We start from the raw sequence: 57,671 nt of genomic DNA, 5'->3' as shown, positions 1-57,671 counted from the left end.
TGGCCAAGCCGATGTGCTACATGAACGTCTCCGGCGGGCCGGTGTCGGCCCTTTCGAAGTTCTTCGGCATCGAGCCGGACCACGTCATCGCGGTCCACGACGAAATCGACATCCCCTTCAACACCGTCAAGCTGAAGATCGGCGGCGGGGAGGGCGGCCACAACGGGCTGCGGGACATGTCCAAGGCTCTCGCCACGAAGGACTATTTCCGCGTCAGGGTGGGGGTCGGCCGGCCGCCCGGCAGGATGGATACCGCCGACTTCGTGCTGCGCGATTTCGCGACGGCCGAGAAGAAGGAGCTGCCGTTCCTCCTGGACGAGGCCGCGGACGCCGTCGAGATGCTCGTGTCCGCCGGCCTGCTGGCCGCCCAGCAGAAATTCCATCCCGCCAAGGGGTGAGTTCCGGAACCCGGACTACTCGCTCTACCTGTTCTGTCGGTGCCTTGGTTCAGACTCTACTTACTTGGAAAAGGAGGTAGTACGCTACTCGTTAAGTGGCGTCCGGGCACCGTTCGGCCCCCTCGCCGCCGGACATTGAGGACAGACAAATGTCGAGGGAGACGCAGCGCTGGGGCGATGCTTCGATCGCATTCGAACCTGGCAAGACAGATGCCGGGGCGGGCAGCCACATGCAGTGGTCCGTCGCCGCGCGGGGGCGCGAAATGGCGCGCGTTCGGGAGGCGCTAGGCCGTCCCGAGGTACTTGGTGTGGTGATCACCGGCGCCCAAGGCGTGGGCAAGAGTTCCATGGGCCGGCTGGTCGTTTCGTCGCTGGACAACGACCCCTACGTCATCCACTTGCGGAGCGCCTCGACGGGGGAAGGCGCTCCGTATAGCTGTTTCAGCTTCATGCTGGCCAGGCTGCCGCAGAAGTACTTGTCGTCGCCCACCGGGATCCTGCAGGGCATCACCTCTCTCATCCGCGAGGACGCGGCCGGGCGGGACGTCGTCCTGGTCCTGGACAACCCGGGCGGCACCGATGAAATGAGTACAGGCGTACTCATGAACATCCTGCTGACGGGCGCCGCCCGGATCATCGCCATCGCCCAGCAGGCCAGCGACCTGCCCGTGGACTTCCACTGGTTCCTGCAGGAAGGCAGGCTCGCCGAGGTACAGCTCGAAACCCTGGGCCACGACCAGACCGCCGAGGTCCTCAGCAAGATGCTCGGACACCGGATGACGGCCGCCCTCGTCAGCCGGCTCCATACCGCCTCCGGGGGCAATCCACTCCTGCTCGAGTCCCTCGTCGCCGAGCAGCGTGCCGCCGGAAACCTGGTCCTGCTGAACTCGGTCTGGACCCTGCGCGGCGACCTTGTGATGGAAAGCGCCCACGGCCTCGAAGAGGTGGTCCGGGCGCGGTGGACCAAGGAAAGCCCGGAAGCGCGGGAAATCGTTGAGATGCTCGCATGCGCGAGGCGGGTTCCCCTTGGCCGGCTCGCGGCGGTCTATGACGCGAAGACCCTGGCGGACATGGAGGACTCCGGCCTGCTCACCGTGGATGACTCGCCGGAACGCTGGACCTCGCTGCGGCAGCTATACGTTGCCGACATTGTGAGGTCCTGGTTGACGGTGCCCCGCCGCAGGCAACTGCGGGCGACCCTGCTGGACGGCCAGGAACCCGATGCGGCGGGCATGTCCGAACAGGAAATCCTCAGCTACGCGGCCCTGTCCCGGGACGCGCAGGTGCCCCTCAGCCCGGCCCACGCGCTGGTGGCAGCGGGTGCCGCGGTCCGCCGTTTCGATCCTCTCTTCGCGCTGGAATGCGCAGGCGGAATCCAGCGCAGCGACCCCGAGTGGGTCGCCGGGCAATGCCGGAAAGCCGAGGCCCTGATCCTGATGGCCGACTACGGCAAGGCGCTTGCCGAAGTCGAAGACGTGACCCCGGAACAGCTCGACGCCTTGCCGGCCCGCCAAGTGGCCATGTACTTCGCCGCCCGCGGAAATGCCATGCGCTGGGCCGCCGGCCGGGCGGAGGAGGCCATGGGCATCATCCGCGAAGGCCGGGAACGGCTCGCCTCGCTTCGTGAACGCGCGTCGGATGCCCCGTCGGTCCAGGAGGAACTCGCTGCGGCCGAACGGCGGCTCGACCTGGAAGGGTTCGCGCACGCCGCGTACCTCGGAAACTACACGGAGATCATCGAGGCACTCGAGGCCGCTTCCGCGGACCAGGATCCCGCCCACCTGGAGCACAGCCTGGCCTGCGGCGTGATCCTGATCGAGGCCTACTCCGTAACGGGGCGGGAACTGGACGCTCTGCGGCTGGCCGAATTCGTCAACCAGAGGATGGAGTCGCTGCCGGCGACGCACGGCCTGCGGGACTACTTCCGCCTGAGTGCCTTCTGCGCGAACCTGCAGGCCGGCCAGTGGCGCAGTTGCCTGCGCATGCTGGACTCCGGCTCTTCGGCGTCGCCCTCGGAACTGCAGTACCGCGGGGCGGTCCTGGAGCTCGCCGTCGGCCTGGCCAACCTCTTCGCCGGACGCGGGGCCAAGGCACTGGACTTCCTCCTTCCCGCGGTCGCACAGCTCGAACACCGCTCTGTCATGGGGTTGCTCCAGCTTGCCTACGCCGCCACCGCCTTCGCCTACGCCCAGATCGGCGACTCGTCGAACGCCTACAGCTACCTCGCCATGGAGAACGACGCCGCCGGCTCGGGAGCGTTCCTGTCGAACCGGGCGCGGGAGTTCTGTTCCGACATGGCCCGCCGCTGGCTGGGGGAGCCCGAAGCCCGGGAACGGCTCATCGCCGCAGCCCGGGAAGACCTCGCCCACGGCCGCTACACCACCGCGGGGCTGAACGTTGTTGGTGCCACAGTGAACGGGCGGGACGAGGATTTCCGGCTGATGGAGGAGATCGCCGGGCACAGGCAAGGATCCCTTGCCCGGCTTTCGGCCCTGATGGCCAAGGGCTCCCTGGCAGAAAGCCCGCGGATCATGATGGAAGCCGCGGACCTCGCGGCGAGCCTGGAGCTGGATGCGATGGAAGCCCGCTGCGTGGCCCTCGCCCTCGATTACTCCAGATCGATTTCGGACCACACGACACTGCGTCAGGCACAGGCCCGGCTGGACAGGCTTTCCCAGCTGCTGGTTGAACTGCCGGTCGTACCGCACGGCAACACGCCGCTGCTCACAGAACGCGAACGACAGATAGCCCGGATGGCAGGACACGGTGTCTCCAACAGGGACATCGCCAAGGACATCGGTGTTTCTGTGCGTACCGTTGAAGGCCATCTGTACCAGGTTTTCGCCAAGCTGAGTGTGTCCTCGCGACGTGATCTGCTTGGCCTCATTTAGTAGGAGCAGCGAAGTCCCCGGAGGACTCGCCGACGTCAACCCGGTACGGACCCGGCCCCTCGTGGGCAGGGACCACGAGCTTGACCTGGCGACGCAGGCCCTGCGCGGCGGATCCGCCGCAGTGCTCCTTGTGGCGGAAGCCGGAGCAGGAAAGTCCACCCTCGCGGAAGCCATCGCCGCCGCGTTGTCCGAAGAATTCATCGTCATGCGGGTGCATGGAAGCCCGTCCCTCGCGAATGTTCCCTACGGCGTCCTGGCGCCCTACCTGGTGGATCTTCCCGAGGACCCCACCAGTTCCCACATCGCCATCCTGCGCGCGTTCTGGGCCCAGTTCGAGCGCCTCCGCGAAGACCGCAAACAGCCGCTGCTCCTGCTGGTGGACGACGCCCATGAGCTGGACGAGGCAACCGCGAATGTGATCGTGGACCTCATCACCGCGAACTGGGCCAAAGTGGTGGCTTCGGCACGTCCCCGTCCTGGCTTGCCCGCGCCGATGATGCAGCTTTGGTACGACAGCCTCGCCGAACGCATCGACCTCGGGCACCTGGGCCGGGACGACGTCGGCGAAATCTGCGAAAACCTGCTCGGCGCACCCGTCCTGGCCAGCACGGTCCAGTTCCTCTGGGCGGCCTCCGAGGGCAACCCCCTCCTGCTCACCTGCCTGGTGGAGGACGCACGCACCGCCGGGACCTTGGCCAAGCGCAACGGCGTCTGGATCCTGAACGGGGCGCTGGCAACCGACGGCGCCGCCCTGACGGGTTTCGTGCGGAACCAGCTGCTGCGCAGGACCCCGCAGGAACGGGATGCCCTCACCATGATCGCCCTGGCCGAGCCGGTCAGCATGGAAGCCCTCGAAGAGGACTTCGGCGTGGACCTGCTGCAGAACCTCGTGGAGAACCAGCTCCTGGAGGCTTCCGGCGGCGGAGACATGCTGCGGCTCCGCCATCCCATCTACGCCGAGGCGATCCGCAGCATGATCTCGGCATCCCGGAGCCTGCAGCTCCACCAGCAGCTGGCCTGGCGCCTCGAGCAAAACCAGTCCTCGGACGCGGCTTTGCTCCGCCGGGTGACCTGGTCCTTGGAATCAGGCGTGAAGGTTCCGGAGCGGCAACTGCTCCGGGCCTCGGTGCATGCGGCCCGGACCTTCCAGAACGATGCGGCAATTTCCCTGGCCATGATGCTGGCGGAGGGTCCGGCCAAGGCCCACGCCCAACTGGCCGCCGCCAGGGCGCATTTCAACGCGGGCCGCTACGCCGAGGCCAGCAAAGCCTACGCCGAAGCGTCCCGTGCCCTGTCGGAAGGCCCCCGCGCCGCCGAGAACGGCAAGGGCACGAAACGGAAGTGGACCGGGGGCGCCGCCCTGCTGCACTCCTTGTTGGAGCAGTTCCTGGAATCGGCCACCGGGAACGGAAGCGGCAGGCCGTTGGGCCTCGCCTCGCGGGAGCGCGAGGCCGGGGAATTGATGGCGAAGCTCTTGTGCCTTGACTTGTCGGGGAATTTCGAGGAGTTGGCGCGCTTGCTTGACGCCCCGGAAACCGCCGCAGCACTCACCGACGACGGCGGACCGGCCCGGGCCTTCCTCCTCGCCCTCCGCGCGGACCTCCTGCGCGCCAACGGGGACCCAGTGCAGGCGCAGGGCGTTGCCCAGCAAGCGGCCGCATACGTTGACTTGGACCCGGAGGACCCGTTCTTCTATACAGAGTTCGTGCTGTACCGGAAGGTGGCTGCGGCCCTCGACGCCGGCGACTGGGCGGGCGCGGAGGAGCACCTGGCGGGGTACGAGACGGATTCCGGTGCCGGGCTGATGACGTTCGGCGGCACCATCCAATACTTCCGTGGGCTCTCCCGGCTGCGCCAGGGGCACCACGGCGAGGCGTTCAAGGTGCTCCGTCCCGCCGTCGAGATGCTGCGCCTGAACGATCCGCAGCAACTGCTGACCCCCGCAACGGCGATGGCGGCGTACGCCGGGGTCCGGGCAGGCGAGACGGGCAGCGCACGCGCCCTGCTCGAAGGGTTCGGCGAGCAGGGGCCCCGCGCCAGCGGTCCTGATGCCTTGCTGGCGCCGGTCTTCGCCGCAGCCGCGAAGGAGGCATTGGATCGGGACGGATCGGGCATCCAAAGCCTCCAGAACCTGGTGGTGGGCGAGTTCGGCAGGCTCCCGGCCGGCGTCGAACTCCAGGCACTGTCGCTGTGGCTGGAACTTGGCAGTGCAGCGGCGGCGCAGCGGACCGTTGAACACGGCGGCACCATGAGCGGGGCCTGGGCCTCGGCCTGGACACGCTTCGCCACGGCGCGCGGCAGCAGGGACACCCGGACCGTGCTGTCCTCCGGGGATTACCTCCGGGCGCTCGGGCAGATGCGCTTGGCGCGTGACTGCTATTCACTGGCACTCTCTTTGGCCGAAGGCAACGGGGACAGGGCGGCGGCACGGCAGGCGGCGGCCGGCAAGGAAGCGTGCGATCACGCACTCGGGGAGAAACGGAGCGCCCCGGCTCCGGAGACACCCACCGCGCGGACAGTGCAGCTGACGCGGCGCGAGCGCGACATCATCGCCCTGGCCGCCTCGGGACTGAGCGACCGCCAGATCGCCGACAAACTGATGGTGTCGGTGCGCACCGTCGAAGGTCACTTGTACCGCAGTTATGCCAAGCTCGGCATCCGGAGCCGCGAGGAGCTTGGCCCGCTGGCACTCTGATTCCGCCCGCTCGGATTCCGTGGATTCCGATTCCGCCCGGGAACGGTCCCGAAAGCACCTCCGGTGCCGGCTACTCAATTCCCGGAAACCCCCAAACCGAGTACCGGCCGGGTTCTCAGGTATTTATTCAAGCGAATGTATTAAATGAAGCGAGTACAGGCAAGTAATGCTCCTTCCAATGCCCTGTGAAATGAGTACCTGAGCCGGGGTCCATGGGCCGCAGCCGCTTCGAAGTCGAGTAGTGGCTACGGATGTGCGGCGCAGCGCCAGAAGGTTGACTGATTCCAGCCACTGGAAAACAGCCACAAAGGGTCTCATGATGCGCCAACTACCAGCCCGACTCGACGACCATGTGTCGTTGACCACCGCGCTGGACGCGTGGGCGCTTCCAGGGGTTATGCACCGGAGCCTGCGGTGCACTGGCGATGGGGGGCAGCCGGCCGGAGTGTCCGGCCGGATGTCCGGTCCATCGCTTACTTCCGGTTTTCACTGGCGCCGCTCACCTGGGTTTGACGGCGCTCCAAGGACGGAGCCGGCGGCGTTAGAGTCTTCTGAGACCAAGGCTCTACCCCCAGCCGCCGCCGGCTCCCTGAACCTGGTCTCGGCATGAGCGCGATCGATGACTTCCACGCCCGCACCCTAAACCACTCCGCGTACTGGCGGCAGGGTGGCGCTGCGTCCCTGAATGGGCCCCTTACCCGTCGGACGGCATGGGATCCTGCGCTCCTTGCGCCCGCGTCGTCCGTGGATTCGGGGACGCCCTGGGCCAAGCGGTACCGCCGGTTTCTACGCATCACGGACATCGCGATCGTGCTGCTCACGGTGGTGGCCGCCTACACACTGCGGTTTGAACCGGCCGATGCACTGGGCCCGACCCCGAGCGCTTCCTACCTGATCGTCAGCTGCGTGATCTTCGTGGTCTGGGTGCTGGCACTGGAGGTCTACCACACCCGTGACGACACGGTCCTGGGCATCGGCTCGGACGAATACAAGCGGGTGCTCGATGCCACCATGCGTGTCTTCGGCGGGATGGCGATCGTGATGATCGTGCTGAACGTGGACGTGGTGCGCAGTTACTTCGCAGTCGCCATGCCTTCCGGTGCCTTCCTCCTGCTGCTCAGCCGCTGGCAATGGCGCGCGTGGCTGAGCCGGCAGCGGCACTTCGGGCACTACCTTTCCAAAGTGCTGGTCGTCGGCGAACGCGGCGATGTCGAATACGTCATCCGGCAGTTCGGCAAGGTCTCCGGGGCCGCCTATGAGGTGGTGGGCGCGGCCCTTCCGGCAGCGGAGGCCGGCAACGGGCTGCGGCTGCCCGGCAGGAACATCCCCGTGATGTGCGGGCTCGACGCCGAGGAGGTCGCCGAAACCGCCCAGCGCGCCGGAGTGAACTCCGTGGTGGTGGCGGGAACGCTGCCGGGCGGACCGACAGCCATCCGGGAGCTTGCCTGGACCCTTGAATGCACCGACGCCGGCCTGGCCCTGGCCTCGAACCTGACCAACGTTGCCGGGCCCAGGATCCACTGGCGTCCCGTCGAAGGCCTTCCGCTCATGCACGTGGAGCTTCCCCAGTTCACGGGCGGCAAGCACGTGCTCAAGCGGGCCGTGGACATCGTGGTGGCCGGGACGGCGCTGCTGCTCCTGCTGCCGCTGTTCGCCGTGCTCGCCCTGGTCATCGCGCTGGACAGCGCCGGCCCGGTGTTCTTCAAGCAGGAAAGGGTCGGCCGGAACAGCGAACGCTTCATGATGTACAAGTTCCGCTCCATGGTGGTCTCCGCCGAACAGGAGCTGGCCGCCTTGGCCGAACTGAACGAAGGTGCCGGACCGCTGTTCAAGATCAAGGATGATCCCCGGGTGACCCGTGCCGGGCGCTGGCTGCGGAAATACTCGCTGGACGAACTTCCGCAGCTCTGGAACGTGCTGCGCGGCGACATGAGCCTGGTGGGGCCGAGGCCGCCCCTGCCGTGCGAAGTGGACGACTATGAAACCCACGCCCGCCGCCGGCTGCTGATCAAGCCGGGCATCACGGGGCTCTGGCAGGTCAATGGGCGGTCGAACCTGGACTGGGATGAATCCGTACGCCTCGATCTCTACTACGTCGAAAACTGGTCGCTGACCGGCGACATCATGATCCTTTGGCGCACGGCCAAGGTGGTCCTGAAGCCTGTTGGCGCCTACTAGCGGAACCGCCGCGCACCGGAAGGGGTGTTTGCATCATGGGTCTCAGAATCGGATACGCGCCCGGCGCCTTCGACTTGTTCCACGTGGGCCACTTGAACATCCTCAAGCACGCCAAGAGCCGCTGCGACTACCTGATTGCCGGCGTTGTTTCCGACGAGATGCTGGAACTGGTGCGCGGCCGCGCCGCGGTGGTCCCGCTGGCGGAGCGGATCGAAATCGTCCGGAACATCGGGTACGTGGACATGGCCTTCGCCGAGACCGTGCCGGACAAGCTGCAGGTCTGGGAACAGCTGCACTTCAACCTCTTCTTCAAGGGCGACGACTGGAAAGGCACTCCGGAGGGGCTGCGGCTCGAAGAAGCATTCGCGAAGGTCGGCGTCGAAGTCGTGTACTTCCCTTACACCGTGCACACCTCCAGCTCGGCGCTGCGGGCTGCCCTGGAATTGATCGGGGAGCAGCCCGAGCGTCGCACCGCTTGGAGCAGGCCATGAGTGGACTGCGGATCGCGATGCTCGGAACCCGCGGGGTTCCGGCCCGGTACGGCGGTTTCGAGACGGCTATCGAGGAGATCGGCCGGCGGCTCGCTGCCCGCGGCCACGACGTCACCGTGTATTGCCGGCACAGCAACGGCAGCCCGGAAGAGGACCCGCGTGAGTATCTGGGCATGAAGCTGGTCTTCCTGCCGGCGCTGCGCAAACGGGCACTGGAAACCCCCAGCCACACCGCGCTTTCGGTCACGCACCTGCTCGCCGGGCAGTTGCGGCGCCGCAGCGATGCCGCGATCGTCTTCAACGCCGCCAACGCGCCCTTCCTGCCCCTGCTCCGTGCCGCCGGCATCCCGGTGGCCACCCACGTGGACGGCCTGGAGTGGAAGCGCGCCAAGTGGGGTCCGGCCGGACAGAAGTACTACCTTCGGATGGAGGCGCTCGCCGTCCGCTGCTCGGACCTGCTGATCGCCGATGCGATCGGCATCCAGGACTACTACCGGGAAAAGTTCGACGCCGACACCGTGTACCTCGCGTACGGGGCCCCGATCCAGTCCGGCGGAGAGTCCGCGAAGCTGGCCGGGCTCGGCCTGGAGCCGCAGGGCTACCACCTGGTGGTGGCTCGCTTCGAACCGGAAAACCATGTGCACGTGATCGTGGACGGCTATGTCCGCAGCGCCGCGCGGACGCCGCTGGTGGTGGTCGGTTCGGCCCCGTATTCGGACGAGTACACCCGCACGGTCCACGCCCTGGGAGATGAACGTGTCCGCTTCGTCGGCGGAGTGTGGGACCAGGATCTCCTGGACCAGCTTTACGCCAATGCACGGATCTACTGGCACGGGCACTCGGTGGGCGGAACCAACCCTTCGCTGCTGCGCGCCATCGGATCGGGCACGGCCACCAACGCCTACGACGTCGGGTTCAACCGCGAGGTGCTTTCCACCGCCGGGCGCTACTTCAGCAGCCCGGACGACGTGGCCGCGCTCGCCGAGGAGGCCGAAAGCGGCGAGGGGCTCGCCGAAAGGGGCGAGCTCGCCCGGGCCTTCGCCCGCCGCTACGACTGGGACACAGTGGCGGACGGCTACGAGCAGCTGTGCCTCGATCTGGCCGCGAAACGCACCGGACGCACCGCCCACCGGCGGGCGGACCTCAAGCCTGCAACGGCGGAACCGACCACTGCGGAACCGGCAACTGCACAACGCGCAAGGGCAAAGCAGGCAAGGGCTAATCACGGAACAGCGAGGGTGGTGCGGTGAGCGTAAAGGCGGCCTCCGGCGTCGGGAACTTCCCGGCCTTCCGCAGTGCGCTCGTCCGCTTGGGCGGAGCGCAGAAGAAGGCCGCGCGCAGTGCGCCGGCCTATTCCCGCTACGTGAACCGCCGGGTGGGCCGCTACTTCGCGGCCATGGCGTATGCGGCCGGCCTCACGCCGAACGCCGTCACCGGGATCAGCGCCCTGTTCACCTTCGCCGGAATCGCGCTGCTCATCCTGTTCCCGCCGTCCTTGTGGCTCGGCGTGGCGGTGGCACTGCTCCTTGCCACCGGCTACGCCCTGGATTCCGCGGACGGGCAGCTTGCCCGACTGACGCGGAGCGGATCCCCGGCGGGGGAGTGGCTTGACCACATCGTGGACTCGATCAAGACGTCCCTGCTTCCGCTCGCCCTGGTGGTGGGCCTGTACCGCTTCGATGCCGTTCCGCTCCCTGTGCTGTTGGTGCCGCTCTCCGCGGCAGTGATCTGTGCGGTCCTGTTCTTCAGCATGATCCTCACGGAACAACTGCGCCGGCAACGCGGTGTCGAATCATCGGCCGACGATTCCCGCCGGCCCTCCTGGGTGCGTTCCGTCATGGTCGTGCCCATGGACTACGGACTGCTGTGCTGGGTCTTTGTGCTCTACGGGGCAGTGCCGGTGTTCATGACTGTGTACACCGTGATAGTTGCGGCGACGGCGGCGTTCCTGGTCTTGGCGTCCGTCAAATGGTTCCGGGAGCTTTCCGTGCTCCCCGACGCGCCGCGTGGAAAGCACCTCCGGGAGACCGTCCCGGAAACTCCATCAGATCCTGGGGGTCAATGATGCAGAACACCACACCTTCCGGGCCTGCGTCCGGAGGCGGAACCGCCCGGCGTGCCGGGCCACGGCTCCGCGCGGCCCTTTTGGTGGCCGCCCTTGCACTTCCCGGTGCCGTCGTTGTCGTCTGGGCTGCCAACCAGCCGGGACCCACCGGCGGTGCGCCCTCAGCGGCAACCGTCCCCGACGGCACCGGGAGCCCAACCCTTGGCGGAATCCCGGCTCCGGGCGGTACCGCGACGGCGGCAGCACCGCCGTCGGGAACGCCCACCCCGTCCGCCGGCCCCGGCTCGAAGAGTGCAGCGCCGGCGAAGGACCCGGGGCCGGTGGACCGGAAGAACAGGACGGAGCAGGAACTGGCCACGATCGCCCAGCCTGTGGCGCCCGCCGTGCCCTTCACGCAGAAGAAGACCGTCAAGAGCGGAATCACTGCGACCATCACCGAGCTGCAGGCCGTGGACGGCGAAGCCCGGGGCATCGGTGAGATCGCAGGGCCCGCCCTGCGCTTCAAAGTGACGGTCACCAACGGCACCGCGGCCGCCCTGAAGCTCGGCACCGCCCTGGTCACTCTCACGTACGGCAAGGACAATGCCCCGGCGAGCCCCTTGAGTGGCCCGGGAGCCACGGAGTTTCCGCTGACGGTTGCCGCCAGGGCCAGCGCGTCGAGCACCGTGGTGTTCGGCGTGCCCAAGGACCAGCGTGCCGACGTCCGGATCTCCTTCAGCCTCGATGCGCTGACCCCGATCGCAGTGTTTGAAGGGCAGGCCCCGCAATGACCGGCACCATCACCCGGCCGGAACAGCATGGGACGGCCCGGATTCCCGAACCGGCGCGGAAGGCAGCCCGCCGGGTCCGCAAGGCGTTCAAGCGCCTCGGCGCGCACACGGGCATGGCGCTGCTGCGGCTGCGCAACCTCCTGGTGCGCAGCAGCGCCACCGGAACCGCCGACGTCGTGGTGTCCATGACCACCTATGGGGCGCGGATCCGCACAGTCGCCGTGGCCCTGGAGTCGATCGCCCGAGGCGAGATCAGGCCGCGGCGGATGATCCTCTGGCTGAACGACGCGCACCTGATGGACACCGAACCGGCAGGACTGCGCAGGCTCCGCCGCCGCGGCGTCGAGGTCCGGCTCAGCAACAACTACGGTCCGCACACCAAGTACTACCCCTACGTTTCGGCCCCGGAGCTGGAGGGCTACCCCTTGGTGACGGCTGACGACGACATCATCTACCCGGCCAGCTGGCTCCGCGTCCTGTTGGACGCGAACGTGGCCCACCCGGACATGATCCATGGCCACTGGGTGAGCACTATCGGGGTGAACAACGGCAGCATCACCCAATACCAGGCGTGGGGGCACCGACACGACACCAGGCCGGCCTTCAACAACTTCGCGCTGGGTGTGTCCGGCGTCATCTATCCGCCGGCCATGCTGCGGGAGCTGCGCCACCGCGGAACCCTCTTCATGGACGTGTGCCCCGGCGCCGATGACATCTGGCTGCACTGGGTGGCCCTGCGTGCAGGCATCCCGGTGCGGCAGGTGGACAGGATCCCGCGGCACTTCCCGATTGTTCCCGGCAGCCAGCTCACGCCGCTGAACGAAATCAACGTCGGCCAGCACCGGAACGACCACTGGATCCGGGGGCTGTACTCGACCGCGGACATAGACGTCCTGGCAGCAGGCCAGGTAGCAACAGGCCCAACAAAGTATCTCTTGGACGGAGAGAAAAATGGTGAGTAAGCGAGCCTCCGGGTCGTCAGGCCGGACCCCCGGGCAGATGGTCGTCCGGAAGCGCCTCATGGCGGCCGTACTGGGCCTTGCGACGGCGGTTTCCCTTACTGTCCTGGGAACGGTTCCCGCCCGGGCCGACACTGCGCCCCTCAACCCGAACGACCCCGCCACACCGGTCACGGTTGCCGCGGACGGCCTGCCCACCGCGCAGATCAACGGTGTGGCCTGGGCGCAGGTGATCATCGGCAACACCGTGTACGTGGGCGGCAACTTCACCGAGGCCCGGCCTTCCGGCGCCGCGCCCGGCACCGGTGTGGCGCGCAGCAACCTGCTGGCCTACAACCTGACCACCGGCGAGCTGATCAACTCCTTCGCGCCCACAACCAACGGCGAAGTCACGGCGCTCGCCGCTTCACCTGATGGTTCACGGCTCTACGTCGGCGGCGCCTTCACCACCGTCAATGGCTCCACGGTGTGGCGGCTTGTGGCCCTGAACCCGGCCAACGGCGCCATCATCACCAGCTTCCTTCCCAAGCCCTCCGCGTCGGTCCGCACCATTGTGGCGACGGCGGACACCGTCTACTTCGGCGGCCTCTTCGACGCGATCGGCTCGGTCAGCCGTGGCCGGCTCGCTGCCGTCACCGCAGCCAACGCCACGCTGCTGCCATGGGCTCCGGTTGCCGCCGGCGGCCGGGTGAACGCCCTGGCCCTGGCACCGGACGGGCTCAGCATGGTGGTGGGCGGCGCCTTCACCACGCTGAACGGCTCCTCCAACCCCGGTTACGGCCTGGGCCGGGTGGACACCAACACCGGGCTGAACCAGGCCTTCCCGATCAACAACGTGGTCCGCAACGGCGGCACCACCGGTTCCATCACCACCCTGGCCACCGATGGCGTCAACGTCTACGGTGCCGGCTACACCTTCGGCCGCACCAGCACGCTGGAAGGCATGTTCTCGGTGAACTGGTCGGACAATTCCACCAAGTGGATCGAAGACTGCCACGGTGACACCTACTCGATCACCTCGATGGGTGACGCCCTGTACCTCGCCGGGCACGCCCACTACTGCGGCAACGCCGGCGGTTTCCCGCAGGCACAGCCCTGGCAGTTCAACCGCGGCCTCGCGTTCAGCAAGGCAGCCGCCGGAGTCCTGACCCAGGAAAGCCACGGCTACACGAACTTCGCCGGCACGCCGCGCCCGTCCCTGCTCAACTGGTTCCCGATCCTGGACGCCGGCTCCTTCACCGGCCAGGACCAAGGCCCTTGGACCATGGCCAGCAACGCCGATTACGTGACCATGGCCGGCGAGTTCACCATCGTCAACAACCAACCCCAGCAAGGCCTGACCCGCTACGCCAGGAGCAGCCTCGCGCCGAACCTGCGCGGCCCGCGCGTGGACGGCACCAACCTCAACCCGACGCTGTCCACCCCGGCAGCCGGGCAGGTGCGGGTGCGCTGGCAGGCCAACTGGGACCAGGACAACCAGAACCTGAGCTACCAGGTGCTGCGGGACAACAACGTCATCGCCACCATCCAACAGCCCTCCACGTTCTGGGACCGCCCCGGCATGACCTTCCTGGACACCGGGCTGGTACCCGGCCAGGAGTACCGCTACCGGGTCTACACACGGGATCCCTTCGGCAACGAGGCCCGCAGTGACTCGGTGACCATCACCGCCACCGATGTCACGCCGCCGTCGAGCACGTACGCGTCATCCGTGCTGGCAGACAACCCGGCCAATTACTGGCGGCTCGGCGAGGCGTCCGGCAGCACCGGCGTGGACCTGGCCGGCAAGGACGACTTCGGGGTCATGTCCGGCGTCACCTTCGGCGCCGACGGAGCAGTGATCGGTGAGTCCGACACGGCTGCCGCCTTCAACGGCACCACGTCCAGCGTGGCCTTCAACCCCACACTGGCCAAGCGGCCGAACGTCTTCAGCACCGAGGCCTGGTTCCGCACCAACACGGGCAGCGGCGGCGAGATCATCGGCTACGGCAACTCGCAGAGCGGTGTGTCGGCGGACTACGACCGCGTGGTCTACATGTCCAATGCAGGCCGCCTCTACTTCGGCGTCCAGCCGAACGGCGGCACCCGCCAGACCATCAACACGGCGGCGAGCTACAACAACAACCAATGGCACCATGTGGTGGCTACGCTCGGTACCAACGGCATGCAGCTGTTCGTGGACGGTGTGCTCCAGGCCAGCCGGACGGACGTCACCACGGCGTGGCCGATCGATGCGTACTGGCGGATCGGCGGTGACAACCTCCAGAACTGGACCCAGCGTCCCACCAGCCGGTACCTGAACGGCCAGATCGACGAGGTGGCCATCTACCCGACCGTGCTGCCGCTGTCCCGGGTGCAGGCACACTATGTGGCTTCCGGCCGCACCGTCACCGCCCCGCCGGCTCCGCCCGTGGCACGATTCACCTCCAGCACCAACGGGCTGAGCGTGAGCGTTGACGGCACCACCTCCTCGGACGCCAACGGCCCGATCAGTGCCTACGCCTGGACCTTCGGCGACGGCGGAACCGGCACCGGCATGACGGCCCAGCACACATACGCCGCCAGTGGCACGTACAACGTGCAACTGACCGTCACGGACAACACGGGCAACACCAACTCCGTGATCCACGCGGTGACGGTGACCGCGCCCCCGCCCAACCAGCCACCGGTGGCCGCCTTCACCTCAAGCGCCACCAACCTTGCGGTCGCCTTCGACGGCACCGGATCCAGTGACCCGGACGGCGGCATCGCCGCGTACGCCTGGGACTTCGGCGACGGCGGAACGGCCACCACCTCGACGCCGTCGCACACCTACGCGGCGGGCGGCAGCTACCAGGTGACCCTGACCGTCACGGACGACGACGGCGCCACCAACGCCGTGACGCAGACCGTCACCGTGACGGCACCACCGGCGGATACGGTCCTCGCCGCTGACACCTTCGGCCGGACAGTAACGGGCGGGTGGGGCAACGCCGACACCGGCGGGGCGTGGAGCCTTGCCGGCGGGAACAGCAACTTCGCGGTCAACAACGGCAGCGGAGCCATGACGATCGGCACGGCCGGCCAGAGCCGCTCCGCGCTGCTGAACGCGGTGAACACGGCCGATCTCGACGCGCGGGTGGAAGTCTCGGCGGACAAGGTCGCCAACGGCGGGGGCTACTTTGCCTCCCTGCTGGGCCGGCACGTGGGCAGCAACGACTACCGGGCCAAGGCCAAAGTGGCCAGTACCGGGGCCGTCTCGCTGTACCTCACCAAGGTAGTGGGCGGCGTGGAAACCACCATCGCCGGCCCGGTCAACATCGCCGGGCTGACGGTAACTGCCAACGACCCGCTGGTTCTCCGGCTCAAGCTCCAGGGCATCAACGGCACCGCCGTCAGTGCCAAGGTGTGGCGGGCCTCCGCCACGGAACCGGCCACCTGGCAGCTCACCGTGAGCGACAGCACGGACGGCCTGCAAGTTCCGGGCGGCGTTGGATTGGTCAGCTACCTGTCCGGCTCCACCACCAATGTCCCCGTGGTGCTGCGCTACGACCGGCTGAACGCCACCGCCGGCGGCAACCCGACGCCGAACGTGCCGCCGGTGGCGGCCTTCGCGTCCTCGGTCACCAACCTCACGGCCGCGTTCGACGCCGGCGGTTCCACGGACAGCGATGGCACCATCGCCAGCTATGCGTGGACCTTCGGTGACTCGAGCACCGGTACCGGCCAGGCGCCGTCGCACAGTTACGCGGTGGCTGGCACCTACCAGGTGACCCTGACTGTTACGGACGACGACGGCGCCACCAACTCCGTGACGAATCCGGTGACCGTGAACGACCCGCCGCCCGCGGCGCCGCTGGCCGCTGACGCCTTCGGCCGGACGGTAAGCGGGGGCTGGGGCAGCGCGGACAGCGGCGGTGCCTGGACCATCGGCAGTGGTGCCACCAACTACAGTGTGGCCGGCGGCGTCGGGACCATGCTGCTCGGGACCGCGGGTGCCTCCCGCTCCGCAAGCCTGAACGGGGTCAGCGCACCGGACACGGATGTGCAGGTCAAGGCCTCCCTGGACAAGATCGGCGACGGCGGCGGCACCTTCGTGAGCATCGCCGGCCGGCGGGTGGGAACGGATGACTACCGGGCCAAGCTGAAGATCGCCGCCAACGGTGCCACCACCCTCTACCTGACCAGGACCTCGGCCGGCGTCGAAACCACCTTGGTGTCGGCGAACGTCGCAGGCCTCACCCTGGCCGCCGGCGACGCCGTGCAGATCAGGATGCAGGTGACCGGGGCGGGGCCCACCACCCTGCGGGCGAAGGCCTGGCGGGACGGTGCCACTGAACCCGCAACGTGGCTCCTGTCGACCACGGACACCACTGCCACGCTGCAGGCCGCGGGTTCCACCGGGCTTGTCGCCTACCTCTCCGGATCGGCCACGAACGTACCCGTGATTGTCCGCTTCGACGACTACCTCGTGCGTATCCCGTGAGAGTAGCCTGAGGGGGACAGGTGCACACAGGCAATAACAGCAATGAAGCCTCCGGCAGGGCATCCTGCCGGAGGGAACCGTGAGCGGCTCAGCGCCCATTCCAACGTCATTCCTGGGGGAGTAGACCAGGGGAGGAAAGCGCTGATGACCCCGGCGAAGCGGACCATCCGCAGACTCATTGCAAGCCTGGGCCTGGCAGCCCTGTTCGGCGGGATCCTCGCGGCGCCCGCCCTTGCTGACTCTGCACCGGTGAATCCCGGCGATCCCAAGACGCCCGTCACCGTGACCGCGGACAGCCTGCCGACAGCCCAGCATGACGGTGTCGCCTGGCAGGCTGTGACCCTGGGCAACACCGTGTATGTGGCCGGCAAGTTCAGCAATGCCAGGCCCTATGGTGCGGCACCCGGAACGCAATTGGTACCCCGCCGGAACATCCTGGCGTTCGACCTGGCCAGCGGGTTGCTGAAATCGAATTTTGCGCCCAACCTGAACGGCCAGGCCCTCTCCATCACCGCCTCGCCGGACGGTTCGCGGATCTACGTCGGCGGTGACTTCACCACCGTCAACGGGGTGCAGCGGCTCCGGATCGCGGCCCTCGACCCTTCCACCGGAAGCCTCATTCCATCCTTCGCCCCCAAAGTCGCTGCCAGCGTCCGGGCCATCGTTGCCAGCAATTCCACTGTCTGGTTCGGCGGAACCTTCAACGCCGTGGGTTCGGTGTCCCGGAACCGCTTGGCTGCCGTCAACGCCTCGGACGGCGCGCTGCTGCCCTGGGACCCCAGCGCCGACGACGGCCGGGTGAACGCGCTGGCCTTGTCGCCGACCGCTGACCGGGTAGTAGTCGGCGGTGCATTCACCACGCTGAACGGATTGAGCCGGCCCGGCTACGGGCTGGGCATGGTCAATTCCAGCACCGGGGCCAGCCTGGCCATCCAGGCCAACGACGTGGTCCGCGATGCAGGCGACCAGTCGGCCATCCTCTCGCTCTCGACGGACGGCACCCAGTTCTACGGCACCGGCTACATCTTCGGCACCGGCGGCAACCTCGAGGGCGCCTTCGCCGCCAACTGGTCGGACGCCAGGATCAAATGGATCGAAGACTGCCACGGCGACTCCTATGGATCCTTTGCGAACAACACCGCCGTCTACGTCGCCGGGCACCCGCACTATTGCCAGAACCTCGGTGGTTTCCCGGAAACCTCCCCGCGCACCTGGCACCGGGCCGTCTCCTTCAGCCGCGCGGTCACCGGAACCCTCACCAAGGACACCCAGGGCTACCCCTCGTTCACCGGACAACCGGCCCCGTCCCTGCTGAACTGGTTCCCGGACATGGACACCGGCACGGCCAGCGGCCAAAGCCAGGGCCCCTGGGCTGTCACGGGCAACAACAGCTACGTGGTGATGGTGGGCGAATTCAAGAACGTCAACCAAAGCCCGCAACAAGGCCTTTCGCGCTTCGCCGTGAAGGAAATCGCGCCGAACAGGCAGGGTCCCCGCGTCTCCGGCAGTGCCTTCGTACCGACGCTCAGCAGTCCCGGCGCAGGGCAGGTCCGGGTGCAGTGGCAGGCCAACTGGGACCGGGACAACTCCAACCTGACGTATACCGTGCTGCGCAACGGCAGCCCGGCCTACAGCGTCTCGCAGCTCTCGACCTTCTGGCAGCGCCCCACGCTGGTCTTCAACGATTCCGGCCTGGCAGGCGGCCAGCAGAACTACCGGATCCGGGTCCAGGATCCCTTCGGGAACACGGTGACCGGTGACACCGCGAGCATCACCATCACCGGGACCACCAATGAGCCGCCGGTGGCGAGTTTCACCGCCAGCACCAGCCTGTTGACCGTCAGTGTGAATGCCTCCGCATCCTCCGACCCCGACGGCACCATCAGCAGTTACACGTGGGGTTGGGGCGACGGCGGCACCAGCACCGGAGTCACGTCCCAGCATACGTACGCGGTGGCGGGCACCTACACGATCAGCCTCACAGTGCGGGACAACGACGGTGCAAGCAGCAGCACCTCCCGCCAGGTGACGGTCAGCGCCACCGCGAACCAACCGCCGTCGGCCGCGTTCACGGTCTCGGCGAACCAGCTCAGCGTCACGACGGATGCCTCCGCCAGCTCCGATCCGGACGGAACCATCAACAGCTACAGCTGGACTTTCGGCGACGGCGGCACGGACACCGGCGTGAACGGCCAGCACAGCTACGCGGCGAACGGGACCTACACCATCACCCTGACTGTCACTGACAACGACGGCGCCACCGACACCGCCAGCCAGACCGTCACGGTGGCGTCGGATCCGGGCGCTCCGCTGGCCTCCGATGCGTTCGGCCGGACGCTGGGGTCGGGCTGGGGGACAGCCGACAGCGGCGGGGCCTGGAGCGTGGGCGGCACAACGTCCTTCTACTCCGTCTCCGGCGGCGACGGACGGATGAACCTGGCAGCCAGCCGAGGCACATCCGCCTACCTGGGCAGCGTCTTCAGCAACGCTTCGGACACCACAGTCACGCTGAGCCTGGACAAGATCGGTAACGGCGGCGGCACGTTCATGGGAGTCATCGGACGCAAGGCGGGCACCTCCGAATACCGAGGCAAGGTCAAGGTTGACGCAACGGGAGCTGTGACGGTCCAGCTGACCAGGCTTTCCGGCAACACCGAAACCACGCTGGGCCAGTTCGTGACGGGCCTGGGCATCACCGCCGGGCAGCAACTGCAGCTGCGGGTCCAGGTCACAGGCACTTCACCGACAACATTGCGGGCCAAGGCCTGGCGCACGGGTACGGCTGAACCGGGCACCTGGCAACTGAGCACCACGGACAACACCGTGGCGGCGTTGCAGGCAGCGGGCAATGTGGGCCTGCTGGCCTATCTGTCCGGCTCGGCGACCAACGCCCCTGTCAATGTATTGTTCGACGACTTCACGGTGCGGCAGGCCGGTTAACGGCAAGGGTCCTTTAACGGCAGAGTGCCCCACCGCCTCTCGAGGGGCGGCAGGGCACTTCTGCGTTCCTGTGTTCCCCGGCGCTCCGGGTTCCGGGGTCCGGAACAGCGGCCGCTTAGCTGTCGTAGCGGATGCCGAGGTTGCGGCCCTCGGCGAGGTACACGTTGTTGTCTTCCCAGCGGTTGATGAACAGGCCGGTGACCTTGCTCTTGGCCCGGCTGATGATGCGGATCGGGTACTTGGAGCCGTTGCCGTAGTCGTACTGGTTGCGGCCCAGGAAGTTCCGCTGCACGGTGACCACGATGTCCGGGTACTTGCTGCCGACGGCGATGTTGATGGACGTCTGGCCGTCATCCACCCAGTTGCGCTCCACCAGCACGTTGGCGAGCTTCGCGACGTTCTGCTGCAGCATGATGGTGCAGCCGCCGTGGGTGCCGCGCGGGCTCGGCGCACTGCCCGCGCCGGTGACGATCGAGCCGACCACGGTGTTGCCGACGATCCGGATGTTCTGGCCGCCCTGGACCTGGATGCCGTCGTTGTGGGTGCCGTCGCTGTGGGCGGGGTCGTTGCTCCAGTAGGTGAGTTCGTTGATGTAGTTGCCTTCGATGACCACGTTGGCGTAGACGGAGCCGCCGGGGCGGTTGAAAACGCCGATGCCGTCGTTGCTGCGCTTGATCCGGTTGCGGCGGGCGGTGAATTCATGGCCCACGATGCCGTCACGGTAGTAGGACGGGCGGTCCGGGATGATGGTGCAGTCCTCGACCAGGAGGTTGTAGCAGTACGCGCTGTTGGCGTCCACGATTCCGGTGTTGGCCGATGGGATGTGCTTGCCGCCGCGCAGGCGGCAGTTGCGGATGACCACGTTGCGGGCCCGGACCTTGATGTCGCCGTAGATGTCCAGGTTTTGCAGGACTGTGCCGTCCTTGGTGATGACAAGATCGGCGTAGCTGGTGTTGTACGGTGCCAGGGTGGTGCCCGTGATGACACCGGTGTTGGTGTTGTTCGGCTTGTAGGTTCCGGGGATGAGGTCCGAACGTGTTGACGCGCTGGCAGGAGCGGCGACGGCATAGCTCGCAGCGACGGCTCCCACGACGCCTGCGGCGCCGAGACCGAGAGCCTTGCGGCGGGACAGTTCAATGCTTGGCTTCAAAGTTCATTCCTTGCTTCGTAATGGGCGTCCTGGAGGACCGTGGCACCCAGCGGCCGCGGAAGTCCGGATTGCCCGGGAAAAATGGAGCGCTAGCCGTTGCAGCGTATGCCGCTGGGATATGGCTGCGATAGTCCTGGCGGGGCAATGCGAGCGTGTCGCATCGGAAGATTTCCCGTGAGACCGCGGTTGGCGCTTCATGGCACCCCGGGTGACGGGAGGGGACATCGAGAGCCGGTGTCGATGCCTTCGGACCCGTAACCGGGTGGACGACGGACATCGCGGCAGGCTTCGGCCGGGTGTTCGCTCGTGGCGGTAGGTGGATCGCCATGGTTGTTGCCCCTGCGTTTTCGGACTCCGGGCACGGGGAAACACACCGTGGGACCGGGCTGCAGGGCAACGCCGGGCCGGCGAAATGTGCGGTGCCAGTGTGGAGCAATCCACCGCTGGCGTTTCCCGTAGGCATCCCCGACCCCGGCTTACGGAAAACCACGCTAGTGGAGCCCGGACTTTGGTTGCAAATCGGTAACGGTCGAAAACCGACCCGAAGGGGATGATTTCGACTTGGTAACGGTTCTTGGCAAAGTCGCGACACGCCGGGATAATCCCTGCGATTCCGGGAATTTTGTGCAGCGCCCCGCAGTGGCGGAAAAAGTGAGGAAAAATTCTTCACCGAAGGGCCTCCGGGAGTCCCGATCGCCTGTGGCGCAGCTCACTTTTCCTGGCCGGGGAGGCCGCTGCTACTTGCGCTTGTACTCGCTGTACACGTACCCAAAGGCTCCGGACGCCATGCCGGTCCCACGGGCAATCGTGCGCAACCCGCGTGCCCGCAACGACATGGACCCCGTCACGGTCCCGGCCAGCAGCCTGGCGCTGCCGCCGGCCACCCGCATCGCCCCGGACGCCAGGTGCCTGCCTCGCGCGAGGGTTTTCTGGGCGGCGTTTTCAGCGAGCTCAAGGCTCACCCTCGCCGCCGAGTTGCCGCTCCGCAGTGCCCTGCGGAGCACCCACTCACGGGTCAGCCGCGAGACGGGAACCCGGTCGATGACAGCAGCTTCGTCGCACCACACCATCACCCCGCCCAGCCTTACCAGCTTTCGCGTAAAGAGGGTGTCCGAGCCGCCGCTCAAGCCGAATCGCTCGTCGAAACTGAGGCCGAAGGCACGGATCTGGGGCAGGTCCAGGAGCAGGTTGTTGGTGGCGGCCACAGTAAGGCGGGTGCCGGTCTTGAGCCTGCGCCGGTCAAAGAACCTGCCTTCCTGGATCCAGGGTTCGGGCGTCCTGGCGTATTCGCTCACCACCGGCCCCACGACGGCGGCCGCCCCTGTGGAGCTGTGCAAAGACACCAGGGTTCGGAGCCAGTTTTCCGTGGGGACCTCGTCGTCGTCGATGAACACCAGCACGGAATCCGCCGCGGACTCGGCCAGGGCACGGTTGCGCGCGGCTGCGATCCCGGGACGGGGCTCGTGGACGTACCGGACCTGCGGCGAGGAGAAGGCCTCCACGGCGTCCCGCGCGCTCGCCGCCGGATCGTTGTCCACCACCAGGACCGATGCTTTGCCGCTGACGCCCTCCAGTTGCTCCTGCAGCCGCGGTATGGCCAGGGCCAGGTCTTCCGGGCGTTTGTAGGTCAGGACGGCAACGACGATCGATCCAGCGGCTTCCTGGCTCATGGTTCCTCCTTCACGAGTGGTTCGTCCTTCCCGGCGGCCGGTCGCTGCGTGTCCTGCCGGGCGAACAGCGCCCTGGCCTGGGAGAGGAACTGCTTCAGATGCTTGCGGTGGAACAGGAACAGGGCCGCGGTGCCAGCGAGGATGAATGCCAGGAGGCCTCCTGCGGCGGTGGCCGGCGCCGGCCACTCGAGCAAGCGGACAGCCAGATACGCCGCGGCACCCCACAGGGAGGAGTGCAGCGCGGGAAACAGGGCACCCAGCAGGCGGCGGATCCTCAGGCCGCTGAGCCGGGACTGGATGGCCAGCAGGACCGGGACGAGGAGGAATCCGAAGCCCACAAGGCCCACCGCGACGCCGAGCAGGCCGAACTGCAGGCCCACCACGATGCCGCCCACTTGGACGACGGCGGCCAGGGTTTCATAGCGGACGATCAGGCGGCCCTTGCCGAGTCCCTTCATCAGGGACGGCGTGATGTAGAAGAGCGTTTCCCGGATGCCGCCGATTGCCAGGACCGTGACGATCGGAGCCGCAGGTGCCCAGGCATCGCCCAGGACCACGTGCACCAGTTCGGGTGCGGCGCACGCCACGTAGACCATCGGCGGCGCGGCAAGCATGGCCACCACCCTCGAGGCGGACAGCAGGTGCCCGGCCACCATCGCCGTGTCCCCGGCAGCCCGGGAGAACGCCGGGAACATCATGCGGTTGACGGTCTGCCCCACGAGCTGCACCGGCACCACCATGATCCGGTAGGCCATGCTGTAAAGCGACAGCGGAAGCACACCCAGGAAACGGCCCACCAGGATGTTGTCCACGTTGCGCGAGAAGTACGCCAGGAAATCCGTGAAGAACACGCTCAGGCTGAAGGCCAGCAACGGCCGCACCTCGCTCAGATGCAAGTTGGGCCACGGGCCCCGGGAAGCCAGGACGAGCAGCAAGGACGTGAGCAGGTCCGTGGTGATCACCTGATAAGCGAGCGCGAAGTAACCCGCGCCCAGCAGCGCTGCCGTGATGCCCGCCGTCGCGCCCGCGGCTGCGGCGATGATGTCCGCCCTCGCAACCTGGCGCAGCAGGAGTTCCCGGGACAGCATGGCGCGCGGTGTGATCGCCAGGCCCTTGAGCGGAATCGCGACAGCCAGCGGGAGGAGCAGCGCGGTCACCCCCGGTGCATGGAAAAATCCCCCGGCCCACGGTGCCAGGACCACCGTGACGGCGCCGATCAGCACGGCGAACATCAGGTTCACGGTGGCCGTGGCGCCGGCTGCGCGGCGGCTGACTTCGGGGCGCTGGATCAGTGCCGAGGACAGGCCCTGGTCGAGGAAGAGGGCGGCGAACGTGGTGTACACGGTGGCAGCGGAAATGATGCCGTAGCTTTCCGGGCCCAGCAGCCGTGCCAGGATTACCGCGCACAGCATCTGGAAGCCCTGCCGGGCCAGCACCGCCGACAGGCTCCAGCGCACCCCGCTGACCGCGGTCCGTCCCGCGAATGCCGGCGTCCTGCCTTGCGGGAGTCCGGGCGGGTGGGCCTTGGCTGCGGGATGGCGGCGCATGGCGGTTCAGCGCTTCCCGCTCCGGACGCCGACGGCGGCAGCCACCTGCCGTGCCATGTTGTCTCCGTATCCTTCCGGGCTGTGCCGCTCCCGGGCCAGCTGCGCGTCGGCGAGCGCCTGCTCCCGGTAGTGCGGCCAGCGGTCCCGCACGGCGGCGAGGGCGTCCGCAAGGGCACCGGCGTCGCCGGGTTCGACGAACTGCACTGCGCCGTACAACTTCCCTGCGCCGCCCCCGCCGGCCGCTTCACGGAGCCCGGAGGTGTTGCTGGCGATTACCGGCCGGGCAGCGAGCAGGGCCTCGACGGCGGTGTTCCCGAACGGTTCGTCCAGCCGGGAGGGCACCACGGCAACGTCGGCCGCGGCCAGGAACGGCCACACCTCGTCCTGGAAGCCATGGAAGGTGATGAACTCCGCCGCGCCCGCCTGTGCCACCTGCTCCCGCAGCTGTTCTTCGTACGCTTCATTGCCGGGGAACACGGCCCCCACCACGGACAGCCGCGCCTGCACTCCCCGGGAACGGAGCCGCAGCACGGCGTCGATCGCTACGTCCACTCCCTTGCGGTGCGAAAGGCGCCCGAGGTACACCACCTCCAGGCCGCCGTCGAGCTCCGCGCGGGCCGGAACCACCGCATCCGGTCCGGGCACCCCGTTATAGACCACCGTCGCCCGGCCCCGCAGCCACGGGAGGGAAGCGGCGAGGGTGTCGGCGCTGAAGCTGCTGTTGGTGACGATGTCCGTGGAAAGCAGGAGGGGGAGTGCCAGGGCCGCCCGGAGGGGGCGGGGAGCGCTTGATTCGGCCTCGTGGACGTGCGTGAGGACCGGGATCCCGGACAGCCGTGCAAGGACCGTCCATAGCGGCACGGTGATGGTGTTGGCAAGGACCAGGTCCGGGCGGCTTCCGCGCAGTAACGCGAACCCCGCGAGACCGCCACGCACCGTGGCCGCGGCGAGCTTCAGCGCCCCGGCGGGGGAGAGGAAGCTCTTCCGGAGCACCGGCGTCGGGCAAAAGACCACAGTGACGCCGCGCGCCCGCAGGCCGGCCACCAGCGGCCCGGGCGCGGGAACGGTCACCAGCACCCTTGTGCCATGGCGCAGCAGACCGTCGACCGTTTCAAGCAGGACACGGTCCGAGCCGTAGAGATCGGCGCTCGGATGAGCTACCAAAACCGAAGGCCGGGGTTGGGAAGTGCGCACTTTTCTCCTGTCCGCACGGGCCGCCTGTGGTAGCAGCAGCTTAGGACCGCCGGAGGGCTTTGGCCAGCACTTGGGGCCGTCGCCGGGGCGCACGGCAAACCCCCGGCTGGGAAGGCTTCCGAAGCGGGTTCAGGCGTTCAATAATGGTGCGAACAAACAAGGCAACGAGGGACCGGACCGGCGAGCGGACAGGGCCCTGGAAGGCATCTTGGGGGCGGCTCTTTGGAACTGTCAGAGTATCTCCGGGCAATAGTCCGCGGCTGGTGGGTGGTGCTGGTGTGCGCCGTGGTGGGCCTGGGCGCTGCCTGGGTGGTCACGGCGAACATGCAACCGCAGTACCAAAGCACGGTCCGCTTCCTGGTGGTCTCGCCTCCCGTCACCGGCCAGTCGGCACTGCAGTCGGACGAACTCTCCCGAGGCCGCATCGCCACCTACGCCGCCCTGGTGAAGAACGATCTCTTCGTCGAGCGCCTCCTGAGGAACAGTGGCTTGGCACTTGACGGTGCGCAGGCACAGGAAGCCATCAGCGCCTCCGGCGACAAGGACACCCGGCTGCTTACCGTCGTGGTGACCATGCCGGCCGCCAAGGACGCTGTGGCCATGGCTGCCTCCGTTGCGAAGAACTTCGGCCCCGCGGTGAACGATTTGCAGGAAGGCCGCAAACCGGAGGGCTCCGCCCAGACCGTCCTGACCGTGGTGTCCGGCCCCACCCCCGAAGATGCCCCGGTGGCCCCCCGGGTGGGACTGAACCTTGCCCTGGGCCTGCTCGCGGGCATGGCGCTGGGCATCGCGATCTCCGTCGGCCGCCGCCTGATGGACCACTCCCTGCGCACGCCGGAGCAGGTGGAAGCCGCCACCGGGCTGCCCCTCCTGGCCCGCATTCCGAACGCCCCTGCCGCCCGCAGCCTTGACCGGCTCCTGGGACGCCGGCCCGATTCCCTGATTGATGAGGCCGGCCGCCGCCTCCGGACCAACGTGGACCACCTGACCCAGTCCCAGCATCTGCACACGGTGACCGTCACCTCCGCCACGGCCGGGGAAGGCAAAACGACGGCGGCGTTCCTGCTCGCGAAAGCCTGGGCCGAGTCCGGCCATACGGTGCTGCTGCTGGAAGCCGATCTGCGGAGACCGGACATCGCGCAAGAGCTGGGCCTGGCGAAGACCACCGGGCTGTCGGACGTCCTGTCCGGCCAGATGCCCCTGGACAAGGTGATCCAGCGGACCGTCTTCGAAGGCCTGCACGCGATCGGCGCCGGCACGGTCCCGCTGCAGCCGACCGAACTGCTGGGCAGCAAGCACACGCCGCAGGTCCTGGCCGCGCTGAAGGAACGCTACAGCCGGATTGTGGTGGACGCCACATCCCTGCAGCCACTGAGCGACGGCGCCTTGATGGCTTCCCTCACCGACGGCGTGGTGCTGGTGGTGCGGTACGAGAAGATCACCCGGCAGGTGCTTGCCACCGGCCTTGAAAACCTCCGGGCCGTGGACAGCAGGATCCTCGGCGTCGTCCTGAACGCCTTGCCGGACCGCCTCGCCGAAGCCCACAGGCGCAGGGTGCCCCGCACGCGCCGCGCCCATCGCGCGGAGACAGTGGATCCGGCCCGGATGCGCGGCTGGCTGGAGCCGGCTGGGAAGGGCGCTGGGAAGGGCAGCTCCGGAACCGACGGCGGTCCCCACCACAGCCGGGACGACGACGGCGGCACCGGCAAGTCCTCCACCGGGGACCCGGACGGTGCGGCGTTGCCGCCGCCCCGGCGCGGATAGCGGTACACCATGGTCAGGCTGGCCCTGTGGATCGTTTGCTGCTTCGGCTTTGCCTGGCTGTTCCGCCGGCGGATCCGATGGGTCTTCGCAGCCGTCCTGGGCTTGTGGATGCTGGTCCCCACCGTCGGCAGCCCTTTGATCACCGGTGTGGACAGCGGTTCCCTGTCGATACACGCCGCAAGCTGGCTGATCTTCGCAGCGTTCGTAGTCCGTCTGGCCCACGACCCTGTTTCCCTCAGCCGCGTGCTGGGCCGGGAATTCTTCCTGTTCATGGGCCTGGCCCTGGTGGTGCTGGCCGCGTTCCTGGCCTCCCGGACGTCCCAGGAAGGCGGCGGAATGGTGCTGCTGGTGGACCAGATCCTGGCCCCGGTGCTGTTCTTCCTCGTCCTCCTGTCCGCTGCCCTCACGGACCCGGACCTCGCGACCGCGCTGCGGACAATATTGCTCACCCTCGTGGCTGTCACCTGCGTCATCGCCTTGGTCCAGTGGCTGACCCACAGTGTGCTCTTCTACGAAGAGGGCTTCCTTACCCAGTATTGGTTCAACCCGGAAACCGACCGCTGGATGGGCACCCTCGACCAGCCGCTGGCCCTGTCCCTGGCCATCTGCGTGGCTGCTCCGCTGGTCGCCGGCCTGAAGCACAACTCCGTCCAGGCACTGCTGCTGATCCTGATGATCACCGGCGTGTTGGTGACCCAATCCCGGGTGGGCCTGTTCGTCGTGGGCTTCTCCGTGGTGGCCGTGGTGCTCTTCGCCAGGCGCCGGGTGTGGGTGAAGATCGCTTTCCTCGCAGTGCTCTCTGTGGCCACGTGGTTCATTGTGCAGTCGCCGCTGGTGGCCGGCGTGGCCCAGCGGCTGGCGGACGACACAGGTTCGGCCGAGGCACGGGCCCGCGCCATGGAATACTTCGTGGCCCACTGGGCCGACTACTTCATCGCGGGCCAGGGCATCGGCGCCAGCTACCGGGTGGCCGTGCAGGGTGGACTGCAGACCAGCTTCGAAAGCCCCCTCGTCATGTACAGCATCGACTTCGGCATCGTGTTCGCCCTCCTCTATTTCGGCATGATGGCTTACCTGGTCCTCAAACACGCCACCCGGCACCACTTCCGCGGCCTCACCCTGGCCGGGGTCCTGGCCGTGGCGGTGCCCCAGACCTACAGTTCGCTGGCCACCCGTTCCGCTGCGGCCATCGTGATCTGGACCGTGTTCGCGATGCTTGTCATGGCAGGCGACAAAGTGGTGAGGCAGAGGCAACTGGCGAAGAGCGGGCACGCGGACTTCGACGCCGAGATGGCGGGCCGGCTGTGAACACCAGCACCGCGGGCACCGCCTTCGGGCGCCGCGGCTTCCTGGCCTTGGCCGGGCAGGGTGCGCTCGCGGCGGGAAGCGCGCTCGCCGTTGGAAGCGTGCTCAGCGGCTGCGGAGGCTGCCCCCAGCCAGGTAACACAGCAACGGCCGTCCCCACCCTGGCGCCCGTTCCGGACGTCCCGCTGCAGCCCGGCGGCCCGTACACCGTCAAGGACCTGCTCACCACGAAGACCTTCTACATCGCGCACCGCGGTTCCGGGGACAATTGGCCCGAACACACCATGCGGGCCTATTCGGAGTCCGTGGCGCTGGGCCTGAAAGCGATCGAGGTGTCCGTGTGGGCCAGCTCCGACGGTGTGCTGCTGTGCCACCACGATGCCAGCACCCTGCGCACCAGCGGCCAGGATCTCCGGATCCCCGCCACTCCCTACGCCGACCTGGCCAGGCTCAGGGTGGACGCCCGCGCCTGGCTGGGGCCGGCTGCGCCGTTGGAGCCCATGCCCCGCCTGCGGGAGGTCCTGGATGCCTTCGCCCGCAGCCACGTGATCTTCCTGGAAGACAAGGGCGGCACCAACGCCGATGCGATCTTCACCATGCTCCAGGACTACCCGGAAAGCCGCCGGCACATCGTGTGGAAGCAGCCTGCCATGTCCCCGGGGCACCTTGACGCCCGGCAACGTGGGTACACCACTTGGGGCTACTTCACGAGCAAGGACCTGGGCAGCGCCGCGCAATTCCAGGACCGCGTCGACTGGCTGGGTGTGCCGACACTGGGCGCGGAGGCACAGATCCGGCAGCTTGTGGCCACGGGAAGACCTGTGATCGCCTGGGAGGTACACCGCAGGTGGGAGCGGGACCGGCTGCAGCGCCTTGGCGTGCGCGGCATGATGTGTTCCAACGTGCCCTACGTGCTGCAGCGGCTGGCCCCTGCCGCGTCCGACACCCTGGGCGAGGGCAGCCGCGCCGCGGGTGACTTGCCGTGGGATGCCGACAGCGACTGGTCCGAGCAGCCCGCTTTCGTGGACGATGCGCTGCGCTTCGCCGCCGCGGCCGGCTCCTACACGGTGGGTTCCATGGCTCCGCTGGCCGCGCCCGCTTGGCGCCTCGACGTCGAGCTCCGTTGGCCGGAAGGCTCCTCGGGGGCCCGGCGGGCCGGCATCGCGTTCGCCTTGGGTGACGATTCCCCGGTGGCCCCGCCCGCGGATGGTGCGGGGCAGGTGGCCACGCAGGGCGGATACCGGCTCGACATTTCGGCGGACGGATCCTTGGACCTGGGCAGGACCGACAAAGGCAAGGACCAGCCTGTGTCCCTTGCTTCCGCTGCCGGCGGGGGCGTGGGGGAGCGCCAATGGTTCCAGGTCCGCGTGGAAATGGCCCCTGTGGGCGTCCGGGTGAGCACTTCGACCGGCGGCCGGAACTGGAGCGCGCAAAGCAACGACACCGCGTTTCGCGGCGGCTATTTCGCGCTGCTGGCCGGGAACGCTTCTTCAGGGGGCGGCGGCGGAGCCCCGGTTGAGTTCCGGAAGATCGCCGTAACGGCGCTCAGCGCCCAGGAGATGTGCCTTGGCTAAGTGAGTGGCGCCTAAGTGAGCGTTGCCTTGGTGTCGCCGGGGCCGTGGGATAATTAGGATTAGTCCGTGTGACGTAATTGGCCGCGCTCTACCGGAGCAGTCCTCCGGAGCGGGCCGCGCCGCATGCCCAACAGGTCCACCCAGGAGTACGTTATGGTTGCCATCCCCACACATCTGCTCCCTTCGGCGGGCACCCTCGACAACGACGAGGTGCGGCGGATCCGCAATGACTTCCCGATCCTGCACCAGCAGGTCAACGGCCGGAACCTGGTCTACCTGGATTCCGGCGCCACGTCGCAGAACCCCCTGAGCGTCATCGAAGCCGAGCAGGAATTCTACGAACAACGCAACTCCGCCGTGCACCGCGGTGCCCACTACCTCGCCGTGGAAGCGACCGAATCCTTCGAGGACGCCCGCGAAACGGTGGCCGCGTTCATCGGTGCCCGGAGCGATGAACTGGTCTGGACCTCCAACGCCACCGAGGCCCTGAACCTGATCAGCTACTCCTTCCTCAACGCCTCTCTTCCCGGCGCCACGGCGGAATCCGCCCGCTTCGCCCTCGGCGAAGGCGACGAGATCGTGGTGACCGAGATGGAACACCACGCCAACCTCATTCCATGGCAACAGCTCGCCATGCGCACCGGCGCCACCCTGCGCTACATCCCCGTGGACGATTCCGGCGCCCTGCTCATGGAGGAAGCCGCGCGGATCGTCGGCCCCCGCACCCGCGTGCTCGCGTTCACCCACGCCTCCAACGTGCTGGGCACCATCAACCCCGTCGCCGGACTGGTTGCCCTGGCCCGGGAACACGGCGCCCTCGTGGTGCTGGACGCCTGCCAGTCCGCGCCGCACATGCCCCTGGACGTCAAGGCACTGGACGTGGACTTCGCCGTCCTCTCCGGCCACAAGATGCTTGCGCCCACCGGCATCGGAGCCCTCTACGGCAAGGCTGCGCACTTGAACGCCATGCCGCCGTTCCTCACGGGTGGCTCCATGATCACCACTGTCACCATGGAGAAGGCCGCCTTCCTGCCCGCACCGCAGCGCTTCGAGGCCGGCACGCAGCGGATCTCCCAGGCGATCGCCCTGGCTTCGGCCGCGAACTACCTGAAGGAAACCGGCATCTCCCGGATCCACGAATGGGAAACGGTCCTCGGCCAGCGCCTCGTCTCCGGGCTCAGTGAGCTTCCCGGTATCCGCGTGCTCGGCCCGGCCGCCGGCCAGGAGCGGATCGGCCTGGCCGCGTTCGACGTCGACGGCGTGCACGCCCACGACGTCGGACAGTACCTTGACGACCGCGGCATCGCCGTCCGGGTCGGCCACCACTGCGCGCAACCGCTGCACCGCAGGCTCGGGCTGACGGCCACGACGCGCGCCAGCACCTACCTGTACAACACCACCGACGACGTCGACGCCCTCCTCGAGGCCGTGTCCGGCGTGCGCTCCTACTTCCGGGTCTGATCCGGACCCCAAGGAAAAAACATGAGTCTTGACGCCCTCTACCAGCAGATCATCCTGGACCACTCGAAGCTGCGCCACGGCGAAGGCCTGGCAGCCGAACAGCCGCCGGCCGGCGCCAGCTGCGGCGAATCCCACCAGCTGAATCCCACCTGCGGGGACGAGATCACGGTGCGGCTCGCCGTCGTCGACGGCCGCGTCAGCCAGTTCCGATGGGACGGCGACGGCTGTTCCATCTCCATGGCTTCGGCGTCGGTGCTCACGGATCTCGCCGAGGGCATCGACACGGAGGAACTCCGCACGCTGATCGGGACGTTTCGCGAGATGCTGCGCTCCCGCGGCAAGATCGCGGCCGACCCCGAAGTCCTGGGGGACGCCGCCGCGTTCGAAGGGGTGGCCCGCTACGTGGCCCGGGTCAAGTGCGCCATGCTGTCCTGGGTGGCCGCCGAGGATGCGTTGGGGCAGGCGAGTTCCTGAGCTGACCGGACTTCAGGGCCGGCCGAGGCCCTTGTAGGTCCAGCCGGCCGCGCGCCATTTGGCGGGGTCCAGAACGTTCCGGCCGTCGAGGATCCGGCGGTTGGACACCAGCGCCGCGGTTTCGTGCGGGTCCAGTTCGCGGTACTGCTTCCATTCGGTGAGCAGCAGCACGGCGTCGGCCCGTTCCAGGGCGGTCTCCATGTCCGGTTCCAGCTGCAGTTCGGGGAAGCGCTTCGCCGCGTTGCCGAGGGCCTGCGGGTCGGTGACTGTCACCACGGCTCCCTGCAACTGAAGCTGCGCTGCCGCGCTCAGCGCCGGGGAGTCCCGCACGTCGTCGCTCTCGGGTTTGAACGCTGCGCCCAGCACCGCGATCCGTTGGCCCATGAGGGTGCCGCCGCACAATTGCCGGGTCAGTTCCACCACGCGTGTGCGCCGGCGCATATTGATCGCGTCCACCTCGCGCAGGAACGTCAGGGCCTGATCGGCGCCGAGCTCGCCCGCGCGGGCCATGAAAGCCCGGATGTCCTTGGGCAGGCAGCCGCCGCCGAAACCGATGCCGGCACTGAGGAATTTTGAACCGATCCTGTCATCCACGCCGATCGCCTCGGCCAGGCGGACCACGTCCGCGCCTGTCGCCTCGCAGACTTCGGCCATGGCATTGATGAAGGAAATCTTGGTCGCCAGGAAGGAGTTCGCGGCCGTCTTGACGAGTTCGGCGGTGGCGTAGTCCATCACCATGCGGGGCGTGCCGGTGGCGAGCGGTTCCGCATAGACCTCGTCCAGGAGCGCCACCGCGGGATCGTCCTCGGAGCCTGAGTCCACGCCGTACACCAGCCTGTTCGGGCTCAAGGTGTCGCTGACGGCATGGCCTTCGCGCAGGAACTCGGGATTCCAGGCCAGCATGGCTTCCGGCTGCGCTTCGTGCACGATGTCCGCCAGCCGGGCCGCCGTGCCCACGGGAACGGTGGATTTTCCGGCCACCAGTTCGCCCGGCCCCAGCTGCGCGGCCAAGGCTTCCACGGCGGCATCGACGAAGCGGAGATCGGCGGCGTTCTCGCCGCGCTTCTGCGGTGTGCCGACGCAGATGAAATGCACCTGGGAGCCGCGGGCTTCAGCCATGTCCGTGGTGAACCGCAGCCGCCCGGATTCCTCGAGCTCCCTGAGCAGTTCGTCCAGGACCGGTTCGTAGAACGGGGCGTGACCGTCCGACAGTTCGGCCACTTTGGCGGGGTCCGTTTCGATCCCCACCACGTCATGCCCCAGTTTCGCCATGCAGGCGGCATGGACGGCACCGAGGTAGCCGCAACCAATGACTGAAATCCGCATGCAACCCCCATGGTCGACGCATCGATGAAGACACAGTACGACGATCGGCCGTGGAGCGCACCGGGTGCGCCGGAATAACTTTCAGCCCCGGCCTTCGGGTGCGGCGAAAACATCCGGCACGCCGTCGCCGTCGTCGTCCCGCTGTTCTTCCAGCTCCACCTTCCGGTAGTGGCGGTTGCGGATCCGGAGCACGACGGCGGCGAGCAGCGCCGCGCACAGGGAGCCTGCCAGGATGGCCACTTTGGCGTGGTCGTTGTGCGCGGAAGAGGTGCCGAAGCTGAGCTCGGCGATCAGCAGGGACACCGTGAATCCGACGCCGGCGAGCAGCGCCAGGCCGGCCACGTCGATCCACGCGAGGCTGCTGTCCAGCCGCGCGCGGGTGGATTTGGTCAGGATGAACGTCGTGCCGAAGATCCCGAGGGTCTTGCCCGCGACGAGGGCCGCGACGATGCCCAGGGCCACGGGGTCGGTCAGGGCCGTCCCCAGGCCGGCGGCGCCGCCCAGTGCCACCCCGGCGGAGAAGAAGGCGAACACGGGGACGGCGAAGCCGGCGGAGAAGGGGCGCAAGCGGTGTTCGAAGCTTTCCGCCAAGCCGTTTTCGGGTTCGCCCTTTCTTCCGGCGGAGAGCACCGGGACGGCGAAGCCGAGCAGCACGCCGGCCACCGTGGCGTGGATTCCGGAGGCATGGACGAACGCCCAGGTGGCCGCTGCCAAGGGGAGCAGCAGGTACCAGGAGCGAATGCGCCTCTGGACCAGCAAAGTGAAGCCGGCGAGCGGGACCAGGGCTGCGAGCAGCATGAGGGGCTGGAGCCCGGTGGAGTAGAAAAAGGCGATGATGCCGATCGCGATCAGGTCATCGACCACCGCGAGCGTCAGCAGGAAGGTGCGCAGGGCCGCCGGCAGGTGGGTGTTGATGACAGCGAGCACGGCCAGGGCGAAGGCAATGTCCGTGGCGGTGGGGATGGCCCAGCCCTTCAGGGTTTCCGCGCCGGAGCCCAGGTTGAAGAGCACATAGATGAGCGCGGGTAGGGCAACACCGCCGACGGCGGCGGCAACCGGGACCACGGCCTTCGCCGGATTGCGCAGTTCGCCGGAGACGAATTCGCGTTTGAGTTCGAGCCCGGCGATGAAGAAGAACACCGCCAGCAGGCCGTCGGAGGCCCAGTGGCCGATGCTCAGTTCGAGGTGCCAGGGGGCGTAGCCGAGCTTGACGTCCCGGAGCAGGAAGTAACCGCTGGCCCACGGTGAATTGGCCCAAACCAGGGCGGCCACGGTGGCGGAGAGCAGCAGGGCTCCGCCCACGGTTTCGGTCCGCAGGATCGCGAGGACCCGCTGGTATTCGGGGAAGCTGGCGCGGGCGAAGACCCTGCGTACGGGGGATTGCGGGGAAGCGGGGTGCTGGGGCGGGTGCGGGCTCATGCGGCTCCTTTAACGGGAGGGGTCGGCAATAACGTTGCCGACCAGACTTCCCGGCGCACCTTATGTCCCATCCTACGCAACTGACTCGCAGTTGTTGTCGTCTTGAGACGACAACAACTGCGAGTCAGCGGATGGCGGGGGAGCTCAGCCGAGCAGGCCGGCGACGCCGATTGCCGCCGTCGCGAGTCCCAGCACCATGGAGATGCTCACCAGCACCACGTGCACGGTGAGGAACCTGGTGGCTTTGCCGGCGGCGTCCCGGGCGCGGGGGTCCTTCATCACGCGCTTGAGGAACTGCGGCCACACCACCAGGGACCAGACGCCGGCAATAACCAGCACCCAGCCGAGGATCGCGGGGAGGTGCATGCTAGTGGCTTTCGAGCCAGGCCTCGGCCTGCTGCGACTGGATATTCAGGGCCTTGCCGACCATGGGCTCGGCGGCTTCGGCGATCTTGCCGCCCAGGAACGGAACGGAGGAAGTCACCTTGCCTTCCAATTCGATCCGGGTGTTGCCGCCTTCGGAAACCAGGCGCTGTGCGGCGGTGACGTCCAGGGGAGCGCCGGCAACCTTCAGGGCGATAGTGCTGGTGCGCGAACCGTCGGCGGCCGGGGCTGCCCAGTGCTCGGTCTGGGTGACGGTGAGGCTCTCGCCGACGAACTTGCGGGCGATTTCCGGAAGGCGGGTGGTGGGCAGGGTGCGGACCGTGACGGTGCTGAACGCGCCTGCGGGGTCGCCTTCCACGTTGAAGGATTCGAGGGTGCCGCCAACGAGTTCGCTGGTGTGCTTGATGAACTCTTCGTTCACGAAGACAGCGGCGACGCGGTCAACGCTGTGCGGCAGGGTGGTGGATGCGGCCAGGGGCATGGGGGTCCTCCATGGTTTTTATCGGTTGAGAGCTCTTGAGGCTCCCAAACATCCTACGGGGTGTCTCCGACCACATCCGACCCGGTCTTCTTGACTTGCGTTTCCGGCAGCGATGCTGCCGCCGCGGAGATGTTCCTTGCCATCGAGGGAAAAATGACGCCGTGGAACGGGTAGACGCCCAGCCAGTAGAGCCGTCCGCCCAGGCCGCGGGGGAAGAAGATGGCGCGCTGCTTGTAGAGGCTCCCGGCGCCGTCGGGCTCCACCGACAGCTCAAGCCAGGCGCGGCCGGGCGCGCGCATCTCGGCTCGAAGCCGCAGGAGCCGGCCCCGGTCGATGGCCTCAACCCGCCACCAGTCCACCACCTCGCCCGTCCCCAGGGTCTTCGGGTGGCGCCGGCCGCGTTTCAGCCCGGCGCCGCCCTGCAGTTTGTCCAGCCAGCCGCGGATCCGCCAGGCGAGCGGCAGCGAGTACCAGCCGTTCCTTCCGCCGATGCCTTCGATGATGGTCCAGACGGCGCCGGCCGGTGCGGGGCTGTGGAAGGTCCGCTCGTCGACGAAGACCTTGTAGCCGGCCCAGTCCGGGTCGCTGGGGAGCGGGTCGGCGTCGATGCCGGCGGTCGCCCACGTCGTCTCCACCTGGCCGTCCCGTTCCTTGCCCAGTGCCAGGGCGACGGCCTTCCGGTACGGCGCCAGGCCGCCGTCGGGCTGCTGGATGTAACCGTCGACGTCGTGCTCCCGCGACACCGCGTCGTGCTGCAGCGACTGCACCAGGGGGAAAGCCATGGACAGCGGGATGGGCGTCACCAGGGCCACCCACAGGCCGGCGAGCTTGGGCGCGGGAACCGGCAGGGCGACCACCAGCCGGCGGGGGAGTCCGCGCTCTGCGGCGTATTCGTTCATCATGTCGCGGTACGTCAGGACGTCGCGGGAACCGATGTCGAAGCTGCGGTTGATCCTGTCGGGAAGCACCGCGGCGGCGACGAGGTAATGCAGGACGTCCCGCACTGCGATGGCCTCGATGCGGTTATTGACCCAGCTTGGCGCGGGCATCACCGGAAGTGTGTCGGCCAGGTGCCGGATCATCTCGAACGACGCCGAGCCGGAACCGATCACCACCCCGGCCTGGAACACGATCGAGTCCACGGACGATTCCAGGAAGATCCGGCCCACCGCCTCGCGGGAGCGCATGTGCGTTGAGAGCGGGGCGTTGTCCGGATGGAGCCCGCCGAGGTAGATAATCCGGCCCACGCCTGCCCCGGCGGCGGCGTCCGCGACGAGCCCTGCCATCGCTTCTTCCTTGGTTTCGAAACCGCCGCCGGAAGCCATGGAGTGGACCAGGTAATAGAGGACGTCCACGCCCGCCAACGCGGCTTCGAGGCTCTCCGCCCGATCGAGGCCGTCCTGCACGATCTCCACCTGGTGGCGCCAGGGAACGTCGGCGAGCTTTTGCGGCGAACGGACCAGGACCTTGACCGCGTGACCCGCCTCCAGGAGCCGGGGGACCAGCCGACCGCCGATGTATCCGGTGGCGCCCGTGACGAGCACGGTCCTGGATTGCCCGGCGTCCGGTGGCGGCAAGGGGGACCTCCTGGGGATGGCGGGAGGGGTAGGCTGGAATGACCCGGCGTTCGTTTGAATTTCCGGGATTTTGTGTTGCCCGCCTTTGGATCCACCCTAGGAGTTTCAGCCATGAGCCTCAACGGTCTGCGCCGCGCACTGGCGGAGGACGGGACATTCGCGCGCGTCCGGAAGGAAGCAGGCCGCTCCTTCGAGGCCCGCAGCACCGACTACCAGATCAGCGCCCCCACGGGCATGCGCGCCGTCCTGGTGGCGGAAATGGCCGACGGCCTCGCGTCCGACGGCGGTGCCCCCGTGGTCCTGGCCGTCACCGCCACGGGCCGTGAGGCCGAGGACCTGACGGCAGCCCTTGCCTCCTACCTGCCCGCGGACTCCGTTGCCGCTTTCCCGAGCTGGGAAACCCTGCCGCACGAGCGGCTTTCGCCGCGCTCGGACACCGTGGGCCGCCGACTGTCCGTGCTGCGCCGGCTGGCACATCCCGAAACGGCCGCGCCCCTGCGGGTGGTGGTGGCCCCGGTCCGGGCCGTGGTCCAGCCCATCGTGGCCGGCCTGGGTGACCTGGCTCCCGTGACGCTGAAGGTCGGACAGGAAATGCCTTTCAGCGGCGTGGTCCGAGCCTTGGCGGACGCCGCCTACGCCCGGGTGGACATGGTGACGCACCGTGGCGAATTCGCAGTGCGCGGCGGCATCATCGACGTCTTCCCGCCTACCGAGGATCACCCCGTCCGGGTGGAGTTCTTCGGCGACGAAGTGGAGCAGATGCGCTGGTTCGCGGTGGCTGACCAGCGTTCCCTCTCCTCGCCCGGCCTGCACCATCCCACCGAACTGCATGCGCCGCCTTGCCGCGAAATCCTCATCACGCCCTCGGTGATGTCCCGCGCAGCAACCCTGAAACCCCGGATGCCCGCCGCGGCCGACATGCTGGAGAAGATCGCCGGCGGCATCGCCGTCGAGGGCATGGAGTCCTTGGCCCCGGTGCTGGTGGATGCCATGGTGCCGTTCGTGGAACAGCTCCCCGCCGGCTCGATCGCCGTCGTGATCGAACCCGAGAAAGTCCGCACCCGCGCCCACGACCTCGCGGCCACCAATGAGGAATTCCTCGAGGCGGCCTGGTCCACGGCGTCCGACGGCGGCGCGGCGCCCCTTGATCTTGCCGGCCAAGCCGCCACCGACCTCCACGCCGCCAGCTTCCGTTCGCTGACGGACACCCGCAGCGCCGCCCTGGCCCATGAGGTGTCCTGGTGGTCCATCACCTCGCTCGCCACGGACGAGGACTTGGTGCTGGACATCGACGTGCTGAACCTGCATGCCCGCGAGCCGCGTGGCTACCAGGGCGACGTGGCGGAGATGCTCGAATTCATCGGCTCCCACGTCCGGGACCAGTGGCGCATCGTGGTGGCCACGGACGGCCCCGGCCCGGCGCAGCGCCTGGCCGAACTCTTCCACGACGCCAACATTCCGTGTGCCCGGGTGGACTCCCTGGCCGAGGAACCGCAGCCGGGCATCATCGAGGTGACTACGGCCGCCGTCGGACGCGGCTTCGTGCTGGACGGCCTCAAGCTGGGGCTGCTGACCGAAGCGGACTTGCTGGGGCGGGCCTCGGCGGCGTCCACGAAGGACATGCGGCGGATGCCCTCCAAGCGGCGCAACGCCGTCGATCCCCTGCAACTGCACGCCGGAGACTTCGTGGTCCACGAACAGCACGGCATCGGCAAGTTCGTCGAACTCATCCAGCGCAAGGTGGCGGGTTCTGCAGCCGGTGATTCCGGGCTGCGCGAATACCTCGTCCTCGAATACGCCTCGTCCAAGCGCGGCGCCCCCGGGGACCGGCTCTTCGTGCCCACGGACCAGTTGGACCAGGTGACCCGCTACGTCGGCGGCGATACCCCGGTGCTCAGCAAGATGGGCGGCGCGGACTGGGCCAGCACCAAGTCCAAGGCCCGCAAGGCCGTCAAGGAAATCGCCGGCGAACTCATCCGCCTCTACTCGGCCCGCATGGCCTCCCGCGGCCACGCCTTCAGCCCGGACACCCCGTGGCAGCGCGAACTCGAAGAAGCCTTTCCCTACGTGGAGACCCCGGACCAGCTGACCACCATCAACGAGGTCAAGGCGGACATGGAACGGGAGATCCCCATGGACCGCCTGGTGTCCGGCGACGTCGGCTACGGCAAGACCGAGATCGCCGTCCGTGCCGCCTTCAAGGCCGTGCAGGACGGCAAGCAGGTGGCGGTGCTGGTGCCCACCACCCTGCTCGCCCAGCAGCACTACGAAACCTTCACCGAGCGCTTCTCCGGCTTCCCGCTGCGGGTCCGCCCGCTCTCCCGTTTCCAGGCCGCCAAGGAAGCGAAGGAAACCGCCGAGGGGGTCAAGAACGGTTCCGTGGACGTCGTGATCGGCACCCACCGCCTGCTGTCCAAGGACTTCGAATTCAAGGACCTCGGCCTGGTGATCGTGGACGAGGAGCAGCGCTTCGGCGTCGAACATAAAGAAGCGCTCAAGAAGATGCGCACCAACGTGGACGTGTTGGCTATGTCCGCCACCCCGATCCCGCGCACCCTGGAGATGTCGCTCACGGGCATCCGCGAAACCTCCACCCTGGCCACCCCGCCCGAGGAACGCCACCCCGTGCTGACCTACGTGGGCCCGTACACGGACAAGCAGACTTCCGCGGCGATCCGGCGCGAACTGATGCGCGAAGGCCAGGTGTTCTTCGTGCACAACCGGGTGTCCTCGATTGAACGGATGGCCGCCCAGATCCGCGAGCTCGTCCCGGAAGCCCGGGTGGAAGTGGCACACGGGCAGATGTCCGAGAGCCGGCTTGAGAAGATCATCGTGGACTTCTGGGAGAAGCGCTTCGACGTGCTGGTCTGCACCACCATCATCGAAACCGGCTTGGACATCTCCAACGCCAACACCCTGATCGTGGACGGGGCGGACAAGTACGGCCTGTCCCAGCTGCACCAGCTGCGCGGCCGCGTGGGCCGTGGCCGCGAACGCGCCTACGCCTACTTCCTGTACCCCTCGGAGAAGCCGCTGGGCGAGGTGGCGCTGGAACGGCTCAAGGCCGTGGCCGCGCACAACGAGCTCGGCGCCGGCATGCAACTGGCCATGAAGGACCTGGAGATCCGCGGCGCAGGCAACCTGCTGGGCGGCGAACAGTCCGGCCACATCCAGGGTGTGGGCTTCGACCTCTACATCCGCCTCGTGGGCGAGGCCGTGGCCGAGTACCGTGGCGAGGCCGAGGAGAAGGCCGCCGAGATGAAGATCGAGCTGCCCGTCAACGCCCACCTCCCGCACGACTACGTGCCCGGGGAACGCCTGCGCCTGGAGGCCTACCGCAAGCTCGCCGCCGCCGTCACGAACGAGGCCATCGACGAGGTCCTCGCCGAACTCGTGGACCGCTACGGCGAGCCGCCGCTGCCCGTCCAGAACCTCATCGCCGTGGCGCGCTTCAGGGTCACTGCCCGCGAAAGCGGGCTGTCCGACGTCGCGCTCCAAGGCAACTTCATCCGCTTCTCCCCGGCGAACCTGCCCGAGTCCAAGGTGATGCGGCTGAACCGCATGTACCCGGGCTCGCAAGTGAAGCCTGCCCTGGACTCCGTGCTGATCCCCAAGCCCAAGACGGCGAAGATCGGCGGCCGGGACCTGCAGGACGCCGAGATCCTGAACTGGGCCAACACTGTCATCACTGCGATCTTCGCCGGCGCCCCGGCGTCCGCTCCGACGTCGGCAAGCGCAGGCTGATCGCATGATGGGAGGACATCACGCCGCGTCGGGAGCCGCGGCGTGGATCGCTGTTGCGTCCACCGGCCCGTACGCGCTGGGCTGGTATCCGCTCGATTCCACCGGGATCCTCATCGGAGCGCTCACGACGGCGGGAACCGCCTTGGTGTGCGACTGGGACCACCGCTCAAGCACCATCGCCCATTCGCTGCCGCCGCTGTCGCGGCTGATCGCCGTCGGGATCGAAAAGGCCAGCGGCGGGCACCGGCAGGGGACGCACTCGGTGCTCGGAGCCGCCGCGTTCGTGTTGCTGGCGGGCATGGCCGCGCAGTTCCAGCTGGATACCCCGGTGGGCCGGCTCTCCGTGGGCGCCGGCCTGCTGTGCATGTTCATGATCAACTTGGCGGCCAAGGCCCTGAAGCTGTTCCCGGAGCACGGCTGGTTGGCCAACTGGGTGTTCGCCCTGGCAGCGGCCGGGCTGGTCACGTGGTTCGCCCCGCAGCAGTGGGCCTGGTTGCCGCTGTCCATGCTGACCGGCGTCGTGGTGCACATCGTGGGGGACATGATCACCACCGGGGGAGTGCCGCTGCTGTGGCCGATTGTGATCAAGCCGCCGAAGTTCTGGCGGAAGCTGCCGCTGGTCAGCGGGATCTGGAAGGCCAACGGCGCACTGTCCATCCCGTTGCTGGGCAAGGCCGGTTCGCGCCGCGAATGGCTGCTCCTCATCCCGGTCAGCGGCTACGCGATGGTGGGGATCTGTGCCGCGGCCTGGGGATTGGCGAAGACGCACTGGGCCGCAGTGGTGGCGCTGCTCCCTTAAACACTAACGCGGGGTCAGTTACGGCCGGTCCCAGGGGACTTCATGGCCCGTAAGTGACCCCGCGTTTGCGGGTTCTTGGCAGCGTCTCTAGTTTTCGCCGGCCGAGTCGGAGCGGCCCAGGATGGTCTGCGGAATCCAGAAAGCCAGGGCGAAGAGGCCCAGGCAGACGGCCATCGGCCAGGGGTTCTCCAGGGTCAGGAAGGACAACGAGTAGATGGCGCCGAGGAACATCACGATGATGACGAGGAACAGCACCAGGCTCTGGGCCAGGTTGTTCTCTTTTTCGATGACCTTGCTGCCGGTGTGCTGGGACATTCTTTCCTCCTCGGCCCCTCAGGGCTCAAATTCCTGGCGGCTGCCGGGCCCGTCAGTAGGCGGATGAACCCTGTTCACCCTTGACGATGGCAATTCCGGAGCTCGCGCCAATACGTGTTGCACCAGCAGCAATCATAGCCTGTGCGTCGGCGAGGGAACGCACGCCGCCGGAGGCCTTGACACCGACATCCGGGCCCACGGTCTTGCGCATCAGTGCCACGTCTTCCACGGTGGCGCCCCCGCCGTTGAAACCGGTGGAAGTCTTCACGAAGTCCGCCCCGGCTTCCACGGCGGCCTCGCAGGCCAGGACTTTCTGGGCGTCGCTCAGCAGCGCCGTCTCGATGATGACCTTCAGGATGGCCTCGCCGGCGTGGACGGCCTCGGCGACGGCGGTGATGTCGTCCACAAGGGTGCCCTTGTCATCCGCCCGGGCTGCGGCGATGTCGATCACCATGTCGATTTCCTCCGCGCCGTCCAGCACCGCGCCGCGGGCTTCGAAGGCCTTGACGTCGCTGGGGGTCGCTCCCAGCGGGAAGCCCACCACGGCGCAGGTCAGCACGCCGGAGCCCTTGAGGGCCTTGGAAACCGTCTTGACCCAGATCGGGTTCACGCAGACCGATTTGAAGCCGTACTCCACGGCTTCGGCACAGACCTGGCGGACTTCGGCCTCGCTCGCCTCGGGTTTGAGGAGGGTGTGGTCGATGTAGGAGGCAATATTTGCTGCGCTGGCGTTTGCTGCGCTGGCGTTTGCTGCGGTAGCGGCGTCATTGCTCATGGCAGTCCTTCCGTGGCGGGCCGGGTGGCCGCTTGGTGGCTCGTCAAAGGACCATCTTGCCACAGCACCCGGGCCCGCCTGCGGCGGTATCAGGCTGCCGCGGTGACCTGCATTCCAGGGCGTGCCCGGTGGCCGGAGTCCTCAAGCAAATGCCCGGCGCAGCGGGCTGCGGCTTCCTTGGCTGAGAGGACCAAGCCCAGGCGCAGTCCGTCGCGGGCCGCGGCGTCGCCGATCGCCCGGATGCCCGGCACCGACGTCTCGAATCCGCTGTCCACCAGGATGCCGCCGTCGGGAGCCGTCTTCAGCCCGGCGCTTTCGGCGAGGCTGTTGCGCGGTGACCGCTCCTCGGCGAGGACCACGAGGTCGCCGTTCATGATGCTGCCGTCGTCGAAGACGATCCCGGCGGCCGGCATGCCGGAGACGGGTGAAGAGACGACGGCGGCCGGACGCAGCGTGGTGCGGACCGGACGGACGCCGCGTGCCCGCAGCACGGCCTCGGCCTGGCCTGCCGACGGGCCGGTCCCCACGAGGATGGCCAAGGGCCGGCGGCCGAGCGTGTCAGCGATCTCCTGGACGTCGGCGCCCAGGCGCTCGGCGTCGTCGATCGTGGAGTAGGCAAGTGCGTGGTCAGCGCCGTGCACCGGTGGCAGAACCGGGGCCGAGCCGGTGGCGATGACGAGCTGGTCGTAGGAGAACTCGAGGCCCTCCGTGGTGGTCACCTTCCGGTTCGCCGCATCGATGAAGCTGGCAGCCTGTCCGAAGCGCACCGAAACCTTGGAATGCGCGGCGGTTTCCATCAGGGCGTCGGGGCATTCGTCGCGGTTGCTCAGCACGGTGATGCGGCCGGTGAACGGCAGGGTGGTGTGTCCCAGGCCGCTTCGCTGTACCGGGCTTTCCAGCCCGGTCAGGTGGCGGAGGAGGGCCTGGGCGGCGGGCCCGGCTCCTGCGATAACGAGGTGGGTTGAGGTCTCCGGCATGGCGGGTCCTTTCGCTTTGTGGGCGGTGTCTGCGAACGGAGCACAGGCGGTGTTTCGCGGTTGCCTTCAGCCTAGGAGTGCGCCTTTTCGGGAGTGTTTCCCGGGCGTTGCAGTTTTTCCCGTGCGCGTTCCCTGACTGTTACTGGGCGGTAATGAGGTGGATCACAGTGGTGACGGGCATTACGCTGCCTGGATGAAGTGGTTCGGGGGCTTGCGGCGAAAGAGGCTCCGCAACGAAGCCGGATTTTGGATTGACGCCCTCGCAAACTGCGCGCTGCACCCGATGTATCTCGATGACAAGGCCATCGAAGCGGCGGGTTTGGATCTGGCGTACGTCGAGTTCGCCTGTGCGCTTTTTGACTTCCAAAGCGCAGTGGAGATCGAGTTCGCGGCGAAAGACATCGCCCGCTTGCGCAAGGACTTCATTGAAGAACAGTGGTCCCTGCATTTGGCGGCCAGTGATCCGGACAATCCGATGTTGCGGGTGGCCCGGGTTTATGCCGACCGGTTGATTAACACGCTGGAGAGGCCGTAGCGGAGTATGGATGCCGAGGTAAACACGTTGTGTGGACGGACGCCGTGCCGGGACGGAGTCCTGCGCTCCCGCGCTCCTGCAGATGTTCGTGACGCCGACTCTATTTCAGTCCGTGCGTGGCTGGATTCGGACAGCTCATTTCCGGCTCCTTTGACCAGCTCTAGCTGAAGAATTCCGCCGGTCGAAGTCGGCCCGGAGCGTGCTATCCCGTGGGATCAATGGGATTTGGTCCCTCGTCGGTTCGCTAAGTCGGAACTCGATACGGAATCGGATGGGGCTCCGGACCCCTGTGGGGGCAGTTGGCCAGACCGGCCGGAGGAGCCTTATTTTGTCAGACCTTCTTGCTTGAATTGGTTCATGGAGAACAGCACGGCACTGGCCCAGGCGCCGGGGAAGCAAGTCCTTCCCGTCGATGCGCTGGCCGACGTCGTGTCTTCTTTGGAGTCGCTGGAACGCGTGCAGTCGCGTTTGCATGCGGTGCGTGAGGGGCTGCTGGTCATGGCCTCGCAACTAGCGGAGGCGATGGAGGACGACGGCGGCGTGTCGGGTTCCGGGTGGCGGCCGCCTGCGCGGGAACTGGCTCAGCGGTCAGTGGCGGCGGAGATCGCTGCCGCGACCCGGATGAGTGACCGGACGGTGCAACGCCAGATGGGCCAGGCGGTGGAGCTGGCCGATCGGTTCCCGGTAACCTTCGATGCCCTCTCGGCTGGTCGGATCAGCCTGGCCCATGCCCGGGTGATCCAGGACGCCGGGACGGTGCTGGAGGATGCGGCCTCCCGGGCCCGGTATGAGGAAGCCGTGCTGGAGTGTGCGTTTCGGCAGGCGCCGGGACGGGTCCGGCGGCTCGCGGTTCGGGAGGCCGAGAAAGTCCAGTCCGGGCCGCTGGCCGACCGTCATGAGCGGGCGCGGAAGGACCGCCGGGTCTGGGTGAACCCCTTGCCGGACGGCATGGCCGAACTCGGGGCCGTGCTGCCCGCCGTTGTCGCGTACGGGATCCACGACCGCCTCACCCGGATGGCCCAGGCTCATGCAGACGCAGCCAAAGAACATGACTACGCCACAGAAAACGGCGCAGGTGCCCAGGCCGGCCGAGGCGCCGGAGCCTCCCGCACCATGGACCAGCTCCGGGCCGACCTGCTCGCGGATGTCCTGTTGCGAGGCGCCCCGACCGGGCACGACACCCGCGAGGGCATCCTCTCAGCGATTACGGCGAGGGTCGATATCACCGTCCCGGCGCATACCCTGATGGGCAGTGAAGGACACGGTGCGGCCTCCGGGCCGGGCACTGACGAACCCGGCGCGGACGGCACTGCCGAACGTGGCTCCGCCTCTGGTTTTCGCGGTGCGGCCGAGCTTGACGGGCGGCACCCGATCGATCCGGACACGGCACGGATCTTGGCCGGGGCGGCCCCGGGCTGGAACAGGGTCTTCACCGACCCCGTCAACGGCACCGTGCTGGCCGTGGACCGGTACCGGCCCGGCGAGGACCTGCGGCGCCTGCTCAGGGCCCGGGATTCGCGCTGCCGCTTCCCCGGATGTGGCATCAAAGCCCGTGACCTCGACCTGGACCACACTCACGATGCGGCACTGGGTGGTGCCACCGAGGCCGCTAACCTCGCGGCCTTGTGCCGGCGCCACCACACGCTCAAACACCACAGTGGGTGGACAACCAGACAAAGCGGAAACGGAAACCTGGAATGGACCAGCCCCACCGGTCGCAGCTACACCGACCGGCCGCCCACACCGGCCACAAGCACAGCGGGGGACATCCGCCCAAGGCCCGGCGACCCGCCTGCGAAAGCAAAGCCACCGCCCTTCTGACCTCACGGGTCGGCCCCTGCCCCGCCGGTGTGCCTTCCCTCATGTGCAGCCGGCTTTTCCGCCCTGCGGAGCGGCGGGTGATCGTGTGCCCGCGTCGTTCGTGCGTCTCCGCTACCCGCGCGCCCGTCACCCAGCCGACCTCAGTACTTCTCCAGCAGCTCCCGCAGCCCATTCCCGATGAAGCCCGCCGCCGCGGAAGCCCGGTCCAGGAATCCGTGCGAGCCCACCGGCTCCACCGAGGCGATCAGCGCCGCGGCATCGCCCAGGGCCATCCGCACTTCGAGGGCCGGGTAGCCTTCCAACTCCAGGACGGCGGTACGGGAATCGGTCCAGGCGTCCGGCCCGGGGTCGTCGTGGAAGGTGCGCGTGACCGTCAGCTTGTGCCAGCCGCCGTCGAGCAGTATCTCCGCACGGTAACGCAGCATGTCGCCGGAGGCCTCCACCAACCCGCCGGCGAGGAAACGCCGGGCACCGAAGCGCTCTGAATCGAGGAACCCCGAAAGCCGCGCACCGGTACCGGACGATGGCATCTCGACGACGGCCGTGAACTCCACGTCCTGCCCCTCCAGCTTGCCGCGGAGCCGGTCCGTGAACCGGACGCCGGGGGACGGCTCGCTCATAGCGGTGCAGCGCTCGTCCTTCGGCAGCCCCTCCGGCGAACGGGAGGCCAGGTAGGCCCGGGCGTCCCGGTAGCCCATGGCCACGAGCGCGTCGGCGCTGATCCGGCCGAGATAGAACTCCGGGTCCAGCGGCAGCGGGTGCTCCGGCCTGATGACGTGCAGCACGAACTCCCGTCCGGTGGCCTGCGCGGCATCGAAATCGGCGAGCAACGCGCCCATGGCACTCATCTCGATCATGTGCACGTACTGCTCCAGCGGCCCGTCGCCCCAGTACGGCGAATTCCCGATGCACCAGATGAGCCACACTTCCTCAGCCCCGCGCCGCAGCGCCTCCTGCACGTTGGCGTCGCGCACCCACACGGCGTCCGTCCAGATTTTCCCGTCACGGTGCAACGGAGTCAGGAAGATCGGCAGGGACATGCCCGCGGCCATGAGTTCGGCGTCGATCCCGGTGGCGTCGAGCGCGTGGCAGCGCTTGCCGGTGAACTCCACTACGTTGAAGGAACCCCCGACGGCGCCCGGTTCCGTTGCGCGGCTGCGGATGGTTCCGGCGTCGATCCCCAACGCCGGGAAGACTTTGTTGAGGAGGCCGTCCGCGTCGCCGAGCGCGGGAAGGGACCACGGCCCCTTGAAGTAGTCGCCGAACGGCAGGGCCGAACCGAAGTCCTTCACGTCCACCGTGGACCAGCGGGCGCACATCTCCTCGGGCCCGATCCCGGACAGCAGCATGCCCGCCGTCAGGATCCCGCCGGAGGTGCCGTCCACATGGCTGAATTCCAGTCCTTCTTCGGCCAGGGCCCGCACCACCCCGGCCTGCCACGCCACCCGCATCCCGCCGCCGGCCAAGACCAGTGAACGATTCATGGGCGCACCACCCCTTTCCAGTAGACGCCGCGCCAATAGACAAAACAGAGCACCGCCGTCGCGAGATCGAAGATGGCAACCGCCAGGGCGGTTGCCGCGAACACGCCGTTCAGGACACCGATCCCGACGGCGGCGAACGCCCCGGCCTTCTGGAGGCCGGCCCAGAAGATGACCTCGGGGGCGGCGTCGCGCTTGAGCAGGGTGTGCAGCAGCAAGCCGCCCACCACGATCATGAACATGCCCACGGTGCCGAACAGTTGCAGCGCGAGCGGCGTCGGCTCGGCACCCAACAGGCGCAGGATGAATCCGCCGAAGGGAATTTCCGCGACGCCCGTCAGTGCCGTGATGACCGCGAGGATCGCGAGCACCGCGCGCAGGGGGTCTGCCGCGGCCCAGGCGGCGGGGCTGGTTCTCGCAGCCACTGTCTTCACAGGTAGGAGTCCAGTAGCCGGCCGCGGTCCACGATCAGCCAAACCATGGCAAGCCACACGAGCGTCGAAACGTAGAAACGGATGTCATTGAGAAACATCCAGCGCCGCAACAGAGTGCGCAGTTCGGCGTCGTCCTTGAAGTCCCCGCCCCGGATGCGCACGTTGATGGGAATGATGATGCCCTGTCCCACCAGGGTCAGGGTAATGATGCCCAGCAGGCAGATCGCGGCCGGAATGACTCGGATACTGCCCCATTCGCTCCAGACGAGGATGGCACCGGAGATGAACATCGGCGGCACCACCACGGTGAAGAACTTGGTGGCCTGCCGGGTGGGGATCCCGAAATGCATGTCCACGTTGGCGCGTTCCAGCGACTCCCAGGTGGGGTAGAGGAACCACTTCAGCACCCACATGGTGCCCACGTACATGGTGGCGCCAAAGAGGAAGTACAGGACATTCAGCAGCAGCAGCCAGTTCACGACGACGCCTTGACGTTCCCGGGGATCCTGCTGCGGTCCGGCGGTTCCAGCCACTCCTGGCCCTGGCCCAGCCCCACCACGCTGTCCATCATGTCGCCGCCCCGCTGGGCCTCGGCTTCCGCAGCACTGCGCGCGGTGAGGAACCACGCTTCGTAATGGTCGTCCAGCACGCCGTGGGCTTCGGGCAGCCAGGCCGTGAAGATCGGCTTCTCCGCCACCTGCAGGGTCTTGAGGAGCGCGACGCCGGGGGCGTCACCCAGGATGAGCCGGGCCTTCGCCGCCTTGCCGAGGGCGAGGTCGCCGGTGGCTTCGAAGTAGATGTCCGACTTCCAGAGCATGCCCCGGAAAGCGCAGTAGTTCGAGGCTGCGAGCTTCAACGGCAGGCCGGCGGGCTCGGGCCGTTCGATCTCCACGAAGCAGCCGAGCACCCCGTCCTTGTCGTACTGGGCCGACACCGTGGAGTCGGTCACCACGAAGTCCAGGTTGGCCTGGTGCTTGGGCATGCCCCAGATGCCCTTGCCGCCCTTGACGGAGATCTCCGTGCTGACCGGCAGGTCCACGACGAACTGGCCCAGGCCGAACGTCTTCTGGAAGAGCAGGGGCAGCAGCGGAGGCACCGGCCGCCTGCCATGGGTGATGGCGATGGCCAGGGAGTACTCGATGTACTTGCCGATGTCCGTGGACTTGTAGTTGACCACGGTCACCACCAGCAGGCCCTTGCCGCCCAGGCTGAACGGGCGCATTTCCTCCCCCGGCAGAATGGCCGCCGCGGCCCGCTTGTTGATGGGAAATGCGGCCATGAGCACCGGCGAGTCGTCCGAGTTGACCGGCATGGAATAGGGGATGCCGTCCGCCCGGGCGAACCGGCCGCGCAGTTCGTTCTGGCGCCGTGGCAGCGGGGAAGGCATGAGCCGGAGGAACCCGGCCAGCAACCCGTTGAGTGTGTTCATGAGTCGAGCTCCTTGCCTGAGTCCAATGAATTCAATTCCTTGACGATGATCGGGAACGTGTCCCGCCACGCGTGGGCGCCGAAGAAGACGTCCAGGTGGCCGTAGCCGGGGATGAGGTGGAGCGAGTCCTTGCCGGGACGGTGCTGCTGAAAGAAACGGAAGGTGCGCTCCTGGCTCTCGGGCAGGAAGCAGCGGTTGTCCTGCCCCGCGAGGAAGGTGAAGCGGGCATCGGTCCGGGGCGCCTGGGCCTCGTAGTTTTCCGGCAGTTCCGGATGCGACCCGGCAGCCACCATGTGCCCGGCACGGATGCTGCGGCCCATCTCCTCGAAGAAGCTGACCGGGACCTCCGCGAACTCACCCTTGATCCATTCGTGGGTGGCCTCGTCGAGGTTTTCGTGGGACCACAGCGCCGGCCTGCCGCTGCCGTAGGTGAAGCTGACCAGCTTGCAGACCGTGTTATCGCATTCGTGGTGGGTGGCCTTGACCAGGGAGCGCACGAACCGGCTGAAATAGCCGTTCGAGCGGTTGCCCCAGGCCGGGGAGAGGTAGGGCGTGAAGGCTTTCACGATCGGCGTGAAGTGGTCGATCTTCAGGCGCGAGAACGCCGGCACCACCGGATGCAGGGACACCGCGTTGGAGATCACCGTGTCCACCCGGGGCAGCAGTCCCGCCGCGGCGGACATCGTGAACGAAGTAGAGCCCTGGCAGTGCACCACGGCTTTGAGCGTGTCCGCTCCGGTAGCCTGCAGGACGTGTTCGACGGCGGCCGGATGGTCGTGCACGGCGGCGTCGCCGAGCGTCCAGGACAGCGGGTCCAGATCGATCGAGGCACGCCAGTTCAACATCCAGACGTCCCAGCCATCCTCCAGCAGTACGTCCACAAGAGTGGTGGGAAGGGGCGGGCGGAACAGTTCGGCGCGGACCCCGGAGCCGTGCACCAGCAGCACGGGTCCCTTGGCCGCCTCCACGGGAGACGTCACGTGCACCAGGTTCAGCGGAACACCGTCGCCGGCCCGGAACGGGATGACCTCGCTGCGGTGTTCTGCCCGGGTGATGGTCATGGTCATGGCTTGCTTCCTTCACGGTGAATCACGGCTGCTGCGGCGGTGGGGGGTGGGGCAGTGGGTGCTGGGGTGTCGGTTGCTTGGGCGGCTCCCGGTCGAGTGGGAGTCGGCTGGATGGTGATGGGCTGCTCAAGCAGCCGGACGGCCGGCAGGCCTGAACTTTGAGACGGAACAGGGCGGAGGCCGTCATGCGCGTCTTCAAGATCCCAATCCCTGCACACGGTCTCCACCAGGAGGGGGTGGACGGTGAGGCTGCCGTCAGGATCGAGGCGCATCCGCAGGAAGCCCTTGTGGTCCTCGACGGCCTGGCCGGACATTTTCCACGAGGCCACCTCCCCGCCGGGGGTGCGCAGGATGTAGAGGGCGAACGCTTCGCTGCCGAGGACCCAGCCGGATATGTACACGACGGCGAGGACCAGCAAGGCACCAAGGCCCGAGGGAAGGGGGATCAAGGCGGCCAGGACGGCCAGGCTGATGCCTGCGCCCAAGGCGGTGAACTGGTAGAGGACGCCGCGGAGCATGGTCAGCACTCCGCTCCGGTGCCGGAGCAGGCGTGTCCGGCCGAACAGCTTCCAGAACACCACCAGCAGGCACAGGGCGAGCAGCGGGCAGGCGACGCCGAAGACCAGGGCCCGGGGCAGGCCCACCGTATCGATCGCCGCCATGAGCGGGAGGCCGCGGCCGCTGCTGTAGACCACCCAGCCGGCCAGGAAGAACACGGCATGCACGAGTCCCAGCAGGGGACCGAAGCCCGGGTTCCTGGCCGCGAGCCAGTAGGGCGAGAACGGATTGGCCAGGCGGAGTCCGAGCTGCCTGCTGGTGTTGCTGGAGGGGTGGCTCCCGGGGGCGCGGACGAAGCGGCGCCCGCCGGCGGGGCCGGCCTGCCGCCGGGCCGCGGACGGCGACGCGGCGGACAGCCCGCGCTCGCGGACGGGATCCGGAAGCCGGAGCTCCTGGGGCAGCCAGTGGGTGTCCGAAAGGTACGCCCCGCCCAGGCCGCAGGTGATCAGCTGGACCGGGCTGCCGCCGTCGGGCGCAGCTTCGGCATAACGGGAGTAATGGTGCAGGTCCCCGCTCAGCCAGAGCCGCACCGTGGCGCCGGTGTCCTCGAAGAGTCCGGTCCGCGGGTTGAAGCGGCGGCGCAGGTAGTCCTGTTCGAAGAAGTCCGCCTGCTGGAAGGCCCGGTCGCCTGGCTCTTCCGAGTAGACCCACGACGGCGAGGCCAGGCACAGGATGATCGAGTCGCCGGGGACGAGCCGCGTGCTGACGTTGCGGTAGAAGTACTCGAGTTGGGGTTCGTCGATGTACTGGCCCAGCTGGCTGTCCAGGCCCAGGAGCCACCAGCCGGGTGTGTCCGCGCCGCCCGAGAGCCGCACCGCAAAGTAACTGCGGTTCTGCACCGTGCGCCAGGAGCCGATGCTGCGCTGCCGGGTGAAGACCCGGATGAAGGAGGTGAGTCCGTCGTACCAGTCGTGGTTCCCCGGCAGGGCCAGGAGGATGTTCGCCGGCGGGCACGAAGCCGCCGGCGGACCGCCCGCCGCGGGCGCCGGGAAGGCCGCGCGGTACGGGCCAACCATGCGATCCTCGTAGCGTCCCGGGGACGCCACCGGGTAGACCTCGTCCCCGCCGAGCACCAGGACATTCGCGCGCCCGAGTTCCATCCCGTCCACCGTCAGCTGCTCCTGGGCAAGCAGGAGGGCTACGGTGTAGGTGGCATCGAAGCCGTCGCCCAGGTCCGCGGTGAAATCCAGCCACAGGCCGTCGCGCCGGGAGAGTGCCGGTTCGTGCGGGACGGCCTCGGGCAGGCCGCGCTCCACGGACGGCTGCGCCGCCTGACCAGGGAGCGGAAGGCGGTCCAGCTCGAGCGGCGCGCCGGGAAGCCCTGCCTCCAGCTCGCGCTTGTCCCCGAAGTCCGCGAAGACCGTTGCGGTCATGACCTTCAGGGCGGTGCGGCCCAAGGCGATCGGTGCAAGCCAGCGCACCGCCTCCCGGGGAGTGAAGCCCAGGTCTTTGCTGTGCAGTGCGAGCTCTTTGCGCTTCATCGCCGTGCGCGGTTGCCGTAGACCCGCCAGAGCTCGCCGAGGAAGAAGTTCCCGAACGAGGCCAAAGCCGGCAGCGGTTCCGGGCCGACTGCCCGGAAGGTGGTGAGCTGCTTGGCGAAGTCCAGCGGGCGGATGCGCAGGATGCCGCAACCGGCGACGGCGGACGCGTCCGGGGATTCCCATTCGGCCGACGGCGGCTGGCCGGGATCCGGGGGAGGCACGTGCCCGCGCACGATCGTGGCGTACAGGGTGGTGGTGTCCGCCCAGGAATCCAAGCCGGCTTCGTTGTGGATGAGCTTGAAGCCGGTGAAGGTGAGCGGGGTGCCGCCGGGGTCGCGCAGCCACAGCCGGTAGAGCATGCGCCGGGCCGGCCGTCCGTCGGGGGACGCGTCCGCCACGAACTGCTTGAACCAGCCTTTCTCCACGGGCAGCCGGCCGCCGAACTGGTCCGCCAGGACGTAGCCCTCGGCGTTGGCCTGGTGCAGGGGGTCGGCCACGAAAGCGTCGATGTCCGGGGCCGTGATGGTCAGTTCGAACATGATCCGGCGGTCCCGGTCCCGGCCCAGGCTGAGTCCCTTCGCGGGATCGGTCTGGCCCGGGCTGAACCAGCCGTGCATCTGTTCCGTGAAGCTCACCGACGTGGCGGTCGTGGTGGCGTTCGCCATGGCCGGCGCGCCGAGCCCCCGTGTTGCGGCCGGCTTCGGCGCAAGCGGATGTTCGGGTTTGGCCGCCTTTCCCTTGGTGGCGTCCGGCGCCAGGACACGCAGCGGTTCCGCGGGGGAGTCAGCGACGGCGCCCGGCGCCTGTCGTGCGGAAGCCACCGGGCCGCCGTCGTGCTGGAGCGTGTCCGGCGAGATCCCGCGTGCGGCGGGCCGTGTGCCTTCAAGCAGGCGCCGGCAGGCGCGCTCGGCGAACGCCGCAATGGTCAGGGACGGGTTGGCGCCCACCGGACCCGGCATGGCCGCACCGTCCACTACGAACATTCCGGGGTAGCCGAACACCTCGCCGTACGAATCGACCACGCCTTCCGCAGGATTCCGCCCGGCAGGGGCGCCGCCGATGGGATGCACCGTGATGACCCGTTTGGCCCACCAGAGCGGATTGTCCACGAACTCCCCGCCCAGTTCACCTGCGAGGTCCGCCATGGTCTTGCGTACCCGGCCGAAGTACCCCGTGGACGTGGCGAGCGTCCAGTCCACGGCGAGCCTGCCGTCCTGCAGGCTCAGCACGCCGTCGGGGATGTCGCGGCCCATGCCCAGCAGCGGCAGCGAACTGGCGGACAGGCTCCCGTCGCCCAGGGCCGCGGCGAGGTCGGCGGAAATGTTGGAGCGGCGGGCTTCGAAGAGCCGGTCCTTGAGCAGTTGGCCGGCCACCCGGGCTGTCCGGCGCACCACCTGGCCGAGCTGCCCGGTTTCGATCAGCCAGTTCATGAAGGCGGGGTAGCCCGCGTCCTCTACGTAGTAGCCGCGGCCGGTGCCGCCGTCCACGGTGTCCGGCACCCGGATGGCGGTCGTGATGACGGGCCCGCGGCTGCCGGAGAGGGTGCGGATTGCCGGGACCTTGCCGCCGTCGTGCATCTTGGCCCCCATCACGAAGGTCAGCAGGTCGCCGTTGCCGCTGAAGCGCGTGCCGAGGGTTTCACTGAGCCCGGGCAGGGACGCCCGGTTGCGCAGGAGCAGGAAGTTGCTGCCGAAGGTGCCGGCGCCGATAACCAGGTTCCGGCAGCGGATGATCCGTTCGTATAGCGGAGCGTCGGGGTTCTTCGGATCGTGGACCACGTAGCGGACCTCGTAACCGGAACCGGAGTTGGCGGCACCGCCGTTCCCTGAGCCGCCGTTCCCCGAGCCGCCATGGCCGTTGCCGAGCGGCCGGATGCCGCGCACATCGTGGAACGTCCGGAGGTCCGCACCGGCTTTCTTCGCCGCGGAGAGGTAGTTGTGGTCCAGGGTGTTCTTGGCCCCGGAGTTGCAGCCGAGGTCGCACTCGCCGCAAAGGGTGCAGGTGGTCCGCACCGCGCGCTCGCCGTGGACGCTGCCGTACGGGGCGGCAGCCAAGGGTTGGTTGGTGCCGGGCTCAGCGCCAGGCGAGGTGGCGAACGTGACGGCGATCGGCGGCCGCTTGATGGACAGGCCGAGGGCCGCGGCGCCCGCTTCCATGGCCAGGGTCTTGGCCGTGTCCTGATAGGGGTACGGGACCGGCTGCAGCATGGCCTCGGCGTCCGCGTAGAAGGGCTCGAGGTCTTCGTAGCTGAACGGCCAGTTTTCATAGCCGCCGCCGGGGACCGGGGACTCCTTGACAAACCACTTGGGATCCTTGCGGAGCAGCACGTTGGCGTAGATCAGCGAACCGCCGCCCAGGCCGCTGGACACCAGGCCTTCCATCCCGCGGAAGGTCCAGGCGTCGAACAAGCCATAGAGCCCGCGGTCAGGGTCCCAGAAGTTCCGGCCCATCTCCGCAGGGCTCCGGGCGAAGCTGCCGGGGGCGTAGGCCTTTCCGCGTTCCATGAGCACCACGGATTTGCCGGCCTCGGCCAGGCGCAGGGCTGCTACGGAACCGCCGAATCCGGAGCCCACCACCACGGCGTCCACGGTCTCAGGCGGTCCGCTGGAAGCAGATCCGGAATGGTCATCCTGTTGATACTTCCCCGGCAAAGTCATGGCCGTTCCTTAGGAGCAGCTGCGGAATATAGCGACATATTCCCACCGGCCACGCAATCTGTCCATGCCTTGGAGTAATTGCCGGAACAGGCGGTCAGACGCGCAGGCGATAGCCCCGTTTCACTACGGTTTCCACGAGGCTGCCGTCGGGGAGCGCAGAGCGCAGGCGGCTGACCGTCATGTCCAGCGCGTGCACCGAACCGCGAAGTTCCAGCAGCTCCGAGAGGGACTCCCGGGAGAGCACAGCGCCGCCAGCCCCGAGCAGTGCCCGCAGGAGCAGCAGGGGGGCCGGGGCAAGGTCCACCACTTCGCCGTCGATCTTCAGGCAGCGGCCGCGCAGCTCCACCTGCCCGGCCCTGGTGGCCAGGCGCCGCACGTGGTTCAGCGCGAGGTGCTCGGTGACCAGGCGGATCAGCGCGCCCATGCGGTAGCGGTCCGGAATCAGCGGCGACAGTCCTGCGTCGACCAGCGGCTGGGCGGTGACGGGCCCGACGGCGGCCACGGTCACCTGCGTCTTGAGCGCCTCGACCAGCTGCTGGTACATGCCCATCTCGTGGGCGGTGCTCCACAGCGCATCAACGGCGGGCGCGCTGGTGAAGGTCAGCACATCCAGCTTGCCACCGCAGGCGGCCTCGATCAGGCGCGGAAGCTTGTCGCTGCCGTCGGGCTTCACCCAGCGGTAGGGGGTGACGGTGAGAACCGTCGCGCCGGACATCCGCAGCCTTTCCAGCTGGCGGACGTCCGTGTAGCCGTGCAACTGCACAGCCACCGTCTTGCCGCGCACACCCTCCTGGAGCAGCATGTCCACGAGTGTGGCGGTGGTTTCGTCACTGCTGATCCCGACGTCGGCCAGGCCTGCCGCGCGGACGGCACCGCGGGCCTTGGGGCCGCGGACGAACATGCGGGTGGCCGAGAGAACCTCCAGCAGTTGCTCGCCGATGCCGAAGGAATCCGCTGCCTCGCACCAGCGGCGCATGCCGTAGGCGGTGGTGGCAATGCAGATGTCCGGGCGCGCCTCGATGATGGCCCGGGTGTCCTCGATGAGGGCGGTATCCTCCTGCACCGGGGCGATCTTCAGTGCAGGTGCGTGCAGCACCTCCGCCCCGCGGCGCTCAAGGGCATCGATCAGGTCGCGCGATCGGCGGTGCGACGTCACTCCGATCAAAAATCCGTCCAGCGGGGTGTCCGCTGCGGATTCGACGGCGGCCTGCGGCGTGTTCGCCTCGGCAGTGATGGTGGACGTGGTGCTCATGTGGGTCCCTTCAGGCTTCAAGGAGCGAAGCTGCGAGGCGGTTCAGGTCAGCGGAGGCAGCGGCATGATTACGGCTGGCCATTGCCACCCCGACCACCTCGCCGATGACCAGGACAGCCGGGTTGCTGCAGCCTGCGGCCGCATTTTCGATCGTACCGAGTTCGGCGATGGTGGTCCGCTGGCCGGGACGGTAGCCCCGTTCGACGACGGCCATCGGCATGTCCGCCCGCATACCGGCGCGGCGCAATCCCGCGGCGAGCTGCGGAAGGGTGCCGATGCCCATCAGCACCACAATGGTGCCGCCCAAACCACAGAGTCCAGCTAAATGAGCGTGTTCCTTCCCGGTCAGCGGAGCGTGCCCGGACACCACGGTGAACATGTGGCTGACCTCGCGGTGCGTGACGGGAATGCCGGCGGCGGCCGGGACCGAAATGGCGCTTGTGACGCCCGAAATGACGTTCACCGGAACGCCCGCGGCCACGCAGGAGGCTACTTCTTCGCCGCCGCGGCCGAACACGAACGGGTCCCCGCCCTTCAGCCGCACCACGTTCTCGCCGGCCAGCGCCGCCTCGACCATGAGCTTCTCGATGTCGCCCTGGGTGACCTTGTGGTGGCCCGGCTGCTTGCCGACGTCCACCAGCCGGCCGCTGGTGAGCCGCTCCAGCTCCTGGTAGGGGGCCAGACGGTCGTAGAAGACGACGTCGGCATCCCGCAGGGCATTCACGGCACCGACCGTGAGCAGGTCCAAGGTGCCGGGGCCGCCGCCGACCAGGGTCACGTGGCCTGCCGGGCCCGCCGCGGGCTCCGCCGCCACGGGGATGCCTGCCGCACGCGAACGCTCCAGCAGGGGCTCCCAGCCGGGCTGGCCGTCGTCGACGGCGGCAACCAGGAAGGGACGCTCGGGAAGCGGGCCGTCGCCGGGCGCCCCCTCGGGAACGCTGAGCCGGAAGACCCTGGCGCCGGCTGCCTCGTAGCGGCGGACCGCCTGGCGGGCGGCGGTGCCGGAGCCGGTGACGAGGACGTCGCGGCCAGTCAGGTCGATGCTGAGCTGCATGGTCAGTTCTCGCTTCCGTTGGTGGAGCTGACGCGGACGGGGATGGTGGCGCCGATGAGGATGCTGCCTTTTTCTTCGTTGGTGGCCGGGCGGATCTGGCCGCGTTCCGGGACG

Annotated in this window: 41 protein-coding genes (1 of these 41 running past the window's edge); 20 read left to right on the top strand and 21 right to left on the bottom strand. The window is 68.0% G+C overall.

Annotated elements, in window-relative coordinates:
• The 11 genes from pth to DWV11_RS16955 form a co-directional block, all read left to right on the top strand.
• Window positions 1-398: the 3' portion of an aminoacyl-tRNA hydrolase gene (gene pth / locus DWV11_RS17005; protein WP_115790105.1), read on the top strand. It extends 187 nt beyond the left edge of the window; only the last 398 of its 585 coding nucleotides appear in the window; its start codon lies off the left edge, out of view; its stop codon occupies window positions 396-398.
• A gap of 149 nt (window positions 399-547) precedes the next feature.
• Window positions 548-3,289, top strand: coding sequence for a helix-turn-helix transcriptional regulator (locus tag DWV11_RS17000; RefSeq protein WP_115790104.1), 2,742 nt, complete (start codon window positions 548-550; stop codon window positions 3,287-3,289).
• Complete coding sequence (locus DWV11_RS16995; RefSeq protein WP_168404746.1) at window positions 3,267-5,984, top strand: helix-turn-helix transcriptional regulator; 2,718 nt, start codon at window positions 3,267-3,269, stop codon at window positions 5,982-5,984. Before DWV11_RS17000 ends, DWV11_RS16995 begins: the two co-directional genes overlap by 23 nt.
• A gap of 606 nt (window positions 5,985-6,590) precedes the next feature.
• Window positions 6,591-8,162, top strand: coding sequence for a sugar transferase (locus DWV11_RS16990; protein WP_115790102.1), 1,572 nt, complete (start codon window positions 6,591-6,593; stop codon window positions 8,160-8,162).
• Window positions 8,163-8,197: 35 nt separating this feature from the next.
• Window positions 8,198-8,653 (top strand): FAD synthase family protein, encoded by a 456-nt coding sequence (locus tag DWV11_RS16985; protein ID WP_115790101.1) that lies wholly within the window; start codon window positions 8,198-8,200, stop codon window positions 8,651-8,653.
• Entirely contained in the window at window positions 8,650-9,903 is a 1,254-nt protein-coding gene (locus DWV11_RS16980; RefSeq protein WP_210725780.1) for a DUF1972 domain-containing protein, read from the top strand. The genes DWV11_RS16985 and DWV11_RS16980 overlap by 4 nt, the downstream gene beginning before the upstream one ends.
• Complete coding sequence (locus DWV11_RS16975; RefSeq protein WP_115790100.1) at window positions 9,900-10,718, top strand: CDP-alcohol phosphatidyltransferase family protein; 819 nt, start codon at window positions 9,900-9,902, stop codon at window positions 10,716-10,718. Before DWV11_RS16980 ends, DWV11_RS16975 begins: the two co-directional genes overlap by 4 nt.
• Window positions 10,718-11,488: a hypothetical protein gene (locus DWV11_RS16970; protein WP_136017936.1), complete on the top strand. Its 771-nt coding sequence runs from the start codon at window positions 10,718-10,720 to the stop codon at window positions 11,486-11,488. Before DWV11_RS16975 ends, DWV11_RS16970 begins: the two co-directional genes overlap by 1 nt.
• Complete coding sequence (locus tag DWV11_RS16965; protein ID WP_115790098.1) at window positions 11,485-12,450, top strand: hypothetical protein; 966 nt, start codon at window positions 11,485-11,487, stop codon at window positions 12,448-12,450. Before DWV11_RS16970 ends, DWV11_RS16965 begins: the two co-directional genes overlap by 4 nt.
• A complete protein-coding gene (locus DWV11_RS16960; protein ID WP_245953747.1) occupies window positions 12,440-16,912 on the top strand; it encodes a PKD domain-containing protein in 4,473 nt (1,490 codons plus the stop codon). The genes DWV11_RS16965 and DWV11_RS16960 overlap by 11 nt, the downstream gene beginning before the upstream one ends.
• A 144-nt stretch (window positions 16,913-17,056) precedes the next feature.
• Window positions 17,057-19,852 (top strand): PKD domain-containing protein, encoded by a 2,796-nt coding sequence (locus DWV11_RS16955; RefSeq protein ID WP_115790096.1) that lies wholly within the window; start codon window positions 17,057-17,059, stop codon window positions 19,850-19,852.
• 115 nt (window positions 19,853-19,967) lie between these two features.
• On the opposite strand, the gene DWV11_RS16950 is transcribed toward DWV11_RS16955, so the two are convergent.
• The 4 genes from DWV11_RS16950 to DWV11_RS16935 all read right to left on the bottom strand — a co-directional run bounded on the left by DWV11_RS16950 (window position 19,968) and on the right by DWV11_RS16935 (window position 25,413).
• Window positions 19,968-21,002 (bottom strand): right-handed parallel beta-helix repeat-containing protein, encoded by a 1,035-nt coding sequence (locus DWV11_RS16950; protein ID WP_115790095.1) that lies wholly within the window; start codon window positions 21,000-21,002, stop codon window positions 19,968-19,970.
• A gap of 737 nt (window positions 21,003-21,739) precedes the next feature.
• On the bottom strand, window positions 21,740-22,672 hold the full coding sequence (locus DWV11_RS16945; RefSeq protein ID WP_115790094.1) for a glycosyltransferase family 2 protein: 933 nt from the start codon (window positions 22,670-22,672) through the stop codon (window positions 21,740-21,742).
• Window positions 22,669-24,219, bottom strand: a complete 1,551-nt coding sequence (locus DWV11_RS16940; RefSeq protein WP_115790093.1) for a lipopolysaccharide biosynthesis protein — start codon at window positions 24,217-24,219, stop codon at window positions 22,669-22,671. The genes DWV11_RS16945 and DWV11_RS16940 overlap by 4 nt, the downstream gene beginning before the upstream one ends.
• A gap of 6 nt (window positions 24,220-24,225) precedes the next feature.
• Window positions 24,226-25,413, bottom strand: a complete 1,188-nt coding sequence (locus DWV11_RS16935) for a glycosyltransferase (RefSeq protein ID WP_115790092.1) — start codon at window positions 25,411-25,413, stop codon at window positions 24,226-24,228.
• Window positions 25,414-25,635: 222 nt separating this feature from the next.
• On the opposite strand from DWV11_RS16935, the gene DWV11_RS16930 reads away from it, so the two are divergent.
• The 5 genes from DWV11_RS16930 to sufU all read left to right on the top strand — a co-directional run bounded on the left by DWV11_RS16930 (window position 25,636) and on the right by sufU (window position 31,991).
• Window positions 25,636-27,177, top strand: coding sequence for a tyrosine-protein kinase domain-containing protein (locus tag DWV11_RS16930; protein WP_115790091.1), 1,542 nt, complete (start codon window positions 25,636-25,638; stop codon window positions 27,175-27,177).
• A gap of 9 nt (window positions 27,178-27,186) precedes the next feature.
• Window positions 27,187-28,485: a hypothetical protein gene (locus DWV11_RS16925; RefSeq protein WP_115790090.1), complete on the top strand. Its 1,299-nt coding sequence runs from the start codon at window positions 27,187-27,189 to the stop codon at window positions 28,483-28,485.
• Entirely contained in the window at window positions 28,482-30,056 is a 1,575-nt protein-coding gene (locus DWV11_RS16920) for a glycerophosphodiester phosphodiesterase (RefSeq protein WP_115790089.1), read from the top strand. Before DWV11_RS16925 ends, DWV11_RS16920 begins: the two co-directional genes overlap by 4 nt.
• Before the next feature lie 153 nt (window positions 30,057-30,209).
• On the top strand, window positions 30,210-31,517 hold the full coding sequence (locus tag DWV11_RS16915) for a cysteine desulfurase (RefSeq protein WP_115790088.1): 1,308 nt from the start codon (window positions 30,210-30,212) through the stop codon (window positions 31,515-31,517).
• 21 nt (window positions 31,518-31,538) lie between these two features.
• On the top strand, window positions 31,539-31,991 hold the full coding sequence (gene sufU, locus DWV11_RS16910) for a Fe-S cluster assembly sulfur transfer protein SufU (protein WP_115790087.1): 453 nt from the start codon (window positions 31,539-31,541) through the stop codon (window positions 31,989-31,991).
• A gap of 12 nt (window positions 31,992-32,003) precedes the next feature.
• Here sufU and DWV11_RS16905 read toward each other — a convergent pair whose 3' ends face one another.
• The 5 genes from DWV11_RS16905 to DWV11_RS16885 all read right to left on the bottom strand — a co-directional run bounded on the left by DWV11_RS16905 (window position 32,004) and on the right by DWV11_RS16885 (window position 37,178).
• The gene (locus DWV11_RS16905) at window positions 32,004-33,317 is read right to left on the bottom strand and encodes a UDP-glucose dehydrogenase family protein (RefSeq protein ID WP_115790086.1); all 1,314 of its coding nucleotides are present in this window, start codon (window positions 33,315-33,317) and stop codon (window positions 32,004-32,006) included.
• A gap of 81 nt (window positions 33,318-33,398) precedes the next feature.
• On the bottom strand, window positions 33,399-34,736 hold the full coding sequence (nhaA, locus tag DWV11_RS16900; RefSeq protein WP_115790085.1) for a Na+/H+ antiporter NhaA: 1,338 nt from the start codon (window positions 34,734-34,736) through the stop codon (window positions 33,399-33,401).
• A 144-nt stretch (window positions 34,737-34,880) separates the two neighbouring features.
• Window positions 34,881-35,102: an SCO4848 family membrane protein gene (locus DWV11_RS16895; protein WP_115790084.1), complete on the bottom strand. Its 222-nt coding sequence runs from the start codon at window positions 35,100-35,102 to the stop codon at window positions 34,881-34,883.
• A gap of 1 nt (window position 35,103) precedes the next feature.
• Complete coding sequence (locus DWV11_RS16890) at window positions 35,104-35,601, bottom strand: DUF2505 domain-containing protein (RefSeq protein WP_115790083.1); 498 nt, start codon at window positions 35,599-35,601, stop codon at window positions 35,104-35,106.
• Window positions 35,602-35,654: 53 nt separating this feature from the next.
• Complete coding sequence (locus DWV11_RS16885; RefSeq protein WP_115790082.1) at window positions 35,655-37,178, bottom strand: SDR family oxidoreductase; 1,524 nt, start codon at window positions 37,176-37,178, stop codon at window positions 35,655-35,657.
• A 111-nt stretch (window positions 37,179-37,289) separates the two neighbouring features.
• Here DWV11_RS16885 and mfd point away from each other — a divergent pair, with 111 nt between their 5' ends.
• Together mfd and DWV11_RS16875 are read left to right on the top strand one after the other, a co-directional pair.
• Window positions 37,290-40,922 carry a transcription-repair coupling factor gene (gene mfd / locus DWV11_RS16880; RefSeq protein ID WP_115790081.1) on the top strand — a complete coding sequence of 1,211 codons (3,633 nt, stop codon included), beginning with the start codon at window positions 37,290-37,292 and terminating at the stop codon, window positions 40,920-40,922.
• Between the two features lie 4 nt (window positions 40,923-40,926).
• A complete protein-coding gene (locus DWV11_RS16875; protein ID WP_210725779.1) occupies window positions 40,927-41,721 on the top strand; it encodes a metal-dependent hydrolase in 795 nt (264 codons plus the stop codon).
• An 87-nt stretch (window positions 41,722-41,808) separates the two neighbouring features.
• Here DWV11_RS16875 and DWV11_RS16870 read toward each other — a convergent pair whose 3' ends face one another.
• From DWV11_RS16870 to DWV11_RS16860, 3 genes are all read right to left on the bottom strand, one after another.
• A complete protein-coding gene (locus DWV11_RS16870) occupies window positions 41,809-42,036 on the bottom strand; it encodes a hypothetical protein (protein WP_115790080.1) in 228 nt (75 codons plus the stop codon).
• 52 nt (window positions 42,037-42,088) lie between these two features.
• On the bottom strand, window positions 42,089-42,811 hold the full coding sequence (deoC, locus tag DWV11_RS16865) for a deoxyribose-phosphate aldolase (RefSeq protein ID WP_115790079.1): 723 nt from the start codon (window positions 42,809-42,811) through the stop codon (window positions 42,089-42,091).
• 89 nt (window positions 42,812-42,900) lie between these two features.
• Window positions 42,901-43,788: an FAD-dependent oxidoreductase gene (locus tag DWV11_RS16860; protein ID WP_115790078.1), complete on the bottom strand. Its 888-nt coding sequence runs from the start codon at window positions 43,786-43,788 to the stop codon at window positions 42,901-42,903.
• Between the two features lie 193 nt (window positions 43,789-43,981).
• Here DWV11_RS16860 and DWV11_RS16855 point away from each other — a divergent pair, with 193 nt between their 5' ends.
• A complete protein-coding gene (locus tag DWV11_RS16855) occupies window positions 43,982-44,323 on the top strand; it encodes a hypothetical protein (RefSeq protein ID WP_115790077.1) in 342 nt (113 codons plus the stop codon).
• A gap of 357 nt (window positions 44,324-44,680) precedes the next feature.
• On the top strand, window positions 44,681-46,144 hold the full coding sequence (locus tag DWV11_RS16850) for an HNH endonuclease signature motif containing protein (protein ID WP_115790076.1): 1,464 nt from the start codon (window positions 44,681-44,683) through the stop codon (window positions 46,142-46,144).
• 140 nt (window positions 46,145-46,284) lie between these two features.
• Here DWV11_RS16850 and DWV11_RS16845 read toward each other — a convergent pair whose 3' ends face one another.
• From DWV11_RS16845 to cobA, 9 genes are all read right to left on the bottom strand, one after another.
• Complete coding sequence (locus DWV11_RS16845; RefSeq protein ID WP_115790075.1) at window positions 46,285-47,628, bottom strand: patatin-like phospholipase family protein; 1,344 nt, start codon at window positions 47,626-47,628, stop codon at window positions 46,285-46,287.
• Entirely contained in the window at window positions 47,625-48,059 is a 435-nt protein-coding gene (locus tag DWV11_RS16840) for a hypothetical protein (protein ID WP_245953745.1), read from the bottom strand. Before DWV11_RS16840 ends, DWV11_RS16845 begins: the two co-directional genes overlap by 4 nt.
• Window positions 48,056-48,538 (bottom strand): DUF1772 domain-containing protein, encoded by a 483-nt coding sequence (locus tag DWV11_RS16835; RefSeq protein ID WP_115790074.1) that lies wholly within the window; start codon window positions 48,536-48,538, stop codon window positions 48,056-48,058. Before DWV11_RS16835 ends, DWV11_RS16840 begins: the two co-directional genes overlap by 4 nt.
• Window positions 48,535-49,488, bottom strand: coding sequence for an acetoacetate decarboxylase family protein (locus DWV11_RS16830; RefSeq protein WP_115790073.1), 954 nt, complete (start codon window positions 49,486-49,488; stop codon window positions 48,535-48,537). The genes DWV11_RS16835 and DWV11_RS16830 overlap by 4 nt, the downstream gene beginning before the upstream one ends.
• Window positions 49,485-50,555, bottom strand: a complete 1,071-nt coding sequence (locus DWV11_RS16825) for an alpha/beta hydrolase (protein WP_245953743.1) — start codon at window positions 50,553-50,555, stop codon at window positions 49,485-49,487. Before DWV11_RS16825 ends, DWV11_RS16830 begins: the two co-directional genes overlap by 4 nt.
• Entirely contained in the window at window positions 50,552-52,594 is a 2,043-nt protein-coding gene (locus DWV11_RS16820) for a hypothetical protein (protein WP_210725778.1), read from the bottom strand. The genes DWV11_RS16825 and DWV11_RS16820 overlap by 4 nt, the downstream gene beginning before the upstream one ends.
• A complete protein-coding gene (locus DWV11_RS16815) occupies window positions 52,591-55,251 on the bottom strand; it encodes a GMC oxidoreductase (RefSeq protein WP_115790072.1) in 2,661 nt (886 codons plus the stop codon). The genes DWV11_RS16820 and DWV11_RS16815 overlap by 4 nt, the downstream gene beginning before the upstream one ends.
• Window positions 55,252-55,345: 94 nt before the next feature.
• On the bottom strand, window positions 55,346-56,503 hold the full coding sequence (locus tag DWV11_RS16810) for a uroporphyrinogen-III synthase (RefSeq protein ID WP_115790071.1): 1,158 nt from the start codon (window positions 56,501-56,503) through the stop codon (window positions 55,346-55,348).
• Between the two features lie 10 nt (window positions 56,504-56,513).
• Complete coding sequence (gene cobA, locus DWV11_RS16805; protein ID WP_115790070.1) at window positions 56,514-57,557, bottom strand: uroporphyrinogen-III C-methyltransferase; 1,044 nt, start codon at window positions 57,555-57,557, stop codon at window positions 56,514-56,516.
• Window positions 57,558-57,671: the final 114 nt, after the last annotated feature.

Source organism: Arthrobacter silvisoli, from assembly GCF_003369445.1.
GTDB lineage: Bacteria > Actinomycetota > Actinomycetes > Actinomycetales > Micrococcaceae > Arthrobacter > Arthrobacter silvisoli.
This window is presented reverse-complemented; position numbering and strand designations above follow the sequence as displayed.

Bases quoted from the DNA above. Each gene is read 5' to 3' on its own strand.
- DWV11_RS17000 (WP_115790104.1), top strand. From the start codon at position 548: ATGTCGAGGGAGACGCAGCGCTGGGGCGATGCTTCGATCGCATTCGAA.
- DWV11_RS16990 (WP_115790102.1), top strand. From the start codon at position 6,591: ATGAGCGCGATCGATGACTTCCACGCCCGCACCCTAAACCACTCCGCG.
- DWV11_RS16985 (WP_115790101.1), top strand. From the start codon at position 8,198: ATGGGTCTCAGAATCGGATACGCGCCCGGCGCCTTCGACTTGTTCCAC.
- DWV11_RS16980 (WP_210725780.1), top strand. From the start codon at position 8,650: ATGAGTGGACTGCGGATCGCGATGCTCGGAACCCGCGGGGTTCCGGCC.
- DWV11_RS16970 (WP_136017936.1), top strand. From the start codon at position 10,718: ATGCAGAACACCACACCTTCCGGGCCTGCGTCCGGAGGCGGAACCGCC.
- DWV11_RS16965 (WP_115790098.1), top strand. From the start codon at position 11,485: ATGACCGGCACCATCACCCGGCCGGAACAGCATGGGACGGCCCGGATT.
- DWV11_RS16960 (WP_245953747.1), top strand. From the start codon at position 12,440: ATGGTGAGTAAGCGAGCCTCCGGGTCGTCAGGCCGGACCCCCGGGCAG.
- DWV11_RS16955 (WP_115790096.1), top strand. From the start codon at position 17,057: ATGACCCCGGCGAAGCGGACCATCCGCAGACTCATTGCAAGCCTGGGC.
- DWV11_RS16945 (WP_115790094.1), bottom strand. From the start codon at position 22,672: ATGAGCCAGGAAGCCGCTGGATCGATCGTCGTTGCCGTCCTGACCTAC.
- DWV11_RS16940 (WP_115790093.1), bottom strand. From the start codon at position 24,219: ATGCGCCGCCATCCCGCAGCCAAGGCCCACCCGCCCGGACTCCCGCAA.
- DWV11_RS16925 (WP_115790090.1), top strand. From the start codon at position 27,187: ATGGTCAGGCTGGCCCTGTGGATCGTTTGCTGCTTCGGCTTTGCCTGG.
- DWV11_RS16915 (WP_115790088.1), top strand. From the start codon at position 30,210: ATGGTTGCCATCCCCACACATCTGCTCCCTTCGGCGGGCACCCTCGAC.
- sufU (WP_115790087.1), top strand. From the start codon at position 31,539: ATGAGTCTTGACGCCCTCTACCAGCAGATCATCCTGGACCACTCGAAG.
- DWV11_RS16905 (WP_115790086.1), bottom strand. From the start codon at position 33,317: ATGCGGATTTCAGTCATTGGTTGCGGCTACCTCGGTGCCGTCCATGCC.
- nhaA (WP_115790085.1), bottom strand. From the start codon at position 34,736: ATGAGCCCGCACCCGCCCCAGCACCCCGCTTCCCCGCAATCCCCCGTA.
- DWV11_RS16895 (WP_115790084.1), bottom strand. From the start codon at position 35,102: ATGCACCTCCCCGCGATCCTCGGCTGGGTGCTGGTTATTGCCGGCGTC.
- DWV11_RS16890 (WP_115790083.1), bottom strand. From the start codon at position 35,601: ATGCCCCTGGCCGCATCCACCACCCTGCCGCACAGCGTTGACCGCGTC.
- mfd (WP_115790081.1), top strand. From the start codon at position 37,290: ATGAGCCTCAACGGTCTGCGCCGCGCACTGGCGGAGGACGGGACATTC.
- DWV11_RS16875 (WP_210725779.1), top strand. From the start codon at position 40,927: ATGATGGGAGGACATCACGCCGCGTCGGGAGCCGCGGCGTGGATCGCT.
- DWV11_RS16870 (WP_115790080.1), bottom strand. From the start codon at position 42,036: ATGTCCCAGCACACCGGCAGCAAGGTCATCGAAAAAGAGAACAACCTG.
- deoC (WP_115790079.1), bottom strand. From the start codon at position 42,811: ATGAGCAATGACGCCGCTACCGCAGCAAACGCCAGCGCAGCAAACGCC.
- DWV11_RS16860 (WP_115790078.1), bottom strand. From the start codon at position 43,788: ATGCCGGAGACCTCAACCCACCTCGTTATCGCAGGAGCCGGGCCCGCC.
- DWV11_RS16855 (WP_115790077.1), top strand. From the start codon at position 43,982: ATGAAGTGGTTCGGGGGCTTGCGGCGAAAGAGGCTCCGCAACGAAGCC.
- DWV11_RS16850 (WP_115790076.1), top strand. From the start codon at position 44,681: ATGGAGAACAGCACGGCACTGGCCCAGGCGCCGGGGAAGCAAGTCCTT.
- DWV11_RS16845 (WP_115790075.1), bottom strand. From the start codon at position 47,628: ATGAATCGTTCACTGGTCTTGGCCGGCGGCGGGATGCGGGTGGCGTGG.
- DWV11_RS16830 (WP_115790073.1), bottom strand. From the start codon at position 49,488: ATGAACACACTCAACGGGTTGCTGGCCGGGTTCCTCCGGCTCATGCCT.
- DWV11_RS16825 (WP_245953743.1), bottom strand. From the start codon at position 50,555: ATGACCATGACCATCACCCGGGCAGAACACCGCAGCGAGGTCATCCCG.
- DWV11_RS16820 (WP_210725778.1), bottom strand. From the start codon at position 52,594: ATGAAGCGCAAAGAGCTCGCACTGCACAGCAAAGACCTGGGCTTCACT.
- DWV11_RS16815 (WP_115790072.1), bottom strand. From the start codon at position 55,251: ATGACTTTGCCGGGGAAGTATCAACAGGATGACCATTCCGGATCTGCT.
- DWV11_RS16810 (WP_115790071.1), bottom strand. From the start codon at position 56,503: ATGAGCACCACGTCCACCATCACTGCCGAGGCGAACACGCCGCAGGCC.
- cobA (WP_115790070.1), bottom strand. From the start codon at position 57,557: ATGCAGCTCAGCATCGACCTGACTGGCCGCGACGTCCTCGTCACCGGC.